55 protein-coding genes (2 of these 55 cut by a window edge) are annotated in these 56722 nt (G+C 60.0%); 30 read left to right on the top strand and 25 right to left on the bottom strand.

The features are described 5' to 3' along the window. The 4 genes from otnI to ACQ4V8_RS10080 all read left to right on the top strand — a co-directional run. Positions 1-623 carry the 3' portion of a 2-oxo-tetronate isomerase gene (gene otnI, locus ACQ4V8_RS10095; RefSeq protein ID WP_010396469.1) on the top strand. 214 nt of this gene lie to the left of the window's left edge, so 623 of the gene's 837 nt are visible here — the last part of the coding sequence; its start codon lies beyond the left edge, outside the window; the stop codon is at positions 621-623. A 106-nt stretch (positions 624-729) separates the two neighbouring features. Continuing rightward, on the top strand, positions 730-1536 hold the full coding sequence (locus ACQ4V8_RS10090) for a hypothetical protein (RefSeq protein ID WP_436571388.1): 807 nt from the start codon (positions 730-732) through the stop codon (positions 1534-1536). Then, a complete protein-coding gene (locus ACQ4V8_RS10085) occupies positions 1521-1994 on the top strand; it encodes a hypothetical protein (protein ID WP_010396464.1) in 474 nt (157 codons plus the stop codon). Before ACQ4V8_RS10090 ends, ACQ4V8_RS10085 begins: the two co-directional genes overlap by 16 nt. Positions 1995-2121: 127 nt before the next feature. Next, positions 2122-2493 carry a TraR/DksA family transcriptional regulator gene (locus tag ACQ4V8_RS10080; RefSeq protein ID WP_070346519.1) on the top strand — a complete coding sequence of 124 codons (372 nt, stop codon included), beginning with the start codon at positions 2122-2124 and terminating at the stop codon, positions 2491-2493. 177 nt (positions 2494-2670) lie between these two features. On the opposite strand, the gene phbB is transcribed toward ACQ4V8_RS10080, so the two are convergent. After that, a complete protein-coding gene (gene phbB / locus ACQ4V8_RS10075) occupies positions 2671-3417 on the bottom strand; it encodes an acetoacetyl-CoA reductase (RefSeq protein ID WP_436571387.1) in 747 nt (248 codons plus the stop codon). Between the two features lie 168 nt (positions 3418-3585). Between phbB and ACQ4V8_RS10070 the strand changes: the two genes are divergently transcribed. Beyond that, positions 3586-4452: a universal stress protein gene (locus ACQ4V8_RS10070; RefSeq protein WP_010396459.1), complete on the top strand. Its 867-nt coding sequence runs from the start codon at positions 3586-3588 to the stop codon at positions 4450-4452. A gap of 20 nt (positions 4453-4472) precedes the next feature. On the opposite strand, the gene ACQ4V8_RS10065 is transcribed toward ACQ4V8_RS10070, so the two are convergent. From ACQ4V8_RS10065 to ACQ4V8_RS10050, 4 genes are all read right to left on the bottom strand, one after another. Continuing rightward, positions 4473-4829 (bottom strand): hypothetical protein, encoded by a 357-nt coding sequence (locus tag ACQ4V8_RS10065; protein ID WP_010396458.1) that lies wholly within the window; start codon positions 4827-4829, stop codon positions 4473-4475. 196 nt (positions 4830-5025) lie between these two features. After that, positions 5026-5604: a glycine zipper domain-containing protein gene (locus ACQ4V8_RS10060; RefSeq protein WP_010396456.1), complete on the bottom strand. Its 579-nt coding sequence runs from the start codon at positions 5602-5604 to the stop codon at positions 5026-5028. A gap of 317 nt (positions 5605-5921) precedes the next feature. Beyond that, complete coding sequence (locus ACQ4V8_RS10055) at positions 5922-6794, bottom strand: M90 family metallopeptidase (RefSeq protein ID WP_436571386.1); 873 nt, start codon at positions 6792-6794, stop codon at positions 5922-5924. Between the two features lie 364 nt (positions 6795-7158). Beyond that, on the bottom strand, positions 7159-7659 hold the full coding sequence (locus ACQ4V8_RS10050) for a winged helix-turn-helix domain-containing protein (protein ID WP_010396453.1): 501 nt from the start codon (positions 7657-7659) through the stop codon (positions 7159-7161). Positions 7660-8136: 477 nt separating this feature from the next. On the opposite strand from ACQ4V8_RS10050, the gene ACQ4V8_RS10045 reads away from it, so the two are divergent. The 8 genes from ACQ4V8_RS10045 (at position 8137) to ACQ4V8_RS10010 (ending at position 15715) form a co-directional block, all read left to right on the top strand. Continuing rightward, entirely contained in the window at positions 8137-8373 is a 237-nt protein-coding gene (locus ACQ4V8_RS10045) for a hypothetical protein (protein ID WP_010396451.1), read from the top strand. A gap of 395 nt (positions 8374-8768) precedes the next feature. Then, positions 8769-9770 (top strand): ABC transporter substrate-binding protein, encoded by a 1002-nt coding sequence (locus ACQ4V8_RS10040; RefSeq protein WP_010396450.1) that lies wholly within the window; start codon positions 8769-8771, stop codon positions 9768-9770. A gap of 42 nt (positions 9771-9812) precedes the next feature. Next, positions 9813-10622: an ABC transporter permease gene (locus ACQ4V8_RS10035; protein ID WP_436571385.1), complete on the top strand. Its 810-nt coding sequence runs from the start codon at positions 9813-9815 to the stop codon at positions 10620-10622. 11 nt (positions 10623-10633) lie between these two features. Then, positions 10634-11425: an ABC transporter ATP-binding protein gene (locus ACQ4V8_RS10030; RefSeq protein WP_010396446.1), complete on the top strand. Its 792-nt coding sequence runs from the start codon at positions 10634-10636 to the stop codon at positions 11423-11425. Between the two features lie 122 nt (positions 11426-11547). Next, complete coding sequence (locus ACQ4V8_RS10025) at positions 11548-13443, top strand: sensor histidine kinase (RefSeq protein ID WP_196856466.1); 1896 nt, start codon at positions 11548-11550, stop codon at positions 13441-13443. Continuing rightward, positions 13443-14789 (top strand): sigma-54-dependent transcriptional regulator, encoded by a 1347-nt coding sequence (locus ACQ4V8_RS10020; RefSeq protein ID WP_010396441.1) that lies wholly within the window; start codon positions 13443-13445, stop codon positions 14787-14789. The genes ACQ4V8_RS10025 and ACQ4V8_RS10020 overlap by 1 nt, the downstream gene beginning before the upstream one ends. A 105-nt stretch (positions 14790-14894) precedes the next feature. Continuing rightward, on the top strand, positions 14895-15221 hold the full coding sequence (locus tag ACQ4V8_RS10015) for a hypothetical protein (RefSeq protein WP_010396439.1): 327 nt from the start codon (positions 14895-14897) through the stop codon (positions 15219-15221). Positions 15222-15253: 32 nt separating this feature from the next. Further along, on the top strand, positions 15254-15715 hold the full coding sequence (locus ACQ4V8_RS10010) for a hypothetical protein (protein WP_436571384.1): 462 nt from the start codon (positions 15254-15256) through the stop codon (positions 15713-15715). Between the two features lie 24 nt (positions 15716-15739). Here the strand turns inward: ACQ4V8_RS10010 and ACQ4V8_RS10005 are convergent, their stop codons facing one another. From ACQ4V8_RS10005 to ACQ4V8_RS09995, 3 genes are all read right to left on the bottom strand, one after another. Then, complete coding sequence (locus ACQ4V8_RS10005) at positions 15740-16432, bottom strand: hypothetical protein (protein ID WP_436571383.1); 693 nt, start codon at positions 16430-16432, stop codon at positions 15740-15742. Positions 16433-16592: 160 nt separating this feature from the next. Further along, positions 16593-18677, bottom strand: coding sequence for a penicillin-binding protein 1C (gene pbpC, locus ACQ4V8_RS10000; RefSeq protein ID WP_436571414.1), 2085 nt, complete (start codon positions 18675-18677; stop codon positions 16593-16595). Between the two features lie 17 nt (positions 18678-18694). After that, entirely contained in the window at positions 18695-24448 is a 5754-nt protein-coding gene (locus ACQ4V8_RS09995) for an alpha-2-macroglobulin family protein (protein WP_436571382.1), read from the bottom strand. 472 nt (positions 24449-24920) lie between these two features. On the opposite strand from ACQ4V8_RS09995, the gene ACQ4V8_RS09990 reads away from it, so the two are divergent. Both ACQ4V8_RS09990 and ACQ4V8_RS09985 read left to right on the top strand, forming a co-directional pair. Next, entirely contained in the window at positions 24921-25946 is a 1026-nt protein-coding gene (locus tag ACQ4V8_RS09990; protein ID WP_436571381.1) for an OmpA family protein, read from the top strand. A gap of 68 nt (positions 25947-26014) precedes the next feature. Beyond that, positions 26015-26962 carry a YihY/virulence factor BrkB family protein gene (locus tag ACQ4V8_RS09985; protein ID WP_010396427.1) on the top strand — a complete coding sequence of 316 codons (948 nt, stop codon included), beginning with the start codon at positions 26015-26017 and terminating at the stop codon, positions 26960-26962. 56 nt (positions 26963-27018) lie between these two features. On the opposite strand, the gene ACQ4V8_RS09980 is transcribed toward ACQ4V8_RS09985, so the two are convergent. The 3 genes from ACQ4V8_RS09980 to ACQ4V8_RS09970 all read right to left on the bottom strand — a co-directional run bounded on the left by ACQ4V8_RS09980 (position 27019) and on the right by ACQ4V8_RS09970 (position 29234). Further along, positions 27019-28215, bottom strand: coding sequence for an AI-2E family transporter (locus ACQ4V8_RS09980; RefSeq protein WP_142303321.1), 1197 nt, complete (start codon positions 28213-28215; stop codon positions 27019-27021). Positions 28216-28286: 71 nt separating this feature from the next. Beyond that, positions 28287-28598 carry a BON domain-containing protein gene (locus tag ACQ4V8_RS09975; protein ID WP_436571380.1) on the bottom strand — a complete coding sequence of 104 codons (312 nt, stop codon included), beginning with the start codon at positions 28596-28598 and terminating at the stop codon, positions 28287-28289. 81 nt (positions 28599-28679) lie between these two features. Beyond that, positions 28680-29234 carry a hypothetical protein gene (locus tag ACQ4V8_RS09970; RefSeq protein WP_010396419.1) on the bottom strand — a complete coding sequence of 185 codons (555 nt, stop codon included), beginning with the start codon at positions 29232-29234 and terminating at the stop codon, positions 28680-28682. Between the two features lie 292 nt (positions 29235-29526). On the opposite strand from ACQ4V8_RS09970, the gene ACQ4V8_RS09965 reads away from it, so the two are divergent. Next, positions 29527-29973, top strand: a complete 447-nt coding sequence (locus ACQ4V8_RS09965; protein ID WP_010396417.1) for an outer membrane lipoprotein — start codon at positions 29527-29529, stop codon at positions 29971-29973. Between the two features lie 68 nt (positions 29974-30041). Then, entirely contained in the window at positions 30042-30194 is a 153-nt protein-coding gene (locus ACQ4V8_RS09960) for a DUF3309 family protein (protein WP_436571379.1), read from the top strand. A gap of 132 nt (positions 30195-30326) precedes the next feature. On the opposite strand, the gene ACQ4V8_RS09955 is transcribed toward ACQ4V8_RS09960, so the two are convergent. From ACQ4V8_RS09955 to ACQ4V8_RS09945, 3 genes are all read right to left on the bottom strand, one after another. Further along, positions 30327-32768: a bifunctional diguanylate cyclase/phosphodiesterase gene (locus tag ACQ4V8_RS09955; protein ID WP_436571378.1), complete on the bottom strand. Its 2442-nt coding sequence runs from the start codon at positions 32766-32768 to the stop codon at positions 30327-30329. Between the two features lie 14 nt (positions 32769-32782). After that, on the bottom strand, positions 32783-33586 hold the full coding sequence (locus ACQ4V8_RS09950; RefSeq protein ID WP_082260830.1) for an alpha/beta fold hydrolase: 804 nt from the start codon (positions 33584-33586) through the stop codon (positions 32783-32785). A 295-nt stretch (positions 33587-33881) separates the two neighbouring features. Beyond that, on the bottom strand, positions 33882-34187 hold the full coding sequence (locus tag ACQ4V8_RS09945) for a recombinase family protein (protein ID WP_436571413.1): 306 nt from the start codon (positions 34185-34187) through the stop codon (positions 33882-33884). A gap of 179 nt (positions 34188-34366) precedes the next feature. Here ACQ4V8_RS09945 and ACQ4V8_RS09940 point away from each other — a divergent pair, with 179 nt between their 5' ends. Beyond that, positions 34367-34522: a hypothetical protein gene (locus ACQ4V8_RS09940; RefSeq protein WP_208760683.1), complete on the top strand. Its 156-nt coding sequence runs from the start codon at positions 34367-34369 to the stop codon at positions 34520-34522. A 240-nt stretch (positions 34523-34762) separates the two neighbouring features. Beyond that, entirely contained in the window at positions 34763-35170 is a 408-nt protein-coding gene (locus ACQ4V8_RS09935; RefSeq protein WP_280720803.1) for a BLUF domain-containing protein, read from the top strand. Positions 35171-35263: 93 nt separating this feature from the next. On the opposite strand, the gene ACQ4V8_RS09930 is transcribed toward ACQ4V8_RS09935, so the two are convergent. The 6 genes from ACQ4V8_RS09930 to ACQ4V8_RS09905 all read right to left on the bottom strand — a co-directional run bounded on the left by ACQ4V8_RS09930 (position 35264) and on the right by ACQ4V8_RS09905 (position 38503). Continuing rightward, complete coding sequence (locus ACQ4V8_RS09930) at positions 35264-35602, bottom strand: hypothetical protein (protein ID WP_010396396.1); 339 nt, start codon at positions 35600-35602, stop codon at positions 35264-35266. A gap of 75 nt (positions 35603-35677) precedes the next feature. Further along, positions 35678-36064, bottom strand: a complete 387-nt coding sequence (locus tag ACQ4V8_RS09925) for a phage holin family protein (RefSeq protein WP_029496265.1) — start codon at positions 36062-36064, stop codon at positions 35678-35680. A gap of 18 nt (positions 36065-36082) precedes the next feature. Then, a complete protein-coding gene (locus ACQ4V8_RS09920) occupies positions 36083-36385 on the bottom strand; it encodes an ElaB/YgaM/YqjD family protein (protein WP_010396393.1) in 303 nt (100 codons plus the stop codon). A 58-nt stretch (positions 36386-36443) separates the two neighbouring features. Continuing rightward, positions 36444-36980 carry a ferritin-like domain-containing protein gene (locus ACQ4V8_RS09915; RefSeq protein ID WP_029496264.1) on the bottom strand — a complete coding sequence of 179 codons (537 nt, stop codon included), beginning with the start codon at positions 36978-36980 and terminating at the stop codon, positions 36444-36446. A gap of 192 nt (positions 36981-37172) precedes the next feature. After that, positions 37173-38072: an OmpA family protein gene (locus ACQ4V8_RS09910; protein ID WP_010396389.1), complete on the bottom strand. Its 900-nt coding sequence runs from the start codon at positions 38070-38072 to the stop codon at positions 37173-37175. A gap of 26 nt (positions 38073-38098) precedes the next feature. After that, complete coding sequence (locus tag ACQ4V8_RS09905; RefSeq protein ID WP_010396387.1) at positions 38099-38503, bottom strand: DUF4398 domain-containing protein; 405 nt, start codon at positions 38501-38503, stop codon at positions 38099-38101. Between the two features lie 295 nt (positions 38504-38798). Here ACQ4V8_RS09905 and ACQ4V8_RS09900 point away from each other — a divergent pair, with 295 nt between their 5' ends. Together ACQ4V8_RS09900 and ACQ4V8_RS09895 are read left to right on the top strand one after the other, a co-directional pair. Then, complete coding sequence (locus ACQ4V8_RS09900; RefSeq protein WP_436571377.1) at positions 38799-40859, top strand: AsmA family protein; 2061 nt, start codon at positions 38799-38801, stop codon at positions 40857-40859. A gap of 175 nt (positions 40860-41034) precedes the next feature. Then, positions 41035-41253, top strand: coding sequence for a YMGG-like glycine zipper-containing protein (locus tag ACQ4V8_RS09895; protein WP_010396384.1), 219 nt, complete (start codon positions 41035-41037; stop codon positions 41251-41253). A 141-nt stretch (positions 41254-41394) separates the two neighbouring features. Here the strand turns inward: ACQ4V8_RS09895 and ACQ4V8_RS09890 are convergent, their stop codons facing one another. Beyond that, positions 41395-42171 carry a Crp/Fnr family transcriptional regulator gene (locus ACQ4V8_RS09890; protein ID WP_010396382.1) on the bottom strand — a complete coding sequence of 259 codons (777 nt, stop codon included), beginning with the start codon at positions 42169-42171 and terminating at the stop codon, positions 41395-41397. Positions 42172-42347: 176 nt separating this feature from the next. On the opposite strand from ACQ4V8_RS09890, the gene ACQ4V8_RS09885 reads away from it, so the two are divergent. The 4 genes from ACQ4V8_RS09885 to ACQ4V8_RS09870 all read left to right on the top strand — a co-directional run bounded on the left by ACQ4V8_RS09885 (position 42348) and on the right by ACQ4V8_RS09870 (position 44564). Continuing rightward, positions 42348-42977, top strand: coding sequence for an outer membrane lipoprotein (locus ACQ4V8_RS09885; protein ID WP_196856875.1), 630 nt, complete (start codon positions 42348-42350; stop codon positions 42975-42977). Positions 42978-43127: 150 nt separating this feature from the next. Next, on the top strand, positions 43128-43382 hold the full coding sequence (locus ACQ4V8_RS09880) for a hypothetical protein (RefSeq protein ID WP_010396378.1): 255 nt from the start codon (positions 43128-43130) through the stop codon (positions 43380-43382). A 190-nt stretch (positions 43383-43572) separates the two neighbouring features. Continuing rightward, the gene (locus ACQ4V8_RS09875; protein ID WP_010396376.1) at positions 43573-43719 is read left to right on the top strand and encodes a lmo0937 family membrane protein; all 147 of its coding nucleotides are present in this window, start codon (positions 43573-43575) and stop codon (positions 43717-43719) included. A 164-nt stretch (positions 43720-43883) separates the two neighbouring features. Beyond that, complete coding sequence (locus ACQ4V8_RS09870; RefSeq protein WP_010396374.1) at positions 43884-44564, top strand: YiaD family glycine zipper/OmpA-like lipoprotein; 681 nt, start codon at positions 43884-43886, stop codon at positions 44562-44564. A gap of 71 nt (positions 44565-44635) precedes the next feature. On the opposite strand, the gene ACQ4V8_RS09865 is transcribed toward ACQ4V8_RS09870, so the two are convergent. Further along, a complete protein-coding gene (locus tag ACQ4V8_RS09865; RefSeq protein ID WP_436571376.1) occupies positions 44636-47479 on the bottom strand; it encodes a M16 family metallopeptidase in 2844 nt (947 codons plus the stop codon). A 311-nt stretch (positions 47480-47790) separates the two neighbouring features. On the opposite strand from ACQ4V8_RS09865, the gene ACQ4V8_RS09860 reads away from it, so the two are divergent. From ACQ4V8_RS09860 to ACQ4V8_RS09850, 3 genes are all read left to right on the top strand, one after another. Further along, positions 47791-48066 (top strand): hypothetical protein, encoded by a 276-nt coding sequence (locus ACQ4V8_RS09860; protein ID WP_157998706.1) that lies wholly within the window; start codon positions 47791-47793, stop codon positions 48064-48066. A gap of 83 nt (positions 48067-48149) precedes the next feature. Then, positions 48150-49697: a TerC family protein gene (locus tag ACQ4V8_RS09855; protein ID WP_010396368.1), complete on the top strand. Its 1548-nt coding sequence runs from the start codon at positions 48150-48152 to the stop codon at positions 49695-49697. A gap of 67 nt (positions 49698-49764) precedes the next feature. Beyond that, the gene (locus ACQ4V8_RS09850; RefSeq protein ID WP_436571375.1) at positions 49765-50343 is read left to right on the top strand and encodes a DUF3617 domain-containing protein; all 579 of its coding nucleotides are present in this window, start codon (positions 49765-49767) and stop codon (positions 50341-50343) included. Here ACQ4V8_RS09850 and ACQ4V8_RS09845 read toward each other — a convergent pair. Continuing rightward, positions 50331-51428 (bottom strand): porin, encoded by a 1098-nt coding sequence (locus tag ACQ4V8_RS09845; protein WP_436571374.1) that lies wholly within the window; start codon positions 51426-51428, stop codon positions 50331-50333. The two genes, ACQ4V8_RS09850 and ACQ4V8_RS09845, sit on opposite strands and share 13 nt — an antisense overlap. 317 nt (positions 51429-51745) lie before the next feature. Here ACQ4V8_RS09845 and ACQ4V8_RS09840 point away from each other — a divergent pair, with 317 nt between their 5' ends. Both ACQ4V8_RS09840 and cls read left to right on the top strand, forming a co-directional pair. After that, a complete protein-coding gene (locus ACQ4V8_RS09840) occupies positions 51746-53857 on the top strand; it encodes a site-specific recombinase (RefSeq protein ID WP_196856869.1) in 2112 nt (703 codons plus the stop codon). A gap of 11 nt (positions 53858-53868) precedes the next feature. Further along, positions 53869-55245, top strand: coding sequence for a cardiolipin synthase (cls, locus tag ACQ4V8_RS09835; RefSeq protein ID WP_261980696.1), 1377 nt, complete (start codon positions 53869-53871; stop codon positions 55243-55245). 147 nt (positions 55246-55392) lie between these two features. Here the strand turns inward: cls and ACQ4V8_RS09830 are convergent, their stop codons facing one another. Both ACQ4V8_RS09830 and ACQ4V8_RS09825 read right to left on the bottom strand, forming a co-directional pair. After that, complete coding sequence (locus ACQ4V8_RS09830; protein WP_070345450.1) at positions 55393-56211, bottom strand: metallophosphoesterase family protein; 819 nt, start codon at positions 56209-56211, stop codon at positions 55393-55395. A gap of 4 nt (positions 56212-56215) precedes the next feature. Then, positions 56216-56722 carry the 3' portion of a diacylglycerol/lipid kinase family protein gene (locus ACQ4V8_RS09825; RefSeq protein WP_010396353.1) on the bottom strand. 408 nt of this gene lie beyond the right edge of the window, so the window shows 507 of its 915 coding nt (coding positions 409-915); its start codon lies beyond the right edge, outside the window — the gene reads right to left on this strand; the stop codon is at positions 56216-56218.

Raw genomic sequence — 56722 nt, 5'->3', positions numbered from 1 at the left:
GCATCGCCTGCGATACGCGCCGGGGCGAACAATTCCGTCACTATGTGCAAGTGGCGCTCAACTACGCGTTGGCACTCGGTGCGAAGCAATTGCACTGCATGGCGGGCATCGTAGCGCACGGCATGAGTCTGGGACTGGCACGGCAAAGCCTGATCGGCAACCTGCAATATGCAGCCGACGCCTGCCTTCCACACGGCATCGACGTGCTGATCGAGCCAATCAACCGCTACGACATGCCCGCTTACTTTCTAAACCATAGCCAGCAAGCAGCCGACATCATCACCGACTGCCAGCGCAGCAATGTTTTCTTGCAGTACGACGTTTATCACATGCAACGCATGGAGGGTGAACTGAGCAACACCATCCGTACCATGCTACCCCTGATCCGCCACATCCAGATCGCCGACACGCCTGGCCGCCACGAACCGGGTACGGGCGAGATCAACTACCGCCACTTATTCAAGCTACTGGACCAGATCGGCTACGCAGGCTGGGTCGGCTGCGAATACCGCCCTGCCAGCGATACCGTGGCAGGACTGGGCTGGCGCGAGCAATTGATGGGAACTGCGGGAACTGCGGGAACTGGGGGGACTGCGGGGACTGCCGGCATCGCGGGAATTTAAGACAGCAAGCACAGTTGATCGCAGCACGCTTGCGCCCGCACAAGACAGCCAGCGCAGGCCGGCCTGAGAATACCTTTCCATACAGTATTTTCTGTCGAGAGCTCACGTGTCCGCCCTGCCTATCCGCCATCAGCGCGCCCTTTGCCTGCACATCTGCCTGGCCGTCGCACTGTGCGGCTGCGCCACTTCCCGCTACGACCTGGCGCAAGTGCGCGCCTTGGCCAGCGGCACCAATGCCCTGAACGCTTTCAGCGAACTGTCGCAGCGCCACGTGGACAGCTATCAGCGCGCGCGCCCCTATCTTTCGCCGGCCGAAGACGCGCGCGAACGCCTGCTCGATGCGCAACGCCGCGCCGCGCAAGCCGATGTCACGCGCCTGACGCAGGCCGTGCGCCTATACCTGCAAACGCTGGGCCGGCTGGCGCAAGCCAATGCCTATGACGTACAGCCCGAACTGGCCAGCGCCGGCGCCGCCATCCGCGCCTGGCCGGGCAGCGGCATCGACGATCGCCATGTTAACGCCTACACCCTGTTGCTGCAGCAACTGTCGCGCCTGGGCGGCTCCGCCAGCCAGCAGGCACACTTGGCGCAAGTGCTGCACGACGGCGACGCGCCGCTGCAAGCCTTGCTGGCCGCGCTCGACAGCTTGCTGGCGCTGTACGACAAAAGCGGCGATAACGAGCGCGACATGGTGCTCGGCTTGCTCGACGTGGAAATTGCGTATGCCGACACGCCGCAGCAGCGCCTGCTGGCCGTACTGGCGAAAAATATGCAGCAAAGCAAAGCCGAAGAATATCGGCTGTATGGCCTGCGTCATACGCTGGCGCGCCAGCAATTGGCGGCACTGGCGCGCGAACACGCGCGGCTCGCCGCCAGCCTGACCACTACGGAGGAAAAATGGACGGATCAGTAGGCAGGAGCAGCGGCAGCGAACGCCGCGAAGCCGCTCTCAGCAGCGCCATGCGCGTCGAACAACTGGCCGACAGCCTGTCGCAGGCGGCCGTTACCCTGCATGGCGCCGTCATGCGCGCCATCCGCAAGCGCGCAAGCCAAGGCGAAAACGGCATCAGCCACAGTCAGGCACAAACCGTCTTCGCCCTGGAAGTGGCCTTGCGCCAGCAAGCCAACCAGCTGTATGCCGATGCCGCCGGGCACACAGTCGCTGGCCTGGAAACGGCGCAGCGCCAGCTCAGCGGCCTGCTCGACACAGTGCGTTTGCACATCGCCCGCAACGACGACGTACGGCACTGGATCAGCCTGGCGACAAGCTTGTTGCATCTGGGCAGCGCCGTGCTCGGCGGCAATCCCATACGCATCCTCGGCACCCTAGACAAGGTGCGAGAGCGGCTACAAGATAGGGCACCTGGCTGATTCAGCCAGCAGCGAGGCGAGACAAACTGGTACCAGCAGATCATGCACGACAGCGCAGGCAGTAAAGCAAGCAGGGCGGCCAATTTTGGGCTAGCATCATGGAAGTAAGTGCTACCGGGTGATGACCATGAATCGATTACCGCAAGACCAGCTGCAGCACCTGCAAGGCGTGCTCGAGCAACGCAAGCTGGCGTTGCTCGAACAGATAGAGAACGAAGTGGCCGAGGCGGACGCGCGCGCCTCGCTGCTCAATGAAATCGAAGCCTCGCCTGCCGACAACGCCAGCGTGCGCACCTTGAACGCCCTCGTCAGCGAAGCGGCAGAGCACAACGTGGCGCAGCTGTCCATGATCAAGCAGGCGCTGGCCAAGTTTGCCGATGGCAGCTACGGCCTGTGCGACAACTGCGGCGAAGCCATCGGTCTGAAGCGCTTGAACGCGCGCGCCGAGGCGCGCCTGTGTATCGATTGCCAGACGCGGCTGGAAAAGGCACAACGCTAACGCCGCCATGGCAAGGCATGGCCCAAGGCAAGGCATCGCTGCCCTTCCCCGTGTTTCTTGCCTTTGCTGCCGCGACTGTCGTTGCCATGCGTCCGCGCCCCCGCGCCCATTGTGCTTGCCGGCTGGACGGATGACTGTGCCCTACTGCCCTTGCCCGACTGCAAGCGATACGCTTGCTTAGCTCATGTGCTGTCCGCCATTGATGGCGATATTGGCGCCCGTGACGAACGCCGCCTCGTCGGATGTCAGGTAAGCGACCAAGGCCGCCACCTCATCGGGCTCGCCCAGGCGGCCCACGGGGATTTGCGGCAAAATCTTCGTCTCCAGGATATCGGCCGGCACAGCCGTCACCATCCGCGTGCGCAGATAGCCGGGCGAGACCGTGTTGACGGTAATGCCATGGCGCGCCACTTCCAGCGCCAGCGCCTTGCTAAAGCCATGCACGCCCGCCTTGGCGGCCGCATAGTTGCTCTGGCCAAACGCGCCCTTCTGGCCATTCACGGACGAGATATTGATGATGCGGCCCCAGCGCTTGGCCAGCATCGGTTCGAGCACCTGCTTGCTCATGTTGAACACACTGTCGAGATTGGTGCGCATGACCTCGGCCCAGTGCGGCAATTCCATCTTGTGCATGCTCTGGTCGCGCGTGATACCGGCGTTGTTGACCAGCACATCGATGCGGCCGAACTGCGCCAGCACGCGCGCGACGGCATCGCTGCAGGCAGCGAAATCGCCCACGTCCAGGGCCAGGGGATGGAAAAAATACGCTTGCGCCCGCTGCTCGTCGAGCCAGCTACCCACGCGTGCATTGCCCGGCGTATGCGCGGCCACGACGGCAAAGCCTGCCGCATGCAGGCGACGGCACAAGGCCGTGCCCAGCCCGCCCATGCCCCCCGTGACCAGCGCCACCCTGTGTTCTTTCATTGTTATCTCTCCCCGCTTGTTATGGTTGTTCTGCGTGGCATCAAGTGTAGGAGCAGTTTTTATCGCCAGCTTTGCGCAAGATCAAGTGCTCAGCCTGACGCAGTCGTGCGCGGCAGGCACCCCGGTCTGTGCCAGAATGGCCATTACTGCACCGCAAGAGGCCAGGCCATGACGTATAAAACCGTATTGCTCCACATTGACGACAGCGCCGGGTGCGCCACACGCATCGCAGCGGCAGCCAGCATCACCGAGGCTTGCGGCGGCCACCTGACGGGCGTGGCGCTGACGGGCGTGTCGCGCCTGCTCTACCAGAACCAGCCCGACCTCGACGCCGACCCGAACCTGAGCTTGCACCTCAATTTCCTCAGGGAACGGGCAACGCGTTCGCTCGACGGATTCGATCAGCAAGTGCGCGCGGCCGGCGTCGCCTCGTTCGAGCAGCGCGTGCTCGACGATGAGGCGGCGGGCGGCATCAGCCTGTTGGCCCGCTATGCGGATCTGGTCGTCATCAGCCAATACAATGCCAAGGATAAATCGCCATCCGTGATGCGCGACTTTCCCGCCTATGTACTGCTGCATTCGGGCCGCCCCGTGCTGATCGTGCCGTACGCGCCGCCGCTGCCGCTGCTAGCGCCGCCCGCAGCGGCGCGCAATGTGCTCATCTCCTGGAATGCCAGCAAGGAAGCGAGCCGCGCCGTGACGGCCGCCCTGCCTCTGCTGCAGCGCGCCGGACAAGTCCATGTGGCCATCTTCGATGCCAAGGTACATGCGGCCGAGCACGGCGAACAGCCGGGCGCCGAACTGACGCACTACCTGGCGCGCCACGGCGTGGCAGCGCACCTGCATCTGCTCGATGGCGGCGGCGTGCGACGCGGCGATATCGGCGCAGCGCTGCTAACGCAGGCGATGCAGCTGTCGGCCGATTTGCTGGTGATGGGGGCGTATGGACATTCGCGCCTGCGCGAAACCATCCTGGGCGGCGTCACGCGCACGATTCTGCAGAACATGACGATCCCGGTGCTGATGGCGCACTAAGGCCGCTTGGGAGCCGCGCACTAACTGCCCTGCCAAGGCTGGCCGCGGATCTTCGCCACCTGGCGCTGCGCCAGCCACTGCCACAGCTGCAGCGCGTCATCCTGCGGCAGGGCCGACATGTGGCGCGGGTTGGCCAGGGCGATTTCGCAATCGCGGTCCGACCACTCCTCGAAAGTGACTTCGCCTCCGCTAGCGACCTCGACCTGATACATCAAACCGTCGTCGTAGCCAAAGCGCAACAAGACTGAGGCCGGGCTGCCGTCCGGCGCCATGCCGCCGGAATAGACTTCGGCTAGCGCATCGGCCAGCTGTGCCGGCGAGGGCGCGCAGATGTCGCGCCCATCGGTTCTAGTCAGAATGAACCATGCCTGTGTCATGACGCGCCCTCCTATCCATACTCGTTAGCATGCGAGGCAAGTACTACAGGCAGTCACCTTGGTCCAGTCTCACTACGGGCGCACGGAAACTATTCCTGTCGCCATTATTTATGAATAATGACGAATACTGAGAGGTATCATACCTAAATTTCGTACAGCGCGGAATGTATGCATGTTGCACCATAGCTACGCTGCGTCACGCCACCAGCACGGGAATGCTGAGCGGATCGAAGTCGTGCCAGTCGCCATTGGCAATCGTGCCCTCCGCTTCCTCGATATGCTCGGCGCCGAGCCGGCGCAGCGCCCCGAGCGCCAGCTCACGCTCGTCGGGACCGCCCAGCGCGACGGCGACCAGCATGCCCGGATGCCGTGGCTGGCGGCGATTTTCGCCATGTCGGTCGCCATCTCGGTCGCCATGCATTTCCGACTCACCCGCCTCCTTCATTTTATTGAAACTGTAGAGCGAGCCAACGTGGGCGCCCACCAGCGCCCCTACCACCGGACCCAGCGGCCCTGTCGCCAGCGTGGCGGCGGCGCCAATGCCCGCGCCCACGGCGGCCCCGACGGCCACGCCTTCCAGCACGCCTTCCGGCGTCTCGCGGGCGCCGGGTGAGACGTCGCGGTCACCGCCGAGCCCATACAGATCATGCTGCCCCGGCTGATTAACAAAGAAGGCGCTGATGCGGCTGGCGGGAAAGCCCACCCGGCTCAGGGCGACGCGCGCGGCATCTATCTGTTCCTGCAATTGAAAATGAGCTGCAATGATGTGTGACATGGTTCGGCCCTCCTGGTCAGCTGCGGACGCACCGTGCGCCACCGTTCCAGCGTGCGCCCGCCCAGCGCGAAATACCGTTCGCTTACGCACATAGCTGCTCAATCACATACGCAGTGATGCGCATGTGGCAAGCGGGCTGCGGTTATCGGACAGTGATTATCGTGCGCAGGCATGTTGCGCCCGCGCAAAGAAATCCTCGGGAGTGACTCGCTCCAGCACTGGCCTTTGATCGGGCCAGCAAACGCAAAGCGCCGCAGCGCGGCGCTGGCAAGCTAGGCTAGGCTAATCAGGGGCGGCTGCAGGGCTGAGGTGGCCGCTTAGCAATGCTGGGCAAAGTTGGGGAATGGCGCGGCCCTGTGTTCGGGCTCGACAGGCGGCGCCATCCAGTCGCGCGGGTCGACCTTGTAGTACTGCAGAAATTGCGCATACAGCTCGGCATGGTGCTCGGCCATCTGATACGGCTTTTCAAAGAAAGTTTCCGTGGCCACGGCAAAGAATTCGGCGGGATTCGTGGCCCCATAGTGGTCCATCACGCTTTGCTGCTCGAGCATGGCGTCGTGGCGCAAGTTATCGAAGTCGCGTGACAGCACGGTGGCCCAACTACGGTAGCTCGACACGCTGGGCAGATAGGGCGCGCCATTCGCGGCGCCCGATTCGCTGTCGAGCTGGTGCGCGAATTCATGCAGCACCACATTGTGGCCATCGGTCCAGTCGGCGGCGCCGCGCTGCACGTGGTCCCAGGCCAGCACCACGCGGCCATCGCCCCAGGATTCACCGAGCAAGCCGTTGCTCGATGGCGTCACCACGCCGCCCGGCCCCACTTCATTGCGCGTGACGATGAATTGCGTGGGATACACGAGGATGGTGTCGAGTTCCGGATACACGCGGGTCTGGCGATTCAACAGCAGCAAGCAGGCCTGGCCGGCGATGGTATAACGCATTTCATCGGTGATCTCCAGGCCGCCACAGCCGACGAATTTCTTTTGATACAGGAATTGCACGACGAGATCGCGCAATTGTTGCTGCAGCGAGGCCGGTATGCGCGCATACACGGGAATGTTTTTTTCCAGTATGGCCAGCGCCTCAGGTGGCAAGGGCCGTGCCAGGGCGCGCCGCAAACGCCAGCGGGGGAACCACAGCGACAAGGCGATGGCGGCCGTGACGAGGACGATCCACAGTAGCGGGTTCATGCAGCGACACGCTGCATGGCAGCGGGAGCAACGAGGGCAATAGGGCGCATAAGACTAAGGCAGACGGCGCTAAGGCAGACGGCGTAGGCACACAAGGACGAGCTCCTTCGAATGAAGCCGCAGCGGAATGGGCGGACAGTCCAGACCACATGGGGTTGATTGATATCTTTTCAATCCACCAAGCTCAAAGGGTCGGCTCGAACGCCAAAAGCCGGGTCGCAACCCGGCTGTCAAGGTGCTAGGAATCATGCCAACTGAATCATACCAACTAATAATAGTGCCAACTGTGCCAACGACAGGCATCGGGCCGACAGCCAGCAGCCAGCAGCCGCGCGGCCACTGCGGCACTGCGGCACAAACTTGTTTACTCTGCTGCCTTTTGCTGAGGCGCACCAAACAGCGCGGCAACGAGCGGGTCGCGCGTCACGGGACCGCGGTTGACGCGGATGGCGTAATGCGTGTCATCGGCCAGGATGTGGAAGTGACGGCCGCTGCCTGCCATGCTTTGTTCGCGCAGGCCGGGACGGTCTTTGCGTGGTGGCGCACCTTCGCGTTTCGGCTGGACAATGGCGGCCAGGAAGGCGCGCACGCGCTCAGGGTCCGGCGTGAGCTGGTACACTGCCTTGCCCAAATAAGTGGCGGTACCTTCGATGTAGCGGGCCAGTTCGATCACGCCCGCTTCGCGCAGGTCGCGAATATATTTGCGTGCACCCGATGGCGAAAACTTGAGGAACCAGGCGATTTCATCGGCCAGCATCTCGTGCAGCGACAATTCGCCGATCAACTTTTGCATGTTTTCGATGCGGCGTAGGGTGGCCGACGTCGAACGCACGCGCTCGATCGGTGCCATGGAGATGGGATTCATGCGTTCCGCAGGGACCGGGGCCGCACGCTCTATCATTTGCGTACCTTTTTCGGGGCTACGAAGTTCCTGGTGCGCTGCCTTTAATTCGCTCTTCACGTGAGACTGAGTCATTGCATGCATTTGAATACTCCTTTTAAACGATTGCCGGTAGCCCGGATTGTTAAATTCTTGGCAATTTTTATGCCAGAACACGACAAATCCTGAGCGTCTGGTCACAGAATGCCACCCTGCTTCCCCTTGGTCTGTGCGTTAACGAACATTAGAAGCAAGAAAGTGCGAATTATTTCCTCGGAGAATTATTTCTGTGCGACATCTAAATGCCGTGATATTTCTGCGTTCAAGGTGAAGTGGCGAACAGAATCATCGGCATTCTTGCAATAAATTCAAGCTTCACGCGAGGCGCAAGTACGAGGCGCACGCCCATCCACCTGCGCCGACCCCATCGCGACTATCTTGATACTTTACAAAGGACTCATCATGAACATGCCTGCCCTGCTAGCCGCTGCTGCCCTGCTCTCCCTGTCCGCCTGCAAGAAACCAGCCGAGGCGCCGCTGCCAGCAACGGCGCCCAACCCTACGTCCACCCCACAAGTGATGCCGGCCCCCGTCACGCCGGCCATGCCGGAAACGGGTGCGGGACGGGTAACGCCGCCTGCGCCGCTGACCGATCCGGCCACCACGCCAGCACTGCCACCGGCCACGGCGCCGAAGTAAGCGCGCCAGCCGGCAATCCATCAGGCGCCCACGCGGCGCCGCCCCTACTCCACGGGGGAGTTGCGCGTTGCCAGCCTGTTTGCAACGCGCTTTTTTACGATTAGAGTCAGCCACGCCACGAAGGTTCCACGACAGGCGCAGCGCCGGACAGCATCGAAGCGGTCCGCCGCGAATGCGGCAATCCGCACTCGCGTAACGTTCGCCGTGCGGAAAGACGGAATAGCGCCATTTTCCGTTTTCAACAGATTCAAATTAATCCTTTATAAACAATCACTTGCAATAAACTCCAAAATGCGCTCCACTGGCACGGAAGATGCTTTTATATGTTCATAACCGCCTCCAGAGCGGCAGCATGATCGACTATATAAAACCAACAACTTTTTGGAGACAACCGCATGGCAAGCACCTTCCGCATCTCGTCCTTATTGAACCCCAAGGCACTCGCCGTGGCCGTCGCACTGGCTGCGCAATTCCCGCTGGCCGTCCATGCGGCCGACCTGGTACGCCTGGGCAACCTGAAATTCGCCCATTACGGCGCCGTTGCCTATATGAAGGAAATCGCGCCGAAATACGACTTGAAGATCGAGGAGCGCATCTTTGCCAAGGGCCTCGACATCGTGCCGGCCATGATCGCCGGCGAAATCGACGTCTCCGCCAGCGCGCTGGAAGCGGCCATCACGGGCCGTGCCACCGGCTTGCCCGTGTATTTGGTGGGCGGCTTCGCCAAGGGCGGCGTGCAAATCGTCGGGCGTCCCGACCTGAACATCAAGGGCATTGCCGACCTGAAAGGCAAGAAAGTCGGCGTCACGCGCGGCGGCCCGCAGGAAATCTTGCTGTTTGCCGAACTCAGCAAGGCCAAGCTGACCTGGTCCGATAAGCCGGGCAAGGACGTGCAAATTCTGTACATGGGCTACCCGGACCTGAACCAGGCCCTGCTGACCCGCGACATTGACGTCATGAGCCAGTCCGAACCCTATTCCACGCAAGCGATCCACAAGAAATACGGCGCGGCCATCATCAAGCCGTATGACACGCCGCTGGGCGAGCCCGTGCGCGCGCTGGTGATGACGGAAAAAATGTACAAGGAAAAGCCGGCCGTGGCCCAACGCTTCATGGATTGCTTCGTCGCCGCCACCCGCGCCTTCCTGGCCGACCCAAAGCTGGCGGAAAAATACGTGCGCGAATCGATGTTCAAGAACCAGATCACTAGCGAGGATTACCGCGATGCCATCGACAATGCGATCTTCACGGAAGATATCAGCCAGAGCCACGTGCAACTGACCACCGACTACATGGTGAAATTCGGCGTGGGCCGCATGGCCAACCCACCTGCGGCGCAGGATTGGGTCAAGCTGGACCTGCTGGAAAAAGCCAAGAAATCCTATGTGCCACGCTAAGCACGGGCACACTAATCTGAAAGTGTCACGATGAATATTCAAATGATGAAACGCTTCGCGCACGGTGCCATCGTGCCCGTGCTCGTGCTGCTGTTCTGGCAGGCACTGTCGACGTTTGGCTGGATCAATCCGCAAATCCTGCCCTCGCCCTTGGCCGTGCTGGTGAAGTGGTATGAATACCTGATTCCCATGCAAGCGTACACGCCGGAGACGGGCAATTACCTGGTGTGGATGTTCTCGGGCGAACTGCCGCATGACGCCTGGGCCAGCCTGTCGCGCGTGCTGGGCGGTTTCGCCATCGGCGCCGGCCTGGCCTTGCCGCTGGGCTTGCTGATGGGCACCAACAAGACCATCTATAAACTGTTCGACCCGCTGGTGCAGGTGCTGCGCCCGATTCCGCCGATCGCTTACATTCCGCTGGCAATTTTGTGGTTTGGCCTGGGCAACCCGCCCGCCTTCTTCCTGATCAGCATCGGTTCCTTCTTCCCGGTGCTGATGAATACCATCGCCGGCGTGCGCCAGGTCGATGGTATTTATATCCGCGCCGCGCGCAACCTAGGCGCCAGCCAGATGACGATGTTCCGCCGTGTCATCCTGCCCGCTGCCACGCCGTATATTTTGGCCGGCGCACGCATCGGCATGGGCACGGCCTTCATCGTCGTGATCGTGGCGGAAATGATCGCCGTCAACAGCGGCCTGGGTTTCCGCATCCTGGAAGCGCGCGAGTATTTCTGGTCTGACAAAATTATCGCCGGCATGTTTACCATCGGCCTGTTCGGCCTGGCCATCGATATGGCCATGAATGCACTGAATAATCATTTGCTGCAGTGGCACCGCGGCCTGGAACACTAAGAGGAACGGCCATGACCACGATCAATATCAATGCAGTCAATAAAATCTTCACCACCGGCGGCGCCGACGTCATCGCCCTGAAAGACATCAATCTGGAAATCGCCAGCGGCGAGTTCATCTGCCTGCTGGGGCCGTCCGGCTGTGGCAAGTCGACCCTGCTCAACGCCATCGCCGGCTTTTCGCAGCCGACTTCCGGTCAGATCCTGGCCGGCGGCAAGCTGATCACCGAGCCCGGTCCCGACCGCGGCATGGTGTTCCAGGAATACGCGCTATTCCCATGGATGAGCATCGAAAGCAATATCGCCTTCGGCCTGGAAATCGCCGGCAAGACGCCGGCCGAAATCCGCGAACGGGTCGACATGCTGCTGAGCATGCTGGGCTTGACGGAATTTCGTGCCCGCTACCCGAAAGACTTGTCAGGCGGTATGCGCCAGCGCGTGGCGATCGCCCGCGTGCTGGCGCTCGATTCTCCGATCATGCTGATGGATGAACCGTTCGGCGCGCTCGACGCCTTGACGCGGCGCAACTTGCAAGATGAATTGCTGAAAATCTGGAAAGTCTTCGGCACCACCATCGTCTTCGTCACGCACTCGATCGAGGAATCGGTCTACCTGGCCGACCGCACCATCGTCATGACCTACCGTCCCGGCACCGTCAAGCGCGACGTGGCCATCGATCTGCCGCGCCCGCGCGACCCGAGCGACCCGGAGTTCAACCGCCTCAAGCGCATGCTGGGCGAGATGGTGATGGAAGAGCAGCAAAGGCACCATAATGCAGAAACGATGGCGAGCACCGCTGACTAATTGTCGTGCAAGCAAACCCGAGAGCAAGTGCCGGGGTCGGACCTTAAGGTCCGACCCCAGTCTTAGCCTTGCGGGTTTCAGCTTTACAATACCGGCGTATTTAACCCGACACACGGAGCACCATGGCATTCGGCAAATGGCCCCTGAGACCCGCGCTCGCCCCCCTGCTGGCCGTGGCGTCGCTGGTGCTGTTGACGTGGGCTTCGTATGCCTGGGTCAAGCAGCGCCAGCTCGATGAATTGCATCGCACGCTAGATTCGCGCGCGCAACTGTATGTGGCCTCCATCGGCGGCGCCCTCAATAAATACGAATTCCTGCCCCTGGCCGTAGCCCAAAGTGATGCTGTGGCGCAATTACTGGAGCAACCCAGCGCCGACAAAGTCACGCAGATCAACGCCTATCTGGTCGACATGAACCGTCGCGCAGGCGCCTTTGCCGTCTACGTGCTCGACGACAAGGGCACGACCCTAGCGTCGAGCAACTGGCAAGAGCGCAGCTCCTACGTGGGCGTCAACTACGGCTTCCGTCCCTATTTCAAGAATGCGATTGCGGGCGGCATCGGCCGCTTCTATGGCATCGGTTTCTCCACCTTCGAGGCCGGCTATTTCATTTCGCAGCCGGTGCTGCGTGACGGGCGCATCATCGGCATCGTCGCCGCCAAGGTCAACCTGGACTGGATCGAGCAGTCGTGGCGCACGCCCGGCGCGGGCGAACAGATCTGGGTCAAGGATGCGAATGGCGTGATCATCCTGGCCACCACGCCCGCCTTCAAGTTCAAGACCCTGACACCGCTGTCGCCGGCTGCGAAGAACGATATCAGCGCGCAGCGCCAGTTCCTGAACGAAAATCTACCCATCTTGCCGCACAAGGTGCAGCGCCAGTTCGTCGATGGCGCCAGCGTGATGACCCTGGAGCGCCCGCAGGCTGGCGACACTCCGGCCCTGTCCGGCAGCGCCGAGAAAGTGAACTACCTGGCCGTAAACCGCGCACTGGGTCCGCTGCAATGGCAAATCACGGTGCTGGCCGAACTCGACGATGTGAATGCGGCGGCGCGCAACGCAGCCATCGCCGCCGTGCTGGGCTGGGCCTTGCTGCTGCTGGCCCTGATGTATGCGCGCCAGCGCCGGCGCCGCATTGCCGACAAGCTCAATGCGCAACAGACACTGGCGCGCGCCTATGAACAGCTGGAAATCAAGGTCGCGCAGCGCACGGCCGATCTGGTGCATGCGAATGGCCGCCTGCAAGCAGAAGTGGCCGAGCGCGAGCGCGCTGAGCAGACCCTGCGCTATGCCCAGGCGGAACTGGTGCAAAGTGGCAAGCTGGCCGCCATCGGCCAGATGGCGGCCGGCGTCACGCACGAGCTGAACCAGCCGCTGGCCGCGCTGCAAACGTTTTCCGACAATGCCAAGGTATTGCTGGCGCGGGGCCGCATCGACGATGCACTCGATAATCTGGCGACCATTTCCGAGCTCGTCAAACGCCTCGGCTATGTCACCTCGCAACTGAAAGGCTTTGCGCGGCGCAGCGACGATGCGCGCAAGCCCGTCAGCGTGCGCCAGGCGTTTGCGCAAACCATGCTGCAAATGCGCACGCGCAAAAATGCGCAGCGCTTGACCCTGCATGAAAGCTGGCCCACCGACGACATCATCGTGCTGTGTAACGCCATCGGCCTGGAACAGGTGTTTAGCAACCTGATCACCAACGCCATGGATGCCGTGCCCGAAAGCGAGCCCGTGCAGATATGGTTTGAGGTGCGCCGCGAAGGCAACTACGCCGTGCTGCATATCACCGATAATGGCCCCGGCATCGCGCTGGCATCGCTCGACAAGATCTTCGACCCCTTCTATACCACCAAGGAACACGGGCTGGGCTTGGGATTGTCGATCAGCGCAGGCATACTGCGCGCGGCCGGCAGCACACTGGCCGTGCGCAACCGCAGCGCGCAGGAAGGGGGCGGCGCACAATTTACCATCACCCTCTGCTGCGCCCCGAGGGAGAGAGACGAAGGAAACATCTGATGCACGAGAATAATTTTGAAGGCATGCAAGTGCTGCTGGTGGAAGACGATGCCGTGGTGCGCAAAGGCGCCCGGCAATCGCTGGAACTGGCGGGCTTGCAAGTGACGGCCGTGGCCACGGCGGAAGAAGCACTGCCCTATCTGGTGCCTGAATTTGCCGGCATTTTATTGAGCGATATCAAGCTGCCCGGCATGGATGGCTTGAAACTGCTCGATATCGCCGTGGCGCAGGATGCCAGCCTGCCCGTGATCCTCGTCACCGGCCACGGCGACGTATCGATGGCCGTGGGCGCCATGCGCCGTGGCGCCTACGACTTCATCGAAAAGCCGTTTTCCGCCGACTTGCTGGTGGAAGTGTGCCGCCGCGCGCTCGACAAGCGCCATCTGGTGCTGGAAAACATGGACTTGCGCCGCCAGCTCGCGCAGCGCGTTGGCATCGAAGCGCGCATCGTGGGGCGCAGCGCGGCCATGGCCAAGGTGCGCCAACTGGTGCTGAGCCTTGCGCCAAAATCGGCCGACATCATCATCCTGGGCGAAACAGGCACCGGCAAGGAACTCATTGCGCGCTGCCTGCACGATTTCAGCGAACGGCGCGATCATCCTTTCGTGGCCATCAATTGCGGTGCCCTGCCCGAATCGATTTTTGAATCGGAACTGTTCGGCCACGAGGAAGGGGCATTCACGGGCGCGCAGCGCCAGCGCATCGGCAAGATCGAATACGCCAACGGCGGCACCCTGTTTCTGGACGAAATCGAAAGCATGCCGCTGGCCTTGCAAGTGAAACTGCTGCGCGTGCTGCAGGAAAGGCAAGTCGAGCGCCTGGGCTCGAACAAATTGATATCCGTTAATTTCCGCGTGATTGCCGCCGCCAAGGAAGACTTGAGCGTGCTGGCGGAACAGGGGAAATTCCGTCCCGACCTGTATTACCGCCTGAACGTGGCCAGCCTGACCCTGCCGGCGCTGCGTAACCGGCGCGAGGATATCCCCCTGCTGTTCGAATTTTTCGTGCTGCAGGCAGCGCTGCGTTACAGCCAGCCGGCCGCCATCGTCAGCGGCGAACTGATCGCCTCCCTGATGGCGCAGCGCTGGGCCGGCAATGTGCGCGAACTGCACAATGTGGCCGACCGCTTCGTGCTGGGCTTGCTCGACGATACGCTCAGTCCGGCCCGCTGCCGCGAAGCCTCGCTGGCCGAGCAGGTCGACACCTTCGAAATTTCCATCATCGAGCAAGCCTTGCGCCGCCACAACGGCAACGTCATCGATGCGGCTGCCAGCCTGAATATTCCAAAGAAAACTCTGTACGACAAGCTCAAGCGATTTGATATCTCGACCGAGCAGTTCCGTTAATTGCAAGCAATGTTCCGACACAGCCATGCGGCGGCGTCCTACCCGTTCAGGCGGGCGCACGTGTGACAATGCCAGCTCGAATCAACACTTGCACAGGACCCTGCCATGAAAACCGCCACCGTCTTGCTGGCCGCCACCCTGATGACCGTCGGCGGCGCCTGGGTGCAAGCCCAGTCGACGACGAATGTGAACCAGACGGGCAACCACACCAACAATGCCAAAGATCCGGGCCAGCAATCGGACGAATCCGATAAGCTCGACAACAAAGGCAAGGTCGTCGACGACGCCAAGCCAGCCAAGGCGCGCACGGATAAGCGCACGCGGCGCGGCAAGCCCGTGGCCACGCCGGACACCCGGGCAGACAGCGGAGCGACAACCTCCCCGCCAACCACGCCGGTAGCACCGGCAAGACCAGCAACACCGGCACGCTAAGTCACGCATCCAGCGCTGCGCCAGATTGCTCCTTGGCAGCTATCATCGCGCTGTTACAAGATAGTCTGGATCGCAATGCAAGCAGCATGCCGTGGGGTAGTGACGACAGTCACGGCAGGCGCGCTGGCCACCGCGGCCTGACAGGCGGCGCCTACGGTGGACGAAGGCATGGAGCTGACGACGGGCATCCACAGCGCACCGTCATCATTTTTGACGGCGTTGTGCTCGCCTCACCAGCACCTACTTCTTATCAGGAAATCATGTCGCCGATCGAACGCAAATGGTGGTTTGCCATGCCTGTCATGTTAATCGCCATGGGCACCACGCTGTGGCTACTCGATTGCGCGCGAGTACCACGCACGTACTCCTTGGCTTGGGTCACTATTTTCAGCCTATGCTGGGTGCCGCTGCAGCGTAGTCTTTCTTTTCTACTCTGGATATTGCTGTTGTGGCTGGCGCCTGGCCTGGCAGACAAAAAACTGTCCCAGCACTAGAGTCGCCCCCCGCCCCCGTTGCAGCTAGAAATCATGGCGATCAAACAACCATGCGCCATCCCTTTTCACAAATACAAAAGTCTCACGATGAGCGCCGTTGTCGGGCGGCATGCCGCGAAAATCCACGCTCAAAAAAATAGTCTGGGGATCGTGCACCGCCCAATTCCACATTTTTTTCGATATGTAATAATTTAGGTGATCTATTTTCGGAGGAAATCGCATCTGCTTGATCCCGTTACTGGTAGCAAGCGCGGAAAATGATGACGGGATTGCTCGAACCTGACTATAAACCTGGAAAAAGTCCATCACTGGATTAATAGCCTCTTTCACCACAGCCAAATCTTCGGCAGTCTTGATTGCAGAAAGATCCACCCTGTTTTTTATTTTCCGATTAGGTGGCTCCTTCATAAAACTAAAATCCAATGCTCTGACATTGACAGTTTTTTCCTCAGCAGCTACTACCCTCTCGGCAGCATGCCCTGGTGGCAGAATTACTCCAAACCCAAAAAAAATAACAAGAAAATAGAAGTTCCGCATCTTAACTCCCGCAAAATATTTCTGAAATTTATTTTTCAACATAAAAACAGGGCAAGCTTGTTTCGCATCTTCTTTCGCCATACAGCAGCCGCTAGCGATCTTGAAGCAGAAGACAGCGAGAATATCCTTCCCACTATTAAAATGTAAATATTTTTTTCGCTTTTTTTTGGAACTTTTCATCTACACATTTTTACCGATATTTGCACTTTTCTATGCCACATACTATTCCGACAAAGACAGCATCGATGACAGGCGCAACACCACACTTTTCTGATAAATGAATCAACGGGCATGATTCAAACAGCAGGACAGGCGAATGGCAGCGGCAACACCGTCAGAACTAATTTCGCTGCGCCAGCGCATTGCCCCGCACCTGAAACGCCACCTGCGCTACCGTCTTGCCGGCATCATCAACGAGCGCCAGTGCGTGCTTGCCCGGCACGGGACGCCAGCGGATGCTCTCGCTAGCGGCCCCCATGTCCTTGCCGTCGAGCACCCAGCGCAAGGCGTGACTGCCCTGGGCCTGGAAGAACACGCGCTGCAGGGCGGGCGGAATGTCGGGGTCGATGGCGAGGATGCTGTCCTCGGCCGGATACATGATGGCGGGCGGCTTCATGGTGTCGCCCAGCACGGCGATGACGGGGCTTTCCGTACCAGAGATAAACCATTCGCGGCGCGGCGCTTCCAGCGCAGGCTGATACGCCACCATCTGCTGCAGCACGCCGGGCGGCGCTTTCGGCGCATGGCTGGGCAGGCTCTTGTGCAGATAATCCATGACGTCGCGCCACACGGGAGCGGCGCCCGTCACGCCCGAGACGTCCCACATGGGCTTGCCGTCGAAATTACCCACCCACACGCCCACCGTGTAGCGCGCCGAATAGCCCATGCACCAGTTGTCGCGCATGTCCTTGCTGGTGCCCGTCTTGACGGCGCTCCAGAAATTCGTCCCCAGCTCGTTGCGCAAGCCAAAGGTCATGCTGCGCGCGGCGCGGTCGGCCAGGATATCGCCGACGATGAAGGCAGCGCCCGAATCCATCACGCGACGCTTATCCTTGCCAGCCTGCCCCGGCTGCAGGCTGGCCGTGCTGTACAGACCACCATTGGCCAGCGCGCGGTAAGCATTGGCCAGTTCCAGCAGGGTCACTTCGGACGAGCCCAGTGCCAACGAAGGGCCGTAGTATTCGGCCGCTTCCGTCAGGCTGGCCAGTCCCACTTCCTTGAGACGGTTGTAGAACCCGTCCTGCCCTGTCAGCAGCAGCGTGCGCACGGCGGGAATGTTGAGCGAGCTGGCCAGACTGGTACGGGCGCTGACGTAACCCTTGAAGTTGCGGTCGTAGTTTTGCGGTGCATACATGCCCGACGCCGTGGCGACATCGAGCGGCGAGTCGTCCATGACGGAGGCGGCCGTCATCAGGCGGCGCTCGATAGCCAGCGCATACAGGAATGGTTTCAGGGTGGAACCGGCCTGGCGCAGGGCCGTCACGCCATCGACATGGCTGCCGCCCGCATTGCCCACATAGGCAAGGACTTCTCCGCTGCGGTTGTCGAGCACGATGATGGCGCCATCGTTGACATTGCGCTCGCGCAAGGATGCCAGTTGCTGGCGCAAATTTTCCTGCGCGAAACGCTGCAGGGGAGCGTCGAGGGTGCTACGCACGGAGGCGCCCGATTGCTTGAGCAGCTGCTGCGCCACTTGCGGCGCCGGCGCCAGCTCCGCGTACAGGGCCGTGCGCTGCAAGGCCGTTTGCACGCGCTGGCCGATCAGCTGGCAACTGCTGTCCATACGCCATTGTTGCGCCAGCGCGCAGGCACGCCGCGTAACGATGGCCGGTGACGCATTCGGCGAGCGCACCAGGCTGGCCAGAATGATGGCGTCCGTCTGGCTCAAGCCCGACGGCGCCTTGCCGAACAGGCTGTATGACGCAGACGCGATGCCTTGCAGCTCGCCGCGAAACGACACCAGATTCAAATACGCTTCGAAAATCTGCGCCTTGCTCCAGCTGTCTTCGATGGCCTGGGCGGCACGCATCTGGTCCCATTTCTGGCGCAGGCTGCGTCCGCCTGCTTGAGCCTGCAAGTGCGCGTCGAGCTGACCCGCCAGTTGCATGGTGATGGTCGAGGCACCGCGCGGCTTTTTCGAAAACAGATTATCCCAGGCGGCCGTGGCCAGCGCGGACACATCCACGCCAGCATGGCGCATGAAGCGCTGGTCTTCCGCCAGCAGCACCGCTTGCTGCACGGCGGGGGAAATATCGGCCAGCGCCACCCACGGCAAACGCCGCACCTGCATGTCGACGCGTAACGATTGCAGGGGCGCGCCACTGCGGTCCAGCAACTGCGCTTCCGAGCTGCGATAGGCGGCCTGTACCTGTCCCGGCGTCAATACCGCTTCCGCGAAGACCGGGCCGGCCAGCAAGCAGCCCATCAGTAAAACACTAGCTTTCACTGCGCCACCTTCACGTTCGCATTTGGCGACTCGCCAAACATTTCGGGCGCATACATGGCTTCGATGCGCGTCGCCGGCAGGCTGAAATCGCCGGCATTGTTCAGGCGCACCGTGTATTGCACGCTCCACGTGCCTTTTGGTACAAACGCGTAATACGCGCGGAAAGCATCAAACGCGCGTTCCTCGAACGTGGGCCAGACCCAGCCGGTGTTCTTTTCGCCAGCCGTCAGCAGCTGCGAATCGCGCCCCAGGCCATTGCCCAGCACCGTGGCGCTGGCCGGTATCGGGTCGTCGACCACCACCCAGCTCATGTCTGACTGCGCCGACAAATCCAGGCGCACGCGGTAGACATCGCCGCGCGACCAGTGGCCAGCGATTTTCTGTTCCACGGGCGTCACGGTTTTCTTGATCGTGTAACCGCTGGACACGGGCGCCTTGAGCGCGATGGCCGCCAGGCTTTGCACGGTGACCCAGGGCTTGCCCGTGCCGCTATGCGCCAGGCCCAGGGTGTCCATGCCCTTCGGCCACGCTTGCAGCACGGGGCCGACTTTCGCCGCGCCATTCCACACGAGCGCTTGCGTATCGCCGCCCAGCTTCACGGCGCTGGCCCCCGTCACGGCTGTGGACTCGAACTTGGCCGAGAATTTGGCAATCGCCAGGGTGCCCCAGGCGTTGGCCACTGTGGTGTCCCAGCGGCCCTTCTTCTGGCGGCCCATGCTGCCGCGCACCAGGCGGCCGATATCGTCCTTCCACGCCGGGTCGTCCATCACGGCCAGCAGCAGCCGGTTGGCATTGACGTCACCGGAGACCATCAGCCACCACCAGTTATCCTTGCGCTCGGTGGAAAAGCCCATGGTCGTGCCCTGGAAATTCAAACGGCTACGCAAAATTTGCTGCGCGTCGGCCAGCAGCGCCTCGCGGCGCGCCAAGCTTGGCGTGCGTTGCAGCAGCAAGCTCCAGTCGATGACGGCGGACGTCGGCCACAGGTTAGGGCTGATACTGATGCTCTCCAAGGCATCGGGTGGCACCTTGTTGGAACGCGACAACGCTTCCAGCGCGGCCAGCTTGCGCACTGCCAGGTCGGTCGTCGCCAACGCGGAATGGCGCACGATGCGCCCCTGCACGAAGGCCGTCAAGGCTTCTTCCATGCGGTTCTTCGTCTGTTCGGGAATCGCATAGCCCGCTTCCCTTGTTGCCGACAGCACATACGCCGTCAGGCTGTCGCTGCCCTGCTCCATGAGGGGGAAGTATTTCAGCATGCCATCGCCGTCCAGGTAAGCGGGCAAGCTGGCGGCCAGCTTGTTCCACGCCTCCTGGTCTTGCAGGGCGATCGCCTTCGAGGTGTTTTGCTCGAAGCAGGTGTAGGGGTAGGCGGCCATGTACTCGCGCACGCCGGGCAGCTCGCCGCCCAGTCTGGCGACAAAGCTGGTCTGGATGCCGCCCCGGCCCGGCAAGGCGCCGGCTGGCATTTGCACCGACATATTCGTCGGCTTGTCGACCTGCAGCAAGGTCGCCTGGTAGGTGCGCACGGGCGTGGCCTGAGCTACCTTTTGCGTGATTTTCAGTTTATCGCTATGACTGCCCGCCTTGGCGGCGATCTCCCACACAATGCTTACCGCACCGAGCGGCACCTGATAATCCCAGCCCACTTCACGCGCTTCGCCGGCCGCCAGCCTCACACTTTGGCGTGGCAGTGCCTTGCCAGCCGCGCTGGCATCGAGGTCCACGCTCAAGGACGCGGCCGAAGTATTGCGCAGCGTAAAGCCTGCACGCAACTGGTCGCCTTCGCGCACGAGAGTGGGCAAGCCCGACATCAAGATCAGGTCTTGTGAGCTGCGGATATCCGTGCTGCCCGTGCCAAACAATTGCTTGCCCGCGCTGGCGACGGCAACGATGCGGAAAGCCGTCAGCGAGTCGTTGAGCGGCACTTGCACGGTCGCTTCGCCCTTGGCGTCGAGCTTGACTGTGGCCTTCCAGAACAGCAGGGTGTCGAACAGCTCGCGGCTGGCGCCCTTGCCGCCGCCACCGCCAGCCGGGAAGGCCTTGCGCCCGAAGTGGCGCTTGCCGATCACCTGCATCTGCGCCGTCGCCGTGGCCACCTGTAAGCTGCGCTGCGCCATCATGGTATCGAGTAATTTCCAGCTATCGTTGGGCATCAGTTCCAGCAAGCCAGTGTCGACAGCCGCCAGCGCCACTTCGGCACCTTCTGGCAAGGGCTTGCCATCGGCGCGGCGCACGCGCACCGACACTTCTGCCTTGTCACGCGTTGTGTACACCTGCTTGTCAGACACCACCATGACGTTCAGTTCATGCGCCTGCCACCCGACGTTCAGCGGCGTGATGCCCATCTTGTAGGCTGGCTTGCCCAAGTCGACCAGGGCCGTGGGCTGCACGCCATCGACACGCCCGCGCACGACAAACACGGACACATACACATTCGGCGCGTAGTTCGGTTTGACCGGGATAGTGACCACAGGTTCCCGGCCATTCAACTGGCGCACATAGGTGTCGAGGATGCCTTCGCGCTCGACCGTGATCAGGGCCGTGCCCGAACGGAAAGGCATGCGCACTTGCAAGCTCGCTTCCTGGCCCGGCTCATAGCGTTTCTTTTCAGGCAAGACGTCGATACGATCATTGTCGCTGGCGTTGAACCACCAGTCGCCGCTGCCGGCCACCCAGGTTTCACGCTTGGCGACAGCCGCATTGCCCGATGCATCCTGCGTGCGGGCGCGCAGTATCAAATTGCCGCTGGCCGGTGCCTTCACGTCGCAGACCAGCAAGCCCTGCTTGTCCGTCTTGCCAATGCAGGCGGAACCGAGCTTGACGATTTCGCTGCTGTTTTCATACGCATAGAAACCGCCGATCAAGCGGCGGCGGTGCGAATAGCTGTTGCGCTGGAAGAAGTCGACGTCGACTGCCGCATTCGCCACGGGCTTGCCATTGGTGCCCAGCACGACGACCGTGAACTTGAAAGCATCATTGCTCAAGGCCCAGGCGTCGGGCTTGATGCCGATCACAACATTTGATGGCCACAGCGGCACACGCGTGGCAATGGAAGCGGTCTCGCCATTTGCATCCTGGAAAGCGAGCTCCGCCACCAGGTCGCGCGGCGCGGACAGCTGCGGCAACTGGTCGATGACGATGCGCGCGCCGCCCGCCTTATCCAGGGTCAAGCTTTGCGTGCGCGCCGCCGTGGCGCCAGGGCCGGCTGGTCCACCACTGCCTTCGTCCTGCCATGCGCCCTCATCGTCGTCATAGCCCGTGCCCTGCTGCACCAGGCCTTCCTTCACGTCGCCATTGCTGAAGCTGACATCGGGATAGTCGGGAAACATCACGCTCTTATCCTGCAGCAGCGTGCGCAGCTTGACGGGCGCGTTGGTGGCGGCGCCGCCGGCCAGATACGAGATTTGCGCATCGAGGGCCAGCTGTTTCACCTGCACGGCGGGCGCTATCGGGCCCTGCAGCACGGCTTTCATGGTGGGCACGCGGAACGCTTCCACCCGGAAACTGCCGGACGGGCGCCCCGCCATCGTCACAAGGTATTCGCCCTGCTTGGCGTCGGCGGGTATGCGCCAGTCATTTTCCGCCGTGCCACTGGCCGACCAGCGCAGGGGCAATGGATAGTTTTGCTCGCTGCCCTGGTGCGTGATGACGACGGCGGTGGCGCTGCCGGGGCCGTTGTTGCTGTCGACCAGGCTCATGCCCTCGGCCGTGTGCTTGCGGATGAAATGCTTCATATGCACGGTTTCGCCGGCGCGCAACAAAGTGCGGTCGAATACCGTGGCCAACAAGGTGTTGTCGGCGCGCGTGTCGTCCGTGGGCAGGTTGAAACGCCAGGCTTCGATGCCGCCCAGCCAGTCCGACAGGGTGAACGTCATGTCGCCGCCGCTGCGCGCACTGATAAAGTAGCGCGCATTGTTTTTGCAGCTGGAGTTGGCCAGTTCGCCAGGGATGTGCGCCACGCCGTCCGCCCCCGTGGCGCCTTGCCACAGCAGCTTGCCGGCGCAGTCGCGCACGGCCACTTGCGCTTTTGCAACAGGCGCGCCCTTGTCCAGCGACGTTACCCACACGAGCGACGATTGCGCGCCGTGCTTGAAGTGGGCCGCCAGGTTGGTCACCAGCGCGGCCGTGCGGATATACGCCGTGCGCGGTTTACCCAGCAGCACCTTGCCCAGGATCGGGCTGGCCAGCTCGACCACATAAAAGCCTGGTTTCTGCAGCGCAATGCCGATCACTTCAAAGGTTTTCTTGCCCTCGGGACGTGGCAGGCTGATGGGGCGCGTGCCGGCGGCGTCGGCCAGCACGGATTTGCTCATATTGCCCGCATACTGGGCATACGGTTGCCAGTATTCGCTCCTGTCGCCATTGCCGGCCAGGCGCTGCATCCACTCGATGATGAACTTGTCGTCATTGTCGGGCACGCGCAAGGTGGCGCCCGTGGCCGCTGATGCCGGTGCCGATTCCCTGGTGATTTCATTGCCCGACAGCACAGGCTCGATATTGCGCACCGTCACGGGCAACAAGGCGTCGCCCTTGGCTTCGATAATGCCGAACGGGGCTGGAAACTTCAGCAGCGGCGGCTGTTCGCCGGTGCCCACCGTCATGGGAAAGCGCGCGCGGTTGAGCAAGGCACGGCCGGCGTCATCCGTCAGTTTCGGCGGCAGGTTCAGGACAAAACTGGCTTGCACGGGAAACGGCCCGTTGAAGGTCACGTACTGCACGAATTGCGCTTTTTCATCTTCCTTCGCGATCGTCGGCGCATACGTCTTGCCCCCGCCCTTCAAGGTCATGGCGCGCACCTGCGCCGCGCTCACGGGCGCGGAAAACTCCACGCGCATGGGTAGGAAGGGGATGCACTGTTCTTTCGGGTTGCTGCGTTCGCAGCTGAACTTGGCCGTGAAATCGGGACGTGTCCTGAACTGCAGGGTTTGCGCCTTGTCCGTGGCGATGCCGCTGGCGCTGGCGATACCCTCGCCCCACACCAGCGACACCTTGGCGTTCGCGGGCAAGCTGCGCTTGCATTGCAGCACGGTGACGGGCAGCGGTGGCGCGCCCTTGCTGGCGACGGGCATGCCCACTTTCCAGAGCAGGCCCTGCTTCTTGAAGTAGACGCTCAGATAGCGGTCGAGAAAACCCTTGCGCAGGGTTAAAACCTGCTCCAGTTCCTTGCCCACAAGGCGCCGCACGGGGATCTTTTCATTGATGCCATCAGCGCGGCAATACGCGTTCGCGGCCACGCTGGCCTCGTTCGGCGCGGCGTCGAGGCCCAGCACGAAGATCTGGTTTTCATCGATATACGACTGGCCGTCATAGGGGATGGACTCGACGATCGCCGGGCCGCCCGTGGAAAAGTGGTAGGACGTCGCTCCTTGCAAGAGCTTGCCCGCCAGGTCCTTCAGCCCCCCGTTCAAGGTGAAACTGCAAGCCACGCCGGCGGGCAAGTCGCGTTCGAAATCAAAGTTCCAGTGACGCTCGTCGGCCCAGCGTCCGGCACCCGCCACGACGCCAGGCTCGGCCTTGCCACAATCGACGGCGAACGGCGCGGGCAAGCCCATGTCGCCGAACGGCACCATCGGCGTGGCAAACTGGACCCGCACCTGGCGCACGGCCTTCACCGTGCCGCTGGGCGAAAACTGGGACACGCCGTTATCGGCCCGTACCGGCGTAGCCATGCCCAGCGATAGCAGCAGACATAGCGCCCCCAGCTTGCCAGTGAGCGGGGAAGAAAAAATACGGGACAGGTCAGGCACGGGAAACTCCTTGATGAAAAGTGGCGCAATTGGCTGCAGCGCGCAAAAATGGCCGCAGCGAGCCCGGTAAGGCAACAGAATGGGGCCGGAATACAACATCCAGATCAGATTAGTTATCAAGCTCATCATTGTTACTAATATACAGTGGCATGCTGCTAATAAGTCGTACGATTGCCTCTTGCTGCGGCGCCAGGAAGTGGCCGTGCTGGTAAAAATCCCGCCGCTTCAATTAGTTTTTTTCAAGACAAAAGTGTTTGTCGTGAATCTGCAACAGCTTTGATACACAACATGGCTTTGTGCGCCAGCGTACGGACCACTTTGAACTGAAATCGTATTCTCTGCTCCAACAGCAGTGCATTTATCGCAAGACGGGCGCACCTGGAATTGTTGTCTATCGCTAGCAATAGCAGGTGCAGCATGATGTCGCTTTGATGCTGCAGGGAAAATCTCTAATCAACGTTGGGAGTTACTTGTGACTAATCAAAAAAAAATCGCCGTTGCCGCTGCGGTCCTGTGCTCCGCCCTCGGCGCGCAGGCCCAGGAAATCAATCCTTCCTGGTATATTCAACCTAGCATCAACGCACTCAAGCCAGATTCCGACTTTGCAACGGATAAAACCGGCTATGGCGCAGGCTTGCGCTTCGGTAAGCCTGTTTCCCCGGACTGGGATATCCAGCTGGGCACCACGTACGCCCGCGCCAAGGATGGCGCTCAGCGCTACGAGCAAAATACGCTGGGCGTAGATGGCCTGTACATGTTCTCGCGTCAAGCCTTCCGCCCCTTCCTGCTCGTCGGTGCCGGCATGCAGCGCGACAAGGACACCAGCTTCGCCTTCGGTGAGCGGAGCAAGAGTTCGCCCTACGCCAGCGTCGGTCTCGGTTTCCAGTCCAGCATCAATGATCAACTGTCTTTACAGGCTGACGTGCGCAATGTGCATGGTTTCCTGCGCGGCAATACCTTCGATCCGAGCAGCAAGTCCAACAATTACTACGTCACCGTGGGCCTGAACTTCGCGTTCGACAAACCACCTGCGCCGCCACCACCACCGCCGCCGCCGCCGATAGTGCGCGAGCAAGTCGTCGTGGCCGTGCCACCACCGCCACCACCACCGCCACGCTTTGAAAAAATGACGATGGCGGCAACGGAACTGTTCGCATTCGACAGCGACAAGCTGGGTCCGACACAGACCAAATTGGACGAGATCGCCAGCATGCTCAACGCTGCACCGGACGTCACCAACGTCGTCATCAGTGGCTATGCCGACCGCATCGGAGCGCCCAAGTACAATCTGAAACTGTCGCAGCAGCGCGCTGATGCAGTCAAGCAATACCTGCTTGCTCATGGTGTCGCCGCCAACCGCCTGACGGCTGAAGGCAAGGGTTCCACCAATCCTGTCGTCACCTGCGATAATAAGAAACGTGCCGATCTGATCAAGTGCCTGGAACCAAACCGCCGCGTCGAAGTAGAACAAATCACCATCGAACGCCGCGTACAGTAAGCGCAACAGTGGCACGCCACTTGTGAATAAAAAAGGGGCTCACGCCCCTTTTTGCATTGAAAGCCATCATGAATTCGTTTACCCGTTATCCTAAACTGGCCGCTCTGGGGCCGTTCAGCCGGCAAATGCGCAGCGTCATCGTCTGCTCCGTCACCGAATGGCTGGAACACCGCGCCTCAAGCAAGGGCGCCGCCCTCGCCTACTACACCCTGTTTTCCATCGCCCCCATCCTCGTGCTGGTCATCGCCATCGCCGGCTTTTTCTACGGCCCGGCCGCCGCGCGTGGCGAACTGATGGGGCAGTTGCAAGGCTTGCTCGGTACGCAAGGCGCCGAAGCCATCCAGTTGGTGCTGGCCGGCGCAAAGAACCATGAACAGGGCCGCATCGCCACCCTCATCGCCAGCGCCCTGCTATTGTTTGGCGCCACCAGCGTGTTTGCCGAACTGAAAGCCAGTCTCGATGAAATCTGGCAAGTGCCGCCCCTGAAGGAAGCGGGGGCCTGGGATATGCTGCGCACGCGCCTGCTGTCGTTCGGCCTGGTGCTGGTGCTGGCCTTCCTGCTGATGGTGTCGCTGGTGGTCAACGCGGCCATGGCCATTCTTGCCAACTTCTGGGAAGGCGTGTGGAAAGACACGGCCGTGCTGTTTACCATATTGTCGAACCTGATCGGCTTTGCCGTCATCGCCAGCCTGTTCGCCGTCATCTATAAGATGCTGCCACGCGTGCGCCTGTCGTGGCGTGACGTGTTGATCGGCGCCGTGGGCACGGCTTGCATGTTTTCCTTGGGAAAATATGCAATTGGCGTATATATCGGCAATAGCGGCGTGGCCAGCAGCTATGGCGCGGCCGGTTCGCTGGTGGCACTGCTGTTATGGGTGTATTACTCGGCGCAAATCTTCTTCCTGGGCGCCGAATTCACGCGTCAATTCACCCTGCAACTGGGCAGCATGAAGGATATGCCGAAGACGCAGGACGGCGATGTCCAAGTGAAGATACTGAAACGCCACCAGTCCTGATGATCTGCCCCCCACATGCGAACGACAACCGTGGGTGGCGTTGGTGTTGCGGCAAGCTATTCGCCCAGCAATTCCGCCACCACTTCCATGCCTTCTACGCGCTCGGCCACCACTTTCACGATGACGATGATAGGCACGCCCAGCAGCAAGCCCCAGACGCCCCACAGCCAGCCCCAGAACAACAGGCTGATGAAAACGGCCGCGGGATTCATGCGGGCGATGCGCCCCGTCATCCAGGTAGTGACAAAGGTGCCCACCAAGGTGGCGATCGCCATTGACGTGCCCGTCACCAGCAAGACCATTTCCAGCGATTCGAACTGCAGGAAGGCAACCAGCCCCGTGGCGATGGTGATGAGCAAAGGGCCGAAATACGGCATGATGTGCAGCAAGCCGGCCACGATGGCCCAGGCACCGGCATTTTCCAGACCGATCACGCGCAAGGCGATCCACATCAGCACTGCCAGCAAGACATTCGTGACGAGCAGCATGAACATATAGTTCTGTATCGAGGTATTGATGTCTTCCAGGATGTGCACGGTGACCTTCTTGCGGCTCAGCGACGGTCCCGTCAGCTTGACGAGCTTGCGCTTGAAGGTGTCGCCCGACAACAGCAGGAAAAACACCAGGAAGATAACGATGCTGGCCTGACTAAGAAAGCCCACCAGGCCCAGCGAACCGGCCCAGACCCAGTCCATGATCTTGAAGTTGGGCGCCTCGGCAGCGGCGGCGCGGCGGTTGTTGCGACGCGCTTCGGCGCCAGCGGCGACTTGCTCGATTTCATTGGCTACGGCCCGCATTTTCTGCAAGGTGCTGCTCTTGCCGCCCGTGCTGGTGGCAATCAAGCGCGACAGCTTCTGCGTAGCGGCAGGTAATGCTTCAACGATGGATTCAAATTCGCCCTGCACGCGCTCGACCACAACAAGCGAGCCGAACAGGATCAAGGCCATGACGACAGTGACGCCGACGGCGCGCGGCAGGCGCAGCTTTTCCAGCCAGGCGACGACACGATTGAGCGTATAGGCAATAAAAATGCTGAAGATGACGGGAATGAGGAATTTCTGCGCCCATTGCAGCGCATAGATGAAGCTGACAGTAGCGATGGTGCCCAAGGCAAGGCCGCGCGCATTGACATGTAGCGGCAGGCGCAAGGAGGGGTCCAGGTGTTCTCCGGGAGCGCCGGGAGGTGGCTCCGCTGGCTCGCTGGAGCTAGCCGTCAACGGCTCGGGCGGGGCATTTTGAGGCTCAATAGGCATGCGATTCCCGCAGCGGTCGGTGGGGGCCACAGCGCCAGCCACCGGGCTGGACGCTGCGGCAGCTCATGCCATTACTTGACGCGGATATCGTTTTTTACCGACTTCACGCCTTTGATGCCACGGGTAATGTCGCCCGCTTTGGCGGCGTCGGCTGGCTGGGCAACAAAGCCGCTCAGCTGAACCACACCCTTGAAGGTTTCAACGTTGATTTCCGTCGATCTCAGTGTCGGCTCGTTAAAGATGCTGGCTTTGACTTTGGTGGTGATGGCTGCATCGTCGATGTATTCGCCCGTACCTTCTTTGGTTGGAGTCGAAGCGCAACCTGCAACGGCGAACAGGGAAGCGACGAACAGGCCGGTAGCGATAGATTTAGTGAATTTCATGGTTTTTTCCTTAGGAGTGGTCAATCAATGTGCTCACAACGAGCTTCTTATACCAATCTGTTACTGCGCGCCGGATGGCGTTCAGTAGCCAAACTGGGTTTTTGCAGCCTTGATACAGTCATCCTTGGCTGCGCCGGCTAATGCATCGCATTTTTCTGTCGCGACCTTGTACTCGGCTTTTCTCTTTGCTTCACGCGCATCACTGCGCGCTTCGATGACTTTCTTGTCTGCCTTGGCGTCGGCCAGCGCAGCGACCTTGGTGGACTTGGCCAGCTTGACGCAGACATCCTTGTCGTTGCCCGTCAGCGCATTGCAGCGGGCCAGGTCGACGTCATGGTTGGCATCGGCAATCTTGATGCGCGCCTTGGTATAGGCACGCAAAGTGTTCGTGTATTGCGCCTGAGCAACTGCTTCATCATAGGTGCGCACAGCCTTCGCTTCGGCGATGCAGACATCCTTCGGGTTAGCCGTGATTTTTTCGCATTGCGCATGCGCCAGCTTGTAATTGAGGCCAGCCTGTTCGTTGGCCGCCTTGTAGGCTGCTTTCGCTTCCGGCGTGGCGGCCAATGCCTGGCCGCCCCAGACGGCGCACGCCAGGCTGACGACGATGGCGGTGAAGAGTTTGTTCTGGTTCATCTATTTCTCCCTGGTGGTGACAAGCATGTCTGCTTGGCATGACTACCGTTTTACGTGGATAGTCGCCGCTCTTCTGTACGCTGCCGTACACAAGCAATTTATTTTGAAAGCGGGAGGCAGACAGGGAGAAATAACAAAGTTTTGAAACAGGGTTTTGACACCAGGTCTGGCAGCATCGCACACGCCAAAAATACGATTTCGACACGAAATAAGTGCGTGCGGCAGCGTACAGACCTGGGACAGGGGCGTGACTAAGATGAGTACCACACCCTCACCTCGTCAGGAGAATAAAATGAAAAACTATGCCACATTGGCTGCACTGATGCTCGCCGCCACCGCCGTATTGAGCGGTTGTGCCACCGGTCCTTCAGCATCACAACAATATTACCCGGCCAATCAGCCTGAGTCCGCCATATACGGCACCGTCGACTCCATCCAGATCGTCCAAGGTAGCGCTCAAAGCAGCGGCGCCGGGGCCGTGGTCGGCGGTATCGCCGGCGCCCTGCTGGGCAACACCATCGGCTCGGGCGGCGGACGCACGGCCGCCACCGTCGCAGGTGCCGTTGCCGGCGGCGTCGTGGGCAACCAGGTAGAAGGCCGCAGGCAGCAAGCGCAGGCTTACCAAATCAGCGTACGCCTCGACAACGGCGAATACCGCACCGTGGTGCAGGACACGGCCAATGACTTGCGTCCGGGCAACCGCGTGCGCGTCGTTGACGGCCGCGTCTATCGCTATTAATTTTCGGCGCAGTTTGCCAGCAGGCATCCTGCCATCCCACATGCGTTGTACGATAACAAGGAGTTGCCATGGGCACCATCATTCTGATCATCTTGATCCTGGCCCTGATCGGCGTCCTGCCTACTTGGCCGCATAGCCGCAATTGGGGTTATGGCCCTAGCGGCATCGCCGGCCTGGTCGTCGTGATACTGATACTGCTATTACTGACGGGCAGGTTGTAAAAAAGACGCTGCGGCACCTTTTGTCACTTCAGAGGGTCACCGCAGCATTTTTCTGGACGGTAGTTCTCAGCTTGCCCACCAGCGTCATTTTTCAGTATCTTGGCGCACAAAGTCACGCCTGAATAGCGCCGCTTAATTCATATTTTCCCAAGAAAATATTTCGTCAATTGGCTTAGGCTTGCCAACGTGATACCCCTGCGCGCAATCGACACCGAGATCTTTCAACAGCATCAAAATATCGGCACTTTCAACAAACTCGGCGATGGTTATTTTTCCGGTCAGGTGCGCAATCTCATTGATACTGCGCACCATCGCGCAATCAACGGCGTCGTTTGCCATGTCTTTTACAAACTGTCCGTCGATCTTCAGATAATCGAACGACAGATGTTTCAGGTAAGCCATTGAAGACATACCACTACCAAAATCATCGAGAGAAATTCGCGCGCCGCGTTGATGCAGCATAGCGATAAATTCAGTAGCGATGTCCAAGTTCCCAATAGCAGCAGTTTCAGTGATTTCAAAGGAAATTTTGTGTGCAGGTATTTTTTCGCGATCGAGTGCGTCCATTAAAAACTGGTAAAAGTCTTTATCTCCGATAGATTTTCCTGATAAATTGATCGCGATTACCTTTACTTTATCAAGCCTGTCAGCATGCAACTTCATCCATTCAAAAACATGACTAACAACCCAGCGGTCGACTTGCGGTGCCAATCCAAAGCGCTCAGCGGAAGGGATGAAAACACCGGGCAGCACCAAGGTTCCATCCATCTCACGCAGGCGCAATAAAATCTCAAAATGCAATCCTGATTCAGCATGCTCGCCGAGTTGCATGATCGGTTGCGCAAAAAGTTCAAAGCGATTTTCATCAATTGCTTGCTGCAGACGGGCTGCCCATTGCATTTGATCTCGTTGCTCTATGATGATTCTATCTGCATCCACATACAGGTGCACACGCCCACGACCTTCATCTTTTGCAGCAAAGCATGCGCCGTCGGCGGCTTGCTGTGCTGCCTGCGCATTAGCCCATCTACCATCTAAGGGCACCACCCCGATACTGGCACCAATACGAAAAAAATTACTACTGTGCTGAAAACGGATTCGCGCCACCTTCTCACAAATCTGTTGCGAGATACGGTGCGCCGCGTTCAAATCGCAGCCTTCAAGCAACAGCGCAAATTCATCGCCACCCAAGCGTGCCACCAAATCCTTGGCACGCACGGATTTTAGCAGCAAGGCTGAAACCTCTTTCAACAAAGCATCTCCGGCGGCATGCCCACAACTGTCATTGACGATCTTAAACTGATCCAGATCGATGCAACATAGGGCATGCGAAACGCCTGTAGCAATCGAAGACTCATACATTTCAAGCAGTACCCGATCAAATTGCGCACGGTTAGCAAGCCCGGTCAAATGATCAAGACTCGCTCGGCGCTCCACCTCCTGCCTCAGTATCCTTTGGCCAGTCACATCACGAAAAACCATCACGACACCGATAATGACATCACCCGCCGTAAAAATCGGCGCAGCAGAATCTTCAACTGCATATTCACTACCGTCTTTACTGATCAATACGGTGTCGTTCGTCAAGCCAACGATCGCACGCTCATCCAGACAATGCGCAATGGGATTCTTTACAATTTCTCGCGTAAATTGATTAACGATATTAAACACCATTGTCACCGGCAGACCTATGGCGTCAGCCGATGCCCAGCCAGTCAACTTCTCTGCACTAGGATTGAGGTATTCGACTTCTTGGCGATCATTGGTGACAATGACTGCATCGCCAATAGAACTTAAAGTGACACGTGTACGTTCAAATTCATTCGACAGTGCCAGTTCTAAGGCTTTTTTTTCCGTAATGTCATTGATGTAACCATGCCAAAGTGTACTGCCATCGACGCGCGACTCCGGGGTTGCACTACCTTGTAGCCAGCGGATGCCGCGCTTAGGCAAAATTACCCGATACTCTTGATGCCAGACAGTGAGATTTTTAGCAGAATCAGTAATGCCTTGATTAATCGCTTCAATATCATCGGGGTGAAGCCGATTGAAGGCCGGACTGGCATCTTTTTGTAATTGTAAAGGGTTTAACTCATACACATTGCGTACGCCCTCACTGGCGTAGGGAAAGCAGGAGCTACCATCGGCACGCAGCAGGAATTGGTAAATCGTACCGGGTACTTGTTCAGTTGCTTTTTTTACGCGAAACAATTCTTCTTCAAGGCGCTTACGTTCATTCATGCGAACGACGACACATTCGGTAACGACGTTACCATCAATATTGCGTTGTACAGCGTTAAAAATGACGGGAATATTTTTCCCATCAGCGCCAGCGAGAATTATTGCGATTTCTTCCACTCGCCCTTGAAGATGCAGCAACGCCATCACCTGCATGTGAAACATTAAACGCTCTGCCGATGTCAATAACGCATTCAAACTTTTATTATTTAACTCATCCAACGAAAAACCAAGCATCGTCGCCAACGTTTGATTTGCAGCGACAATTTTCAGATTGCTGTCAAATACAAATAAGCCACAAGGTGCTTCCTGAAAATTAAACCTTGAAATGTCCATATATTTAAATGACGCTACGGCTGACTGGAAAGGAAATTTTCCATCAACGCGATTGTCTCTTCCGGATGACTCATATGCGGGCAATGTCCGGTGGCTTGCATTTTTTGAAAATTACTATTTTGCAAATGTTGATGCAGATATTCACCAACGGCAAGTGGCGCAACAGCATCGTCCTGACATTGAAGGAGCAAACACGGCTTGGCGAAATCGCTCAGGTCAAGGCGATTATCAGCCAAGAAGGTGGCTTCTGCAAAACGCCTTGCAATCGGCGGATCCATTGCACAAAAACTCGCTTCCAGCTCTTGCGCCAAATCCGGCTGATCAGGGTTTTTTGCGACGACTCCCGCCAGGTAGCTTGCCCAACCGGGTTGATTGCGGGAGATCATATCGAGCAAGCCTTCAATATCCTCACGCTCAAAACCACCTATGTAATCGGGGGCATCATTCAAATAACGTGCTGATGGACAAATCATCACCAATTTTGAAATCCGCTCGGGAATTTCACGTGCGGCCAACAAGCAAATCATGCTGCTGACAGAGTGCCCAACCAAAATGGCATCGTGAAGATCAAGCGCTTCACAGATATCGATGACATCTTGGGCATATCCTGCCAGATTTGCATACCTTTCTGTATCATAAGCGTCCAGATCAGACATGCCCGCACCGACATAGTCAAATAGTACAACCTTATAGTCTTTCTCAAAGGATGGGCTGACCTTACGCCACATTGCCTGATCACAACCATAGCCATGCGCAAAAACGATCGTTTGAGATCCAGCACCACTTACTCTGACATTATTTCTTTTTATAATATTCATAACAACTCTATTTCTTCAAGAAACAAACTAAAATCAATAAACTTAATCTTTTAAGCTTATCTATTGCGGTGCTTGCAAAACACCAGAAGCGTATCAAATCAAGTGCTGCACAAGCTACACGGCCGGCTGCCTTGTGATATCTTTATCAGCCTCCTACCATCTGGACGCAACTCGCCTTCGGACGAAACATGACGATATAGTGTTTGCCGGGTAACGCCAAGCTCTTCACAAAGAACGCTTATTTTGGTTTCGGGATTGCCCATGGATGCCAATGCAAGACGCAGCTTGGCTGGGGTCATCTTGAAGGAGCGCCCTCGACTACGCCGTCCCCGGCCAGCACCTTCAATCCGACTCCCCGCGCTGTCAGCTCATGCACAGTGTTGATCAAATGGCGCAAATCCCGGCCTAGCCTGTCGCGCTTCCAAACTGCCAGCGTATCGCCTTCGCGCAGCGCTTTGAGACAGGCTGTCAAGCCGGGCCAATCTTCCCGTTTCCCCGATGCCTGATCTTCGTAGAAATACTTTGGATCAACGCCAGCGAGCTCTAGCGCATCTCGCTGCAAGTGCCTGGCCTTCGACGCGTCGGCCTTCGATACCCGCACATATCGAATTAACACGATTTTATCTGTCAGTTGATATGGTAGCTTGTGTGGCAGTCTCCACTAGTGATTGAAGGTCGTCAACAATAGTTAATTAACTGGTCATTTAATTTAAGACACGTAATCGGCTCTGCCGAGACATAATGTAACAGAAATTCGGGCGCAATTACTCTTTAGAAAACATGCTCCTCAAGCTGCCTTGGGCGGCCCTGTCACGCCGTCTGTACGAAGCCAGATCGACCCGGCGCGCCAAAGCGTCATCGACCAAGGGTTTCGGTGACGCTTTGGTGCTCACGGGCGGCGTACGCGTCAGAAGAGTGGTGCAATCGTCTTCTTGAAATGACAACAACGATTTGTCATAGAATAAAACGTATAATCGATATAGTTAAAAAAGCGAATTGGCTGTAAGCGGGTATCAAAAGACAAGGGCTCGCAAGCCAGGCACTTGCAGCGAGATGCGCTGGCGTTGGCCGGTGTCGAGCCAGAAATTGATCAACTCATGACAGTAGTCGCATACTGCTGTTGCTTGCAAGCCCTCCATACAGCCAGCCACTTTGCCCACCGATGGAGGTAACGCAATGTTTCGACTTTTGTATATCAGCCGTGCCGCCCCCACCATATCGGATGAACAAGTGCAGGACATCTTGCAGTGCTCGCGCCGAAACAATCCGAACACCGGTATCACTGGTATCCTCGTCCACGGTGGCGGACTGTTCATGCAAGTTTTAGAAGGGCCGGAACAGGAAGTGTTGCGGAAATATGTAAAGATTCTGGATGACCCGAGACACAGCGCTGCAGAAATTCTTTACATTTCTCCAGCGAACAATCGGATCTTTCAGAAGTGGTCGATGGGCGGTATCGAGAGCGATCCCTTGCAATTTCAATATATTTCCAAATTGCACGCCCGCCGCCTGGAAGTCGTCGACGCAAATACGTTTACGGAGACGATGCGCGAGTTTGCGCAGCGCTTAAGAGAAGCGAAATAGGGTAGGCGCAGCAAACCCTGAACGGCGAGGTAACCAAGAAGTGCAAGCGTACTGTTAGCGCCGATCGAAGGGCCCACCACGGCATTGCTAGTTTCAACGCTTGCGGCGCAGCCAGCTGGCGGCAACGGCGGCCACGGACACGAGGACCAGTGCCGGCTTGACCAGCTTCTTGCGTCCAATAAACGATAGCACCGTCAGCACATAGGGCATGGCGCCTTGCAGGCGCATGCCGCCCGGCGCCAGCAGGGACTCGACACGTTGGCCGGCAAAGCCGACCGCCGTCTCGACCACGCCCTGTAGCAGCGATTCGGGACGCAAGGAGTAGCCCACGTTGGCGCGCGCATGTACGATACCCACGCGGTACATTTCCCCCTGGGCAATCAGCAGGCGCTTGCGGGCGGCTTGCGCCGCCAGTTTGTCGTTTTCCGACATGAATTCTCCTAGTAGAACTGACTGGACATGGCTAGCAACGCGCCGACACAGGTCCGGCGCGTTCCCGCCAGCAGCTTACATCAGCATGTCGCGGTCGGCCTTCAATTCCGCCATGGTGGCGGGCATCGACAACTTTCCTTGACGCAGCATGGTGCGCGCATACACAAGCAGCGCCATGGCCAGCAGTAGAAATACGACTGTCATGATCGCCAGGATCTTCCAGCCCAAGCTATCCCAGGCCAAGAAAACCACCAGCACGCTGCCGTAAGCGATGGCAAACAAGCCCGCCATGATCGCCAGCGCAAAAACGACCACCAGCTGCAGCATGTGATTGCGCACTTCCGACAGCTCGATGCTGGCCAGTTCCAGACGCGACAACATCAGTCCGACGGCGTTTTTGGCCAGGCCGGCGACCGAGCCGATCAATCCCGGCCCCTGGTGAGACGAAGCAGACTTGTCCATATCGCTCCTGAGAGTGGATTACTTGCGGCCCAGGATGAAGCCAACCAGCACGCCGACGCCTGCGGCGACGGCCACCGTACGCCATGGGTTTTCCTTGACATAACCGTCTGCCTGGGAGGCCAGTTGCTTGGTTGCAACGATGGCCGATGCTTGCGCTTCGTGCGCCTTGACCAGGGCGGCATCCAGAGTTTTCATGCCTTTGACACGAACTTCATCGGCTTTTTCGCCGGTCAGGGCGGCAGCGGCGCTGAACAGGGCTTGCGCATCCTTGACCAGGGTTTTGACATCGTTATTGACGGTGGTGATATTGTTTTCCAACATGGTTTAGCTCCTTAGCTATGGATGAATGTCGTTACTATACCTACTTTACTCAAAAACACTATTCCATTAGATCGCGCATATCATCGGCGTGCTCTTCCTCGACAGCCATGATTTTGATCAACAAATGACGTGTCGTGGGGTCTGTATCGCCAATTTTTACGATCATCTGGCGATACGACTCGATCGCCACCCGTTCGGCGATCAGATTGGCACGCACCATGCTTTGCACGTCTTCGGAGTCATCATACTCGGCATGACTGCGTGCAAGCAATGTTGCAGGATTAAAATCTGGCTTGCCATTCAGTTGCACGATGCGTTCGGCCAGCCAGTCGGCGTGCTCCTGCTCCTGCTGCGCATGCTCGAGAAACTCGGCCTTGATGCTGCCATTGTCGCGCCCGCTCACGGTGTAGTAATGGCGTTTATAGCGCGCGATACACACCAGTTCGGTGGCCAGCGCACCATTGAGCAGGGTGATCAACTCCTGGCGGTCGCCCTGATAGCCGGCCGTCACGGCGCCATCATCGAGGTTTTTTGCGGCAGCGCGGATGGCGGCCGTGTCGATGCCAGCTGGAATGTCAACAGATGTTAGGGTCATGATGTTTCCTTTCAAGTCTTGCATGGGTATCCACCGGCCAAGATGCGGCCGGTGCTGCCTTCTAACGAATTACACACCGGACAACACCGTAGCGAGCGGCAGTCAATTGTGGCCGAGAAACAGAGCTGTGCTATCGCACAGTGAGCGTCGGAGGCCGCAAGTGGCGACGCGCAGCAGGTTTGGTGTGGTGTTTTAGCGGCGCGCGGGAATGGCCGTGTTATCTTCCGACAAGACGATTTCCACCCGGCGATTCAGCTGGCGGTTCGCCGCGCTGTCGTTGCCAGCGGCCGGATAGGCAGCGCCATAGCCTTTCGTGGCGATGCGGTCACGGCTGATGCCTTGTTCCAGCAGCGCATTGCGCACCGATTCGGCGCGACGCTGCGACAAGTCCAGATTGTGCGCGGAGCCGCCAGTGCTATCCGTAAAGCCTTCGATCAGCACCGTGCGCTGCGGGTTGTTTTTCAGCACGTCGGCCAGCTTGCGCGCCGTCGTCGCGCCATTGTCCGTCAAGTTCGCCTTGTCGGTGCCAAACAGCACGTCGCCCAGGGTAATGACCATGCCGCGTTCGGTTTTCTTGGCGGCCAGGTCGGCCAGCTGCACCTCCAGCGCGGCAGCGCGGGCGGTAGCATCACGGGCCGATGCTTCAGCCGATTGTGCCTGGGCCTTGGCCACCTGCGCATCGGCCTGTGCCGCCTGCGCGCGCGCCGTGGCCTGGTCGGCCTGCTGCGTGCGCGCATCGAGGCGTAACTGGTCGCGCTGCTTGCCGGCGTTGGCGATATCGGCTTCAGCCGCTTTCTGCTTGGCTACCTCTTGCGCTGTTGCAATTTTTTGCTTGGCCAGGTAAGCCAGCTTGTCGACTTTTTCGCTGTCGTCCTGGCGCGTGGCGGCGGCATTCGCCGCTTCCAGCGCAGCGCTCGCTTCGCGCATTTCGCGTGGCGCGTAGGTCGACACCATCGGGTTCGATTGCGCCGCCATGTAGTCGCCGCGCGTCTGGTCAAGCAGGCTGGTGGCGGTTGGTGCGGAGCTGCAGGCGGCAACAAAAGCGGCCATGGCCAGCAGGCCGGGAATCGTGGTGTACGTAGCTTTTTTCATGATGGGGTCCTAGTTATTGTTGTTAGTTATTGTTTTGGAGCTTGCTCGTTGGCACGCTCAAGCTCTTCGCGCATGACGCGGATGTTCTCGTTGATTTCATCGGCGGCGCTGCTGGCCTTGGCGGAGTTGGCCTTGCTTTGCGCCAGCTTGGCATCGGCTTGCGCCTGGTCGGCCAGGTCGCGCGCCATCTTGTAGTCGCGGTCTTTCAAGGCTTGGTTGGCCATGCGCATTTTTTCGCGGGCAGATCGCATTTCATCGGGCGCCAGGTCGGCGGCACCGGCGCTGGCGGCGTTATCGACGGCGGCACGCGATACGGCGACATCGGCCGTGGCAGGCGTTTTCAAGCTCGAGCAGCCCGTCATCAGGACCACGGCGGTGGCGCAAGCAGCCAAGGCGGTCAGTGGGAACATCTTGAAATTTTGATTTGTCATTTTTTTCTCCTGGACAATGTTGATCGATAGCTTGTTGATAGCTTATTGGCAGCTTATTGGCAGCTTACATACGCCGATACCTCTGACATCAGCAACGGCGTTGGATGTATGACGTTATAGGCTCAGACTCCCCGCAGATCCGTTCGGTGCCGCACATAGAGTAAGAAATCGACAATACTTGCGTGGACAACGTGCGCCAGCGCACGTGCAGGCCAAAAAAACCTGAAACGCACGCCGCTTGGTAGCGATTCCTGTAGCATCGTGCTCCAGTCCAGAAAGAATCGCCTGCACCCCTATGCCACGTTTTACTACTCTCTCGCGCCGTCAGAAAATCACCGTTGCCAGCGCCGCCGTACTCGTCACCCTGAGCGTCACGGCCATCGTCGTCATGCTCAATATGGACTGGAATCGCGCCAAGCCCTGGCTTGATGCGCGCGCCAGCGAAGCGCTGGGCCGGCCGTTTGCCATTGTGGGCGACTTGTCGCTAACGTGGCAGCAAGCACCGACTGCGGGGCAACAAAGCTGGCGAACCTACCTGCCATGGCCGCATTTGCAAGCAAAGGACGTGCGCCTGGGCAACCCGCGCGGCATGACAGGAACGGATGAGCAGGCGCAGCTGGCCAGCGTGCGCCAGATAACATTTTCCCTCAATCCCCTGGCCTTGCTGGACAAAAAAATCCATATCCAGCAATTGCGCTTGGACACGCCGCGGGTGCATTTGCTGCGCAACAAGCATGGCCAGAACAACTGGACTTTCGACCAGCAGGAACGGCCATCGCCGTGGCAGCTGGAATTGCAAAGCGTGGTCTTCAGCAAGGGCACGGTATTACTCGACGATGATGTCACGCACACGGCGATGCGCGCCGACGTCGACACCATCGCGCACGACAAGCGCTACGGCATCGCCTGGACGCTGTCGGGCAACTACGGCGGGGCAAGCATCGAGGGCGGCGGCAAGGCGGGCGGCGTGCTGTCGCTGCAGCAGCAAGGCACGCCCTTCCCCATCGAGGCCGACATACGCGTCGGCGCCAGCAGCGTGGCTATCGAAGGCACCCTGACGCGCCCGGCCGACTTGGCCGCGCTCGACGTGCGCCTGAAAATCGCTGGACCCAGCATGGCGCGCCTGTATCCGCTGACGGGCCTGCTGCTGCCGGAAACGCCGCACTTCAGCACAGAAGGCCATTTGACAGGCACCCTGGCGCCCAACGGCGGCGAATGGGTGTACGAGCAGTTCCGCGGCAAAGTCGGTTCCAGCGATGTCGAAGGCAAACTGCGCTTTTCAGCCAGTACGCCGCGCAAGCGCCTGACGGGCGAAGTGCACTCGCGCCTGCTGCAATTTTCCGACCTGGGCCCGCTGGTGGGCGCCGACTCCAGCGCCAGCAAGAAAGAACGGGGCGTGCCGTCGACGCAGCCGGCAGGGCGCGTGCTGCCGGTGGAAACGTTCAAGAGCGAGCGCTGGAGCAGCCTGGACGCCGATGTGCGCTACACGGCCGATAAAATCACGCGCGACGCAGAGTTACCAATCAGCAAGCTCGACACGCATGTGGTGCTGAGCAATGGCGTGCTGTCTTTGACGCCGCTCAATTTCAATCTGGCGGGCGGCACTCTGAGCGCGCAGATCAAGCTCGACGGCAGCGGCAAGGCCCTCACCGACGGCATCGTGGCCGAACTCAAGGCCAGCGCCCGCCATCTGCACATCGAGCAACTGTTTCCCCGCCTGCAGGCCCTGCAGGCGAGCGTGGGCGAAATCAATGGCGACGTGTCGCTGTCGGCCACGGGCAATTCCGTCGCCAGCCTGCTAGGCAATTCGAACGGCGAAGTACGCGCGCTGATCAACCGGGGCAGCATCAGCAAGCTGCTGCTGGAAGAAATGGGCTTGAATATCGGCAGTATCGTGCTCACCAAGCTGGTCGGCGATAAGCAAGTCAAGCTGAACTGCATGGTCGCCGATTTCGCCGTCGACAAGGGATTGATGCGCACGCGCCAATTTCTGGTCGACACGGACGATGCCGTGTTGCATGTCGACGGCACGGTGAGCCTGGCCAATGAGCGGCTCGATCTGACCCTGCGGCCGGACAGCAAGGGCTTGCGCATCTTTTCGCTGCGCTCGCCCCTGTATGTGCAAGGCACATTCAGCAAGCCCGAGGTGAGCGTCGACAAGGGCGTGCTAGCCCTGCGCGCCGGCGGCGCCCTGGCGCTGGCCGTGGTAGCGCCCGTGGCTGCCCTGCTGCCGCTGGTCAACACCGGCCCCGCGACCGGCCCTGCAGAAGACAACGAATGCGCCGCCCTGCTGGCGCAGGCACGCGTCAAGCCGGCGGCGCCGAAAGCGGACAAGACTGGGCGCAAGAGCCGCTGATGAGTACGGCAACCGGCGGCGATTACAATTGTTACACCCCTATGTGCGTTATCGAACAGACCCTGCCTAGTCAGGATCCTATTCTGTGACCATGCCTGCAACACGTGGCGAGACGAAATACCACCGACCCCTACCAAGCCGGCGTCACGAGGTCCGAATTCATAGGAGAACTATCATGCAAATCATTAAAAAAATCGCCGCCACCACATCCGTTGCCGCTCTGCTGCTGAGCTTGACTGCTTGCGCCAACATGTCCGGCCAGGATAAAAACACGGCCATCGGCGCTGGTATCGGCGCTGTCGCCGGCTCCGTGCTGACGGGCGGCAGCGCCGTCGGCGCCGTTGGCGGCGCCGCCGTCGGCGGCGTCATCGGCAATCAGGTCAAGCCGAAGTAAGCGCTGCATAACATCGCATAACGTCGCATGACGTTGCACAAGAAAGCGAGGTAGGCACCCAGGTGTCCGCCCCGCCCTCTTGCGTCCCTTGTCCGTTGTCCGGAGTCCATTGACGACATTAAAAAGTTATCATGAGGAAAATCAGACGAAGACATTCGCCATGCCGATGGCGCCGCTATCCTTGACCAGCGCGTAGCAGCGGCAGGAGACCGCTTCCAGGCCTGCGGAATCGAGGATTTCGATATTGCCGCGGCTGTAGGTGATCAGTTTTTGCTGTTGCAGGGCGCTCGCTGCCTTGGTCACGCCGACCCGCCGCACGCCCAGAGTATGGGCAAGAAATTCATGCGTCAGGTGAAATTTTTCCGACTGCAGGCGATCGCGCGTAATTAGCAGCGAACGTGCCAGTCGCGCCTCAAGCACGTGAAAGCGGCTGCACACGGCAATCTGGATAGCTTGTGCCAACAGGGTGTCCGTGTAGCGGTACAGCAGGCGCTGCAGCGAATCGAGCTGTGCAAACTCGGCGCAGAACTCGGCCCGCCCGATGCAGCTGGCCGTGCCGGACCGTTGCACCACGGCACGCACTTGCGCCAAGTCATGTCCCAACGCAACGGCAGCTCCCAGCACGCCTTCTCGGCCGACGGAGCCCACTTCCAGGGTCATTCGCCCTTCCGCCACGGCCAGCAGCGAGATCAGGCAGTCGCTGGGGAAATAGATATGGCCGATAGGCTGGCCCGGTTCGTACAGCACCTCGCCCACCTCGACCGTGACGGTATCGAACAGCGCCGTCAGGTGCCGCAAGTCAGGCTCGGGCAGGCTAGCGAGCAAGCGGTTGCCAGCGTCAGGCTTGCCGGCAAGCGTACCCGGGCCGGGTCGGCCTGCGTCGCGGGACAGGATCATGCTGGCGTTCGTTGGTGGCATTGCTTTTCCTTGGTGTCGTTACAACTCGACATGATGTTTACTTAGCCTACGGTGCGGTACCGTCCCTGTATGTACGGTGACGCACGGAAGCGCGGCACGCGGCACAGCACACTGGCAGCATGCGAGCACAACACGCACTACCCATTCCGTTATTCAAACAAACCAAGGAAATCTCCATGTCCACTACCAAATCGCTCCACCCTTTGGTGCTTGCCGCCGCCGTCGCCGTCCTGCTGTTTTGCGGCGTGGGCACGGCGGCCCTGATGGGCTGGCTGCCCTCGTCCCAGGGCGGTGCCCAGACACTGGCGGCCAGCACCTCGGCCGAACAACTGGCAAGCTTGCAAGAGAACCGGCCGCCACAGTCCGTACCCGAGCCACAGCCGCAACAACAAGCGCAGCAGCCAGCACAGCAAGCTCAGCAACCTCAGCAACCTCAGCAGCAATATGCGACAGCCCCGGCGCCGCAGGTGTGTAGCAATTGCGGCGTGATCGAAGCTATCCACGAAGTCAATACGCGCGCCGAAGGCAGCGGCGTAGGCGCCGCGGGCGGCGCCGTCGTGGGCGGCTTGCTGGGCAACCAGGTAGGCGGCGGCCACGGCAAACAGCTGGCCACCGTGCTGGGCGCCGTTGGCGGTGCCGTAGCCGGCAACCAGATCGAAGGCAGCGTGCGCGCCACGCGCAGCTACAACATCGTCGTACGTCTCGATAACGGCAAGACGCGCACCGTGCATCAGAGCGCCGCGCCGAATTGGCGCCAGGGCGACCGCGTGCGTGTCGTCAACGGCGGCTTGCGCGCCATGGGCTAGGCGCGGCGAGGCAAGGCGAGGCACATCGCCCCCCGCCCGGCCTGTTCTGGCGTTTTCTTTTTAGCAATGTTCGTTGACACACAGATGAGCTTGCCACCGTGCTGGATGATGCACCCAGGAAAGCTCAATCAATGTCTTGAAGGAGATGCAATGGAAAACCAGACGGCTAGCGGCAACACAAGCAACACAATCTGGCTCGGCTTTATCGGCGCCGGCATCCTCGCTACCGCGCTGGGCTTCTGCGCGCTGGACCTGGCGCCATTGCAAGCGAGCTCGTCCGTGTTCGGCGTCATGCTGCTGCTGACAGGCGGCATGCTCAGTTGCCTGGCGGGCGCCGTCGGCATGGCCGGCATGCTGACCTGGATACCGGGCATGGCCGATGAACACGCCGACCGGCCCCGATAGTTGATCCTTGTGTACGACAGCGTACAGAAGGCTAGGGAAACAAAGTAGACACTCAGTCATGGCATCGGCGTTCAGCGACACAGTCGCCGCGCAATGACAAAAACCGATGACAGCGCCAGATGCCAGCGCCGCACAAGACCAAGGCCAAGGCAGTCGCCGTCATCCACACATTACTCTCGGAGGACATATCATGCTGTATACAATCGCCGTCGTACTCATTATTCTTTGGCTGCTGGGCCTGGTAACTTCCTATACCATTGGCGGCTTCATCCACATTCTGCTGGTGGTGGCCGTCATCATGGTCCTGTTGCGCCTGATCAGCGGGCGCGGCTTATAGCCCAGATCGTTAGCACAGGATGACAGGGCGGCGCACGTGCAAACGGGCGCCGCCTTTTTGCCGCCTCTTGTGTACAGTGCGCGCGCTGGCACGCAGCGGCATTTTGCAGTAACGTGTGCAGGTAATCGCTGGGTATGTCCCCATCACAAAACAAGGAAAAATCCATGAAAACATACAAAAACGGCGCTGGCGCTAAATCTCTGATCGGCATGCTGGTCCTCGCGCTGGCCGCCACGGGCTGCGCGGACATGTCCTCGACACAACGTGGTACGGCCACGGGCGCTGGCATCGGCGCGGGTCTGGGTGCCTTGATCGGCGGCACTACCGGCGGTGGCAGCGGCGGCCGCACGGCCGGTGGTGCCCTGCTCGGTGCTGCAGCGGGCGCCGTGGTCGGCAATATCTGGTCGAACCGCATGGAAAACCAGAAGCGCGCGATGGAACAAGCGACACAGGGCACTGGTGTACAAGTGACGCAGACGGCCGATAACCGCCTGAAAATGGAAATCCCAAGCGATATTTCCTTCGACACCAACCGCGCCGACATCAAGGGCAACTTCCGCCCCATTCTCGACCGCTTTGCCGCCACCCTGAATGAAAACCGCAACACCACGGTCAGCATCGTCGGCCACACGGACAGCACCGGCAGCGCTTCCATCAACGAACCGCTGTCGGTGGAACGCGCGGCCCACACGCGCGACTACCTGTCCATGCGCGGCGTGTCGCCAACGCGCATCGTCACGGAAGGCCGCGGCGCCCGCGAGCCGATCGCCTCGAATGCGGATGCCTCGGGACGCGCGCGCAATCGCCGCGTGGAAATCTACGTTGCAGAGTTAGCGCCACGCTAAGTGGACATGCATCTATAAAAAAACCCGCTGGCAAGGTCTTTGCCAGCGGGGTTTTTTGCAGCTGAAACAGCTTATTTCGACGTCGTTGCCTTGGCGCCGCTTGCGCCCTCTTTCGCCAGCTTGGCGAAATCGCCCGCCGTGACGATCGAAATGGCCGCCGGCTTCAGGTAATCGCGCAAGACCTGATTGACTTGTGCCAAGGTCAATGCTGCCACCTTCGCTTCCAGGTCCTTGTCGTACGCCATGGTCCGGCCTTGCGCCAGGTAATCGGCCAGGCCGCGCGCCAGGCCGCTGTCTTGCGTACGGCCCACTTCTTCCGATTGCAACCAGCCCTTTTTCGCTTCGACCAGTTCCGCTTCCGAGAACCCGTCGGCCAGCACCTTGGCGATTTCCTCGCGCAGGGCAGCTTCCACCTTGGCCGTGTTTTGCGGCGCGCTGATGGCATACGCCATCCAGAAACCGGCCGGCTCGCGCGATGGCACGGTCACTTGCGAACCGACGCCGTACGACAGGCCTTCCTTCTGGCGGATGCGGTCGGCCAGGCGGCTGCGCAACGCACCGCCACCGAGCATGTGATTGGCGATCACCAGCGCCGGATAGGCCGCTGCATCATCCTTGAGCGCAATCGGCTGAATGGCGAACAGCACGCTGTTGGCCTTGTCCGGCGTTTCCAGCGTGACTTTCTCGCCACTGACGGGCTTGACGGCATCAAGAATGCGCACATACGGCTGCTGCGCCTTCCAGCTGCCGTACAGGCTGGCCACTTGCGCCTTCAGCGCGGCCGGGTCGAAGTCGCCCACGGCGGCAAAGGTGGCGTTCGACGCGCCGTAGTAGGCGCCATGGAAGGCTTTCACATCGGCAACACTGATGGCTTTCCACTGTGCCAGCTCAACCGGCAAGGTAGCCACGTGGCGCACATGGCCTTCCGGCGTGGCGTCGAGCAAGCGGCGAAAAGCGTTCACTGCCTGCGGCTGCGGCTCAGGCAATTCCTGCTCGGCGCGGCCCACGCGCTCGCGCTGCAATTCCAGGAACTGCGTCTCGCTCAGGGCCGGCTTTTGCAGCACTTGCGCCAGCAGATCCATGGCGGCCGGCAAGTTCTCGCGCTTGCCCATCAACATGGCGGTGACACCTTCGGCGCCGCCCGAGATGGCCACTTGCGTGCCCAGCTGGTCGAACTTGTCCTTCACTTCCTGGCGCGACAGTTTATCCGTGCCACGCGACAACAGATTGGCCGTGTAGCTGCCCACTTGCGCCTTGCCGCGCAAGCTGTCTTCACTACCGAGCTGCAATTTCAACACGACGCTGACGGTATTGCCCTTGGTTTTCTTCGCCAGCAAAGCGCCCTTCAAGCCGTTTGGCAAAGTGAAGCGCTGCGTGCGCGCCTCGATATTGTCGGGGCTCGGGTCGAACGCCTCACCCTGCGCCACCACGGCACGGCCCGTATAGCCGGCCAGTTGCGGCGCCACGTCGGCGTAGGCCGGCACGACGGTGCGGTCCGGCGCATCGGTGGGGATGAAGCGGCCCAGGGTGCGGTTCGAACTCTTCAGGTATTTCTCGGCTGCCGCCTGCACCTGCGCCGTCGTCAATTTGTCGAGCTGATCGCGCTGCAGGAAGAACAAACGCCAGTCGCCGGCCGCCAAGGACTCCGTCAGGGCGATCGTCATGCGCGCCGTGTTCGAGGTGATCAGTTCGACCTGCTTGTTCAGCTGCTGCTTGACGCGTGCCACTTCCGCATCCGTGATCGGCTGCGATTTCAGCTCTTCCAGCACTTTCAGCATGGCCGCTTGCGCCGCATCAAGGTTGCCATCGACGGGTACCAGTGCGCCGAACAGGTTGTAGCCGGGCTCCAGATTGCTCACGGAGTTGTATTCGATCTTGCTGGCCAGCTTGGTTTCCACCAGCGCCTTGTGCAGGCGGCCGGCCGGGGCGTCCGTCAGCACGTGACCGAGCACCTCGATGGCGACGGCATCGGGATTGCCGGACGGCGCCACGTGATAGCCGGCGCCGACGAACTGCGTACCACCGCTGCGGCGCACCGTGACGGCGCGCTCGCCATCTTGCACCGGTTCGGCCGTGTAAGTCGGCTCGATCACGCGCGTCGGTTTGGCGATCTTGCCGAACAGCTCATTGATCTGCTGCAATACCTTGGCTTCATCGAAGCGGCCTGCCACCATCAGCACGGCATTATCCGGCTGATAATATTTATGATAGAACGCGCGCAAGCGGGGGATGTTCACCTGCTCGATGTCGGAGCGGGCGCCGATGGTCGACTTGCCATAGTTGTGCCAATCGTAGGCGATGGCCTGGATGCGTTCACTGGTTACGCCGATCGGGTCGCTCTCGCCCATCTCGAATTCGTTGCGCACGACCGTCATTTCACCCTTTTGCGTCTTCGGATTCCACAGGTCATTCTGGTCGATGGCGGCGTTGACCATGCGGTCCGCTTCCATGGCCAGCATCTGGCGCAGGTTATCGTCGTTGGCGGGGAAAGTGGCGTAGTAATTGGTGCGGTCATACCAGGTGGTGCCATTGAACTGCGCGCCCGTCGAATTGAGGATCTCGACGGGGGTTTTCGTGCCCTTCTTGACGCCGAAGTTGGCGCTGGGCTTGAACAGCAAATGCTCAAGCAAGTGGGCCATGCCCGTTTCGCCATAGTTTTCATGGCGTGAACCGACCATGTAGACGATGTTGGTGGTCAGGGTCGGCTTGCTGGCGTCGGGGAACAACAGCACGCGCAAGCCATTGGCCAAGCGGTATTCGGTGATGCCTTCGACAGAAGTGACTTTGACGGCGGCGCGCTGGGATGCGGCCTTGGCGGTTTTCTGGGTCGGTGCAGCGTCCACCGCGGTGGCGGCCAGGATGAACGACGGCGAGACGATGCCGGCGGCAAGCAGGAGGGCGGTAATTGGTTTCAAGTCGGAGTCCTAGTAACACTACGATATAAAAAATGCGAAAGATGCGAAAGATGCGCAAACGAAAAATGCGCAAGCGCAAGGCGATACAAACGCAAAAATTGCCACAGGCCCGCGCTGCGTCTTCGCCGCCCAGGGAAATCATTGCAATCTCAATTTACGGCATACTTACCAGTTATGCAAGTGCTGTCATCGGGCTGTTATTTGCCCATGCTATACTCCACAGTTCCAGAACTAACTGCCTGTATATGAGACGAGCTCTCGTCCTGCTCTGCCTTTTTGTTTTCCTCGCCCTACCCCAGGCGTTCGCCAGCATGGCTGACGCCAGCACTTCCCCATTTCAGCATGCAGTCGCGGCAGGCACTACTGCCGTGCCTGCCCTCAATGCCGATTGCCCTGAGAGCGCCGCCCACACGGGCCTGCCCGGCGAGCGCTGCGAGGCCGAAGAATGCGACAACGACCCCATCACGCTATACCCGAGCTCGCACCAAGGCGCGCCGTTTTGCGCCATCATTTGGCAAGCGGGACCGGGCGCACTTGCCGAAGCGGACGCGCGGCAGGCCACCCGGCCGCCACGCGTCCGCCACTGACATCGCAGCACGCATCGCACTCAAGCCGGGGCCATCGGCCGCCGGGCACGCTTTATATTAATTGACTTTACAAGGTTACACACATGGAATGGTTATTTGACCCGACAATCTGGGTCGGCCTGCTGACGCTGGTCGTACTGGAAATCGTACTGGGTATCGACAACCTGATCTTCATCGCCATCCTGGCCGAGAAACTGCCGCCGCACCAGCGCGACAAGGCGCGCGTGCTGGGCCTGAGCCTGGCCCTCGTGATGCGCCTGGGCCTGCTTTCCCTGATTTCCTGGCTAGTCACCCTGACCATGCCATTGTTTTCCCTATGGACCTTCGCCTTTTCGGGACGCGACCTGATCTTGCTCTTCGGCGGTGTATTTCTGCTGTTCAAGGCCACCACCGAGTTGCACGAGCGTCTCGAAGGCGTCACGCATGCCCAGGCGGGGCCGAAAGTCTATGCCGGCTTCGGCCTGGTAGTGGCGCAGATCGTCGTGCTCGATGCTGTCTTTTCACTCGACGCCGTCATCACGGCCGTCGGCATGGTGGACAATCTGTACGTGATGATGGCCGCCGTCATCATTTCCATCGTCGTCATGATGCTCGCTTCAAAAGTGCTGACGCGCTTCGTCAACGCCCACCCCACCGTCGTGGTGCTGTGCCTGAGCTTCTTGCTGATGATCGGCCTGTCGCTGGTGGCCGAAGGCCTGGGCTTCCACATTCCGAAAGGATATTTGTACGCCGCTATCGGTTTCTCGATCGTCATCGAGTTCTTCAATCAGCTGGCGCGCCGCAACTTCCTCAAGCTGCAGTCGAACGCACCGCTGCGCGACCGCACGGCGCAAGCGGTCCTGAGCCTGCTGGGTGGACGCAAGGGCCGCGAAGCCGCTGAAGAGCATGAAGTCAAGGAATTGCCCGACGTCTCCGCCTTCGGCGTGGAAGAGCGCAACATGGTCAGCGGCGTGCTGACCCTGGCCGAACGCTCGATCCGCTCGGTGATGACGCCGCGCGGCGACGTTTCGTGGGTCAACCTGAACGATAGCAGCGAGAAGATGCTGCAACTGCTGCGCGAAACGCCACACAGCATGATTCCTGTCTGCAAGGATGACCTCGATAATGTGATCGGCATCGCGCGCAGCAAGGACCTGATCGAAGATCTGGTATCGCGCGCCAAGATCGACCCGGCCAGCATGCGCGAAGCCATCGTCATGCCGGAAGCGGCCGGCGTGCTCAAAGCCATGGAAACCCTGAAGCGCTCGCGCGGGCAGCTGGTGCTGGTAGTCGACGAGTTCGGCACCGTGCAAGGCGTGCTGACGCCCATCGACATCCTCGAAGCCATCGCCGGCGAATTCCCCGACGAGGACGAGCTACCCGACGTGGAAGTGCTGGCCCCCGGCCACTGGCGCATCGATGGCGCCACCGACCTGCATTACCTGGAGCAAGTGTTCGAGAAGGAAACCCTGGTCAGCGAAGATGGCGAATACAACTCGCTGGCCGGCTTCCTGCTGGCGCATTTTGAAAACATGCCAGCCGTGGGCGAAGTGCTGGAGCTCGATGACTTGCGCTACGAAATCGTCGAAGCCGACGAACGCCGCATCGCCTGCGTGGACGTGCGCCGCATCGAGCCCGATCACAGTTTGTAACACAATGGCAAGCGTGACTGGCTTGCCATGCCGTATGCTGAGGTCTGCCTTTTTTGGAGACGCCAACATGAACCACTGCCTACTACGCCTGAGCTTACTGGCCTGCGCCGCCATCGGCGCGCAAGCCGCTGCCCAGGCCGCCTCGCCCCCCACCGCCATCAAGCCGGGCCTGTGGCAAGTCGACAGCAAGATGGCCTCGCCGGACGCCGCCACCGACAACACCATGTCCATGCTGCTACAGCAACTGGGCAACCTTCCTCCCGATCAACGCAAGCAGCTCGAAAGCATGGCCGCCAGCCGCGGCATGGCCATGCCCACCGTGGGCGCCGACGGCGCCGTGCGCGTGACGGCTTGCGTGACGCCGGAAATGGCGGCGCGCAAGCAGATTCCCACGGGTCAGCCCGGCGATTGCAAGTCGAAGAACAGCGACATCGCGGATGGCATGCAAGTGTCATTTTCCTGCAGCAAGCCGAAATCGAGCGGCGAAGGCCAGGTGCGCTTCCTTGGCGACCAGGCTTTCAGCATGCAACTGGCGGTGACGACGAGCGCGCGCGGCGCGCCGGAACAGGTGAATGTGACAAGTAAGGGCAAATGGCTGGGGGCAACGTGTCCTGCGCCATCGAGCGCTGCCGCTCAGAAACCGTGACGAAAACCCATATTTAAAGCAGCGTCGCCGCGTCCGCTGTCGCTGGCATTACCCACCGTGTAGCGGGCACCGTTCTTGTTGTGGATCTTCGCGTAAGACGCGTAGAAATCGCTGCGTTTTGACAAAGAGTACGTGAGGCCGACGGCCACTTGGCTGGCGTCGCGGTTGGCCAGGTCGCGGTCATCCTTGCGCACATACGAGGCCAGTAGCTTGAAGCGGCCCACGGGCACGGACACGCCCAGCAAGGTGTCGCGGCTGTCCGATGAGGACATCGACAACGCCAGCGAGCTGTAGGCGTTGTTCGGGTCCCAAGGCGAACTGCCATAGCCCTTGTTCACGCCCACGGCGGCAAAGGCGGTGGCCACTTTCAGGTCGATATTGGCCGCGATCAGAGTGTTGCGCGACGACATGTCGATGGCGGGCAAGGTGCCGGAGGCGAGAATGAAATTGCTTTTGCGCTGGTGCGACACGCTGACATTCACGGCGCCGGCCGAGTAGCCTAGCGTGGCGCCATAGGCGCGGTTGTTGGCGCTGCTGTAAGGCGACTCGCCGAAGCTATAGATGGCGCTGGCGGACACGCCGCGCAAGGCGGGTGTCACGTATTTGACGGTATTGTCGTAGCGTTTCACGCTGTAGCCAGCCAGGTTGCTTGCGCTGCCGGCCATGCCGCCCTTGAACGGGTCGGCCACGTCGGTGAGGGCAAGGTATTGCGGGTTGTATTGACGGCCCAGTGTCAGCGCGCCCAGGCGGCTGTCGAGGCCCACATAAGCTTGGCGACCGAACAAGCGCCCGTCTTCCGACTGGCCCGTGTCGTTCTGCACGCCCGCTTCCACGGTAAATACGGCGGACAGGTCATTTCCCAAGGCTTCTCTTCCCTGCAGCCCCAGGCGCGAGCCCGATGCGACGCCGCCGGACACCTTGGTGCCGGCGCAATTGGCAACACAGCCGCGTTCGGCAACGATACCGGCGTCGAGCACGCCGTACACGACAACGTTACTCGATGTGGCACTGCCCGCGCCATCGGCAGCCTGCGCCGCCGCTGCCCCCATCGCTGTCACAGCAAGCGCGAAATACAAGATTTTCATGATTAATATCTCGGTGACGTGGGTGAAAATTCCCGGTATTGATCAGGACATGCGCTGTATGTCTGATCTGAGTGTTACCTTATCCTCGCTTTTTGTCCAGCCCTCCGTGCGTTGTGCAACAGAAACTTCAGCTTAGCGTCCAGAAATGCGTCGTGCACTGACAACACGCAAGCGTGAGCATCATTACGGTATTTGCGGCAAAATGGCGTGGAAAGTAGGCCCTGCCTTAATGCAACGTTCGGTAGCGAACGTTGCATGATTTGACGCAGGCGGTACACTACCGGTTTTACCGACAGCGGCTCGCCCGTTTTTTCTGCATGCTAGCTATCCTCGAACGCATAGCCCCCAACTCCAGCAATATCGACTTGCTGGTGGAATTATTCAACTCACTGCGTCCCAAGCGCCCCCACGACAGCGCTACCGCGATCGCCAATGTGCGCACCCTGCGCCAGCTTCTCAAAGGTAACCCCGCACAGGCGCGCGCCCTGCATGAATACGTGCTGCGCGTACTGGCTGCACGCCGCCACGCCAGCCTGTACTCGGACATCGGCGTGCTGTCGAACAGCGGTTTTTTCACCGAATTGAAACGCCGCATCGCCTACCGCATGCTGCCACCCGCCTTGGGCGACGAGTACCTGAACGACGCGCTCGACCAGGTGCTATACCTGAAGACCGATTATGTGTGGATCAGCAACGTGCCCGCTGCGGACTGGCTGGAACTGTTCGACGTGCTCACCGCCGACACTATCGAACTGGCCGTCGGCGATGGCAACATCATGCTGCCGGGCATGCTCGACGCTATCCGCACCCTGTCCTACCGCGTCTGCGCCATGGGCCTGGAACCGGAACTGACACGTTTTCATAACGAAATCGAAGTCTTCCAGTCGCCGTTCATGGTGCAAAACACGGAAGTGAACGCCTACCTGGACGCCTACACGAAGCTGTTGCATGGCAATATCGAGCACATCGAGGACGCGCGCCACCTGCTGGTGATGCTGGACCAGTGCGACGCCGTCATCGCCAAGATCCGCAAGAAGGCGCTATACCAGGGTACCAGCATTGCCCTCACGTATTTACTGGTGGCGCTGGCGCAAAGCATCGACCGCCTGCGCAAATTGCTGTTCCTGGTCGACACGAGTGGCGAGCTGCCCAGCTCGGCCAACGTCGATATCGCCGCCATCACGGTGGACGCCACACAAGACTTGCTGCATCCGCAGCCCGTCAGCCGCCGCCGCGCAGGCGCCGTCGCGCTGGCGCTGGAACTGATACGCGCGCACAACCACAAGTACAAGGTCAGCGATCTGTTTTCCGACAATATCAACTTGCTGGCGCGCAATGTGACGGAAAACGCCAGCCGCACGGGCGAACACTACATCGCGGAAAGCCGGCGCGAGATGGGGGCCATGTTCCTGTCCTCGGCGGGCGCGGGCATCATCATCGGCTTCATGGCCCTGTTCAAGATCCTGATGTCGTATTTGCGCTCGGCGCCGCTGGTGGAAGCGTTCATGTTCAGCATGAATTACTCGATCGGCTTCATGTTCATCCACTTGCTGCACTTCACGGTGGCGACCAAGCAGCCGGCCATGACGGCCTCCCGCATCGCCGCCGGCCTGCACAGCAAGGATGGCAGGAATATCGACCTCGACAGCATGGCTGAACTGATCAACAAGGTCTTCCGCACACAAAACATGGCCGTGCTGGGCAACCTGGCCACGGCCATTCCTACAGCCTGGTTGATCGCGCTGGGCTACAAGGCGATCACGGGCCACCACCTGGTGTCGCCGGAAAAAGCCATGCATCTGCTGCACGATATCGACCCCATCGGCAGCCCCGCCATCTTCTACGCCATGATTGCCGGCGTGTGCCTGTTCGTCGCTGGCCTGATTTCGGGCTACTATGACAATCAGGCGCTGTACACGCGCTGGGCGCAGCGCATCGCGCAATTGCGCAGCCTGGGCCGCGTGATCGGCCAGCATCGCTTGCAGCGACTGGGCCTATACCTGGAAAACAACCTGGGCGGCCTGATGGGTAATTTCTATTTCGGCATCCTGCTGGGCTCCATCGGCACGCTGGGCTTTTTGATCGGCTTGCCGATCGATATACGCCACATCACTTTCTCGGCCGCCAACTTTGCGACCGCGCTGGTGGGACTGGACCATAACATGAGCTGGCAACTGGCCGTCAAGTCGCTATCGGGCATCTTCGCCATCGGCACGGCCAACCTGCTGGTCAGCTTTGGTTTGGCGCTGTGGGTAGCGCTGCGTTCGCGCCAGGTGCACTTCAAGCATGGCATGCAATTGTTGAAAATTCTGGGCAAGCGCTTCCTGCGCTCGCCCATCGTCTTCTTCTTCGGCTCGAAAAATCCGCCGCCACTGGCACTGGCCGATGACTCGGCTAACCTCCATCCCACGACCAAGGCTCAAAAATGATCGCCAGGCGCATGCAACCCTGCCTCACCGCCTTACTGCTGTGCTGGACCCTGGCTGCATGCGCCTCGCTGCCCAATGTTAAAAACCTCAACACCACCCTGGAACCTGTCGCCAGGCCCAAGGTGATCACGGGCAAGGGCGCCGTGCTCAATGTCAACAGCCGCGCCGCCCTGCTCAACAAGCGCTGGGCCAAGTCCGGCATGGACTTGAAGACCCAGGCCGCACTGGAAGAGGCGGCCACGGGCGTGCCTTTAATCAAGGGCAACAAGGTGACCCTGCTATTTGATGGCCCGCAAACCATGGCCGCCATGTTCCAGGCCATCAGCGGCGCGAAAAACAGCATCAACCTGGAAACGTACATTTTCGACCAGGACCCGCTGGGCCTGAAATTTGCCGACATGCTCATCGAAAAACAGCAGGCGGGCGTAACGGTCAACGTCATCTACGACAGCGTGGGCACGCTGGGTGTGCCGCAAGCTTTCTTCGAGCGCATGCGCGCGGCCGGCGTGCACCTGGTGGCATTCAACCCCGTCAATCCGGCCAAGCTCAAGGGCGACGAATGGAAGATCAACAACCGCGACCACCGCAAGGTGCTGATCGTCGACGGCAAGACGGCGTTTACGGGCGGCATCAATATCAGCGATACCTATGCCAAGAGCTCGCTGTTCCGCTCGACATCGAAACCCACAGACAAGAAGGACGTAGGCTGGCGCGATACGCATGTCAAGGTGGAAGGCCCGGCCGTGGCCGCCTTTCAATGGCTGTTCATCCGCACCTGGGCCCAGCAAGACCAGTCCGATTTGCCGCACGCCGATTATTTCCCGATCCTGGCGGAAGTGGGCGACAAGTTGGTGCGCGTGGTGGCCAGCGAGCCCGATGGCGGCTTTGAAATCTACAAAGCCTATATTTTAGCCATCCAGGTAGCAAAAAAGTCTATTCACATCACCTCTGCCTATTTCGTGCCCGACCAGCAGACAGTCGATGCCCTGGTGGCAGCGGCCAAACGCGGCGTCGATGTCACCGTGGTACTTCCTGGCGTGTCCGACAGCGGCCTGGTGTTTCATGCAGGACACGCGCTGTACGACCAACTGCTGGCCGGCGGCATCCGCATTTTTCATTTGAAACTCGCCGTGCTGCACGCCAAGACGGCCGTCATCGATGGCGCCTGGTCGACCGTGGGCTCGACCAATATCGACATGCGCAGCTTTCTGCATAACAGTGAACTGAACCTGATCGTGCTGGGCGACAGCTTCGGCCGTGAAATGGAAAACGCCTTCCAGGAAGACTTGCGCGACTCGGAAGAGATGACCAAGGCGAAATGGGATACGCGGCCCGTCTCGGACCGCATCAAGGAATGGGCGGCGCGTTTCATGAACTACTGGCTATAAGGCACAGAAGTGTGCCCCGGCAGGTCGGCGCAGGTCGGCGTAGGTCGGCTTAGCGCAGCGTAAGCCGACACCATCACCAAAACCACCACCACCGCCACCGCCAACAATAGCGTCGGATTACGCGCCGCTTCGCCCCGCTAATCCGACCTACAGCGGGCGCAAGCTGGCCCACACGCCGTCGGCGCGTTCGAACGCTTCCGTGCTGACCTTTTCAAAATCGCTACTGTCTTCACTCCAACTGTAGCGCTCGACGCGGATACAGCTGTCTTCGATACGAATGACATTGAACGAGTTCGACTCGCCCCTGCCCCGCGTGGACGTGGCCGTACCGGCCTGCACCATCAGGGCAGCGTAGCCATCGATCTTGTAGCGCGCCGACGTGTCGCCCGCATGGCTGGCGTGCAAATGGCCAGCTAGCAATAAATCCACGCCACATTCGGAAAACATTTGCAGCGCCAGCGGCGCGCGGTCCACCAGCTTTTCCTTGTCAAAATGCTCGGGCAAGTCGAATGGATGATGCGTGACGATGATGCGCGTCAAGCCGGGCGGCAAACGCCCCAGGCGTTGGCGCAGGACATCGATCTGCTGGTGGCTGATGCGCCCATCCTTGAAGGTCAGGGAACGGGCCGTGTTGATGCCCAGCACGGCAATTTCCGCATCCACGTATTCGGGCGACAAATCGGGCGTCACATGGCGCCGGTATTGCACCAGCGGCGTCAAAAAGCGCGAAAATACGTTATACAGGGGTACGTCATGGTTACCCGGCACCACGATCTGCGGCCCCGGCAAGCTATCGAGAAAGGCGCGCGCCTGCTGGAACTGGACGCTGCGGGCGCGCTGCGTGAGGTCACCCGAGACCACCACCACATCGGGCTCCAGGCGCTCGACTAAGGCGCGCAGCGGCGCCAGCAAGGCCGCATCGACCCTGCCAAAATGCAAATCGGATAAATGCACGAGTGTGCGCATGGTCTTAATCCGACGCCAGTGACGCGGCAGGCACCAGCACGGCCAGCGCAGCCGGACGGATACGATAATACAGCGGCGTATTCATGATGCTCACTTCGCCATCGGTGGCTACGCGCAGGCGCCGGTGTCGCGTGGCAATTTCCAGGTCATTGACCGTCAGCATATCGAAATCCTTGGCTTGCGACAATTTGCCGAACAGCGCGTGCAAGGCCAGCTTCAGCAAGCCCAGGCGGCCTGGTCGCTGCGCCACGTACAGGCTCAGTTGACCGCCATCGAGCCGCTCGCGCTCGCCGATATTCAAGCCTTGCATCAGGTATTCATTATTGCCAATGAACACAAACGGCGTGCGCCGGGCATGCACGGCGTCCTTGAGTTTCAATTGCACGCTGAGGAAAGGATAGCGGCGCAGCGCAGCGACCAGGGCCCAGCTGAAGGCCAGCCACTTGCCCCGGCCCAGCCGACGCTGCTGCTTTTCACGGTCGCGCACGATATCGGGATACAGGCCCAGGCT

The sequence above is a fragment of the Janthinobacterium paucivorans genome (assembly GCF_051380805.1).
Classification (GTDB): domain Bacteria; phylum Pseudomonadota; class Gammaproteobacteria; order Burkholderiales; family Burkholderiaceae_D; genus Janthinobacterium; species Janthinobacterium lividum_D.
Note: the sequence above shows the minus strand (reverse complement) of the source record. Positions and strands in the feature narration are given on the sequence as shown.

Coding starts and splice junctions, on each gene's coding strand:
- cls (WP_261980696.1), top strand. CDS start 53,869: ATGCAACCCTGCCTCACCGCCTTACTGCTGTGCTGGACCCTGGCTGCA.
- pbpC (WP_436571414.1), bottom strand. CDS start 18,677: ATGGGCTGCTTGCTGGCCGGCCCGGTCTTCGCGGAAGCGGTATTGACG.
- ACQ4V8_RS09830 (WP_070345450.1), bottom strand. CDS start 56,211: ATGCGCACACTCGTGCATTTATCCGATTTGCATTTTGGCAGGGTCGAT.
- ACQ4V8_RS09905 (WP_010396387.1), bottom strand. CDS start 38,503: ATGACAAATCAAAATTTCAAGATGTTCCCACTGACCGCCTTGGCTGCT.
- ACQ4V8_RS09940 (WP_208760683.1), top strand. CDS start 34,367: ATGCTCCTCAAGCTGCCTTGGGCGGCCCTGTCACGCCGTCTGTACGAA.
- ACQ4V8_RS10005 (WP_436571383.1), bottom strand. CDS start 16,432: ATGAAAAGTTCCAAAAAAAAGCGAAAAAAATATTTACATTTTAATAGT.
- ACQ4V8_RS10040 (WP_010396450.1), top strand. CDS start 8,769: ATGGCAAGCACCTTCCGCATCTCGTCCTTATTGAACCCCAAGGCACTC.
- ACQ4V8_RS09985 (WP_010396427.1), top strand. CDS start 26,015: ATGAATTCGTTTACCCGTTATCCTAAACTGGCCGCTCTGGGGCCGTTC.
- ACQ4V8_RS09935 (WP_280720803.1), top strand. CDS start 34,763: ATGTTTCGACTTTTGTATATCAGCCGTGCCGCCCCCACCATATCGGAT.
- ACQ4V8_RS09895 (WP_010396384.1), top strand. CDS start 41,035: ATGCAAATCATTAAAAAAATCGCCGCCACCACATCCGTTGCCGCTCTG.
- ACQ4V8_RS10070 (WP_010396459.1), top strand. CDS start 3,586: ATGACGTATAAAACCGTATTGCTCCACATTGACGACAGCGCCGGGTGC.
- ACQ4V8_RS10045 (WP_010396451.1), top strand. CDS start 8,137: ATGAACATGCCTGCCCTGCTAGCCGCTGCTGCCCTGCTCTCCCTGTCC.
- ACQ4V8_RS09920 (WP_010396393.1), bottom strand. CDS start 36,385: ATGTTGGAAAACAATATCACCACCGTCAATAACGATGTCAAAACCCTG.
- ACQ4V8_RS09970 (WP_010396419.1), bottom strand. CDS start 29,234: ATGAACCAGAACAAACTCTTCACCGCCATCGTCGTCAGCCTGGCGTGC.
- ACQ4V8_RS10020 (WP_010396441.1), top strand. CDS start 13,443: ATGCACGAGAATAATTTTGAAGGCATGCAAGTGCTGCTGGTGGAAGAC.
- ACQ4V8_RS10060 (WP_010396456.1), bottom strand. CDS start 5,604: ATGTCACACATCATTGCAGCTCATTTTCAATTGCAGGAACAGATAGAT.
- ACQ4V8_RS09980 (WP_142303321.1), bottom strand. CDS start 28,215: ATGCCTATTGAGCCTCAAAATGCCCCGCCCGAGCCGTTGACGGCTAGC.
- ACQ4V8_RS10085 (WP_010396464.1), top strand. CDS start 1,521: ATGGACGGATCAGTAGGCAGGAGCAGCGGCAGCGAACGCCGCGAAGCC.
- ACQ4V8_RS10065 (WP_010396458.1), bottom strand. CDS start 4,829: ATGACACAGGCATGGTTCATTCTGACTAGAACCGATGGGCGCGACATC.
- phbB (WP_436571387.1), bottom strand. CDS start 3,417: ATGAAAGAACACAGGGTGGCGCTGGTCACGGGGGGCATGGGCGGGCTG.
- ACQ4V8_RS09885 (WP_196856875.1), top strand. CDS start 42,348: ATGTCCACTACCAAATCGCTCCACCCTTTGGTGCTTGCCGCCGCCGTC.
- ACQ4V8_RS09890 (WP_010396382.1), bottom strand. CDS start 42,171: ATGCCACCAACGAACGCCAGCATGATCCTGTCCCGCGACGCAGGCCGA.
- ACQ4V8_RS09875 (WP_010396376.1), top strand. CDS start 43,573: ATGCTGTATACAATCGCCGTCGTACTCATTATTCTTTGGCTGCTGGGC.
- ACQ4V8_RS09860 (WP_157998706.1), top strand. CDS start 47,791: ATGGCTGACGCCAGCACTTCCCCATTTCAGCATGCAGTCGCGGCAGGC.
- ACQ4V8_RS10030 (WP_010396446.1), top strand. CDS start 10,634: ATGACCACGATCAATATCAATGCAGTCAATAAAATCTTCACCACCGGC.
- ACQ4V8_RS09855 (WP_010396368.1), top strand. CDS start 48,150: ATGGAATGGTTATTTGACCCGACAATCTGGGTCGGCCTGCTGACGCTG.
- ACQ4V8_RS09955 (WP_436571378.1), bottom strand. CDS start 32,768: ATGGACATTTCAAGGTTTAATTTTCAGGAAGCACCTTGTGGCTTATTT.
- ACQ4V8_RS09880 (WP_010396378.1), top strand. CDS start 43,128: ATGGAAAACCAGACGGCTAGCGGCAACACAAGCAACACAATCTGGCTC.
- ACQ4V8_RS09960 (WP_436571379.1), top strand. CDS start 30,042: ATGGGCACCATCATTCTGATCATCTTGATCCTGGCCCTGATCGGCGTC.
- ACQ4V8_RS09910 (WP_010396389.1), bottom strand. CDS start 38,072: ATGAAAAAAGCTACGTACACCACGATTCCCGGCCTGCTGGCCATGGCC.
- ACQ4V8_RS09870 (WP_010396374.1), top strand. CDS start 43,884: ATGAAAACATACAAAAACGGCGCTGGCGCTAAATCTCTGATCGGCATG.
- ACQ4V8_RS10080 (WP_070346519.1), top strand. CDS start 2,122: ATGAATCGATTACCGCAAGACCAGCTGCAGCACCTGCAAGGCGTGCTC.
- ACQ4V8_RS09900 (WP_436571377.1), top strand. CDS start 38,799: ATGCCACGTTTTACTACTCTCTCGCGCCGTCAGAAAATCACCGTTGCC.
- ACQ4V8_RS10015 (WP_010396439.1), top strand. CDS start 14,895: ATGAAAACCGCCACCGTCTTGCTGGCCGCCACCCTGATGACCGTCGGC.
- ACQ4V8_RS09965 (WP_010396417.1), top strand. CDS start 29,527: ATGAAAAACTATGCCACATTGGCTGCACTGATGCTCGCCGCCACCGCC.
- ACQ4V8_RS09925 (WP_029496265.1), bottom strand. CDS start 36,064: ATGGACAAGTCTGCTTCGTCTCACCAGGGGCCGGGATTGATCGGCTCG.
- ACQ4V8_RS09840 (WP_196856869.1), top strand. CDS start 51,746: ATGCTAGCTATCCTCGAACGCATAGCCCCCAACTCCAGCAATATCGAC.
- ACQ4V8_RS09850 (WP_436571375.1), top strand. CDS start 49,765: ATGAACCACTGCCTACTACGCCTGAGCTTACTGGCCTGCGCCGCCATC.
- ACQ4V8_RS09915 (WP_029496264.1), bottom strand. CDS start 36,980: ATGACCCTAACATCTGTTGACATTCCAGCTGGCATCGACACGGCCGCC.
- ACQ4V8_RS09930 (WP_010396396.1), bottom strand. CDS start 35,602: ATGTCGGAAAACGACAAACTGGCGGCGCAAGCCGCCCGCAAGCGCCTG.
- ACQ4V8_RS10025 (WP_196856466.1), top strand. CDS start 11,548: ATGGCATTCGGCAAATGGCCCCTGAGACCCGCGCTCGCCCCCCTGCTG.
- ACQ4V8_RS10055 (WP_436571386.1), bottom strand. CDS start 6,794: ATGAACCCGCTACTGTGGATCGTCCTCGTCACGGCCGCCATCGCCTTG.
- ACQ4V8_RS10035 (WP_436571385.1), top strand. CDS start 9,813: ATGATGAAACGCTTCGCGCACGGTGCCATCGTGCCCGTGCTCGTGCTG.
- ACQ4V8_RS09975 (WP_436571380.1), bottom strand. CDS start 28,598: ATGAAATTCACTAAATCTATCGCTACCGGCCTGTTCGTCGCTTCCCTG.
- ACQ4V8_RS09845 (WP_436571374.1), bottom strand. CDS start 51,428: ATGAAAATCTTGTATTTCGCGCTTGCTGTGACAGCGATGGGGGCAGCG.
- ACQ4V8_RS09950 (WP_082260830.1), bottom strand. CDS start 33,586: ATGAATATTATAAAAAGAAATAATGTCAGAGTAAGTGGTGCTGGATCT.
- ACQ4V8_RS10050 (WP_010396453.1), bottom strand. CDS start 7,659: ATGAATCCCATCTCCATGGCACCGATCGAGCGCGTGCGTTCGACGTCG.